We start from the raw sequence: 57671 nt of genomic DNA, 5'->3' as shown, positions 1-57671 counted from the left end.
GCTCCCTGACCGACGAGGTCAAGGAAAACGCCAAACGCAGAATTACCGCCTTGGTTGAGGACATCGCCGAAGGCTTCGGGGCCCGGGCGACGATTTCCATCGAAGACGGCTACGCCTCCCTGATCAATCACGATCAGTACGTCGACATCGTGCGGGATAACGCGGTCCACCTGCTGGGGCCCGAGAACGTCTTCGCGGAAAAGGTCCCCAATATGGGCGTCGAGGACTTTGCCTACTATGTGCGGGAGATCCCGGGGGCCTTCTGGCATCTGGGCGTCCGCAACGAAAAACTGGGCGTCACGGAATCCATCCACAACGATAAATTCAACGTCGACGAAGACGCGATTGAGATCGGCGTCAAAATGGGAATCCTCAATATTTTCAATACCTACGAAAAACTGCTCGCTGACTGAAACGGGAGGTCGCCATGAAATTCTGGAAAATGCACGGGGCCGGCAACGACTTTGTGCTCTTTGACGCAGACGCCTTCCCTTCTCCCGGGGATATCGGCTCTCCCATGTCTCTGGCCTGGGGGGAATTGGCGGTCATTCTCTGTGACCGGCACTTCGGGATCGGGGCCGACGGCGTTCAGTTCGCCGGAAAGAGCGACATCGCCGATATTCGCTATTATTACTACAATTCGGACGGTTCCCGGGGGGAAATGTGCGGGAACGGCATTCGCTGCTTCGCCAAGTATGTATATGAGCGGGGAATATTGAAAAAAGACCGCTTTACCGTGGAGACCGACGACGGCGTCCGGCAGCTTTCGCTGAACGTGTCGGCCGACGGTCTTGTCCATGAGGCTTCCGCGGGCATGGGCAGCGGCTCGGACATTCGCCTCAACGAGGGGCTTACCGTCGACGGACGGGGCTTCCTCTATTCGGCCATGTTGATGGGGGTTCCCCATATGACGATCTTCGGCCCTCTGCCCGACATCGCGGCGCTGGAACGGATCGGCCCCCTGATCGAGCGCCATCCTGATTTTCCCCGGAAGACCAACGTCAATTTTGCCCAAATCACCGGCGACAACGAAATCACCATGCTGACCTGGGAGAGAGGGGCCGGACACACGCTGGCCTGCGGGACCGGCGCCTGCGCGACGGGCGTATTGGCCAAAAAACTGAACCTCGTCGAAGGGCCCGACATCGCCTTGATCCTCGAGGGGGGCTGGGTCCGGGTCACGCTTCACGACGGCGGCCAAGTGACGCTTTCGGGCCCCGCCGTCAAGGCCTTCGAAGGGGAATATGAAAAAGAAATATCCTGTTTCGGGAGGAAATTATGACTATTTTTGTGTTTATCAAACAAGTGCCTGAAAACAACAAAATCACCATTGACCGGACGACCGGCAATCTCGTCCGGGAAGGGGTTCCCGCCGTGATGAACGCGCCGGACAGAAACGCCGTGGAGCTCGCCGTATCCCTCAAAGAACGGCTCGGCGGGACCGTGACGCTCTTTACCATGGGGCTCCCCCAGGCGAAGGACATCCTGACCGAAGGGATCGCCATGGGGGCCGACCGGGGGATCCTTTTGACGGATCGGGCCTTCGGCGGCGCCGATACGCTGGCGACGGCGGAAGTATTAGCTGGAGCGGCCCGGCATTACGGGCCCTTTGACCTGATCCTCTGCGGATCCCAGTCCTCCGACGGCAGCACGGGCCAGATCGCGGCCAAGCTGGCGGAGCTCCTTGATCTGCCGGCCCTGACCTTTGCCGACGGGTTTTCCCTGACGGAAAATACCGTCGTGATCAAAAGGCGGATCGGCTTGTTTACGGAGACCGTGGAAAGCACCCTGCCGCTTGTGGCGTCGCTTACCACAAAAGTCAACGAACCCCGGGAAGCGGGAACGGCGGCCAAATTCAAAGCGAAAAAAGTCCTCCTTGAGGAGGTCGGAAACGCCCTGTTGCAATTGCAACCCGAGCGGATCGGAGCGGCCGGTTCCCCCACGAAGGTGGCGGGCTCCTTCGCGACGCCCGAACGCAAGAAAGGGATCTCGATCAAAGGCGCAAACGCCAGGGAAATGGGACAAAACCTCGTCCGCGAACTTTTGGCGGAAAAATTGATCTGAACACAGGGAGGAAAATATGACGAATCACGATATCTGGGTCTTTGTGCAGACCGATGAGAACGGGGTCAAAAAGGGCAGTCTCGAGCTTTTGGGAAAGGGAAGGGAAATCGCTGAAAAATTGGGTGGAACCCTGACGGCGGTTGCCGTCGGGGCCGATAACCGAGAAGCCGTCCGCATGGCGGGCCTGTACGGGGCCGCGCGCGTGATCAGCGTCACGGGGCCGGAATACGCCAAGTTTTCAGCCGACGCCTACGGCGCGGCCTTTACGGCGCTGATCCGGAAATACGATCCCGAGGCCATTCTCCTTGGCGGCGACAACCATTGCAAGGACCTCGGCGGCAAGCTCTCGACGCGCTTCAGGACGGGTCTCGTCTCCGAGTGTACCGACGTCCTTGTCGAGGAAGGCGGCAAGCTCGCCTGGGGCCGACCGGCCTTTTCGGGCAAATTGCAGACGAAGATCACCATGGAGACAAGGCCGCAGTTGGGGAGTATCGGGGCGGGCATCTTCGCGTCGGGGGCCCCCGATCCGGCCAATTCGCCCGAAGTTATTGAGGAAAACATCCCGACCCCCGCGGAAGCCATCCGGACGAAGATCCTTGAAGTCGTGGCCGACGCCGCTTTGGCTGAGGACAGCCTCGACAACGCGCAGATCATCGTGGCGGGAGGCGCCGGTCTCGGTTCCGCCGAAGGCTTCAAGCCTCTCTATGAGCTGGCCGCTGTCCTGGGCGGGTCCGTGGGCGCGTCCAAGATCGCCGTCGACAACAAGTGGATCGATGTGGACCGGCAGGTGGGGATCACGGGGCATGTCGTCAGCCCGAGGATCTATATCGCCTGCGGAATTTCGGGCGCCAACGCCCATACGGCGGGCATGAAAAACGCCGGGGTCATCATTGCCGTCAATTCCGACCCGGCGGCGCCCATATTCAATATAGCCAATTACGCCCTTGTGGGCGATCTCTTTGAGATCGTGCCCGCGTTGACCGAAGAAATCCGCAAGGTCAAGGGCTGAGTTTTCCTTACGCGTCGCGCTCCTTGGTGACATGGACCCACTGGTGGTCGCCCGAGGCGTATTTTTCGATTTCCCGCCAGGTCAGCTTGATCGCGCTGTTGTGGCTGCCGCAGGCCGGGTAGATCGTCTCGTATTTTTTGAGCGATTCGTCGAGATAGACCGGGATCCCGTCGGGGATCGCGAAGGGGCAGACGCCGCCCACTTCATGGCTTGTGATCTCGGCCACTTCCGGCGGCGGGATCAGCGTCGCCTTCATGGAAAAGGTCTGCTTGAATTTTGTGTTGTCGATCTTGACGTCCCCCGAAGTCACGACGATAATAAAGCCTTCGCCGCTTTTTTTGTTTTTGAAGGCCAGGGTCTTGGCGATTTCACCCTCGGTACAGCCGATGGCTTTGGCGGCCAGTTCCACCGTGGCGCTGGACACGTCGAATTCGATGATGTTGTTTTCGATGCCGAACTGTTTGAAATAATTCCTTACCGTTTCAATAGACATATAACCCCCTGAAATTTTGGTGTAGATATATTTTAAATACTAATTTGATATATTATTGATAGACGTTTTTTATGGAGACGCAAGGCATTGCGTCTCTACGGCGGGACCGGAATGCCGGTTCAATTTATCCCCAATAATTTTCGCAATTCCGCGGCGCTCATTTTGTCTTTTTTGACGGCTTTGCCCGAAAGGGCCTTTGTGACGGTGAGGCCGTAGGCGAGGCTGCCCAGGGCGTTGATGTGGGTGACCGCCAGGGCCAGCGCGTCGGCGGCGTCGTCGGGTTTCGGGAGCTCTTTCAAGCCCAGCAGGCGCTGAACCATCAGTTGGACCTGCTTTTTTTCGGCCTTTCCGTAGCCCGTCACGCCCATCTTGACTTGTGGCGGCGTATAGCCTTTGACGCTGATCCCCATTTGCCGCGCGGCCAGGAGAATGACCCCCCGGGCCTGCCCCACGGGAATCACGGTTGTCGTGTTGCGGAAGTAGAACAGCTCTTCGATGGCCAGCTCCTGCGGCCGGTATTTTTCGAGAAGGGCCCGCAGCCCGTCGTAGATGAGGACGAGCCGGTCCGGCATGGGCGTGTCCTTGTCCGTGTAGATACAGCCGTAGTCCACCGGCGTAAATTTGTTGCCTTCATAATCCAGAATCCCGTAGCCCACAATGGCCGTCCCGGGATCAATCCCGATCACGCGCATCCCTTGCCTCCCTGTTTTTTCCGCCCCTTCGGGCCTTTTTCCTCTGTCCGCTTCCTCCGGCCTTTTGCCCGCGTTGTTTTATTATACAGTTTTTGAGCGTTTTTGTAAAGAAACTTTTTTGAGGGGATTTTCCGCTTTCTTCCCCTATGAAAAAACCGCCGGATTTCCGGCGGTCTTCGCTAACGCGCTTAGTCTTCCATCTTGAGATCGTCGAGATCGTCAAGGGCGTCTTCGGCCGCGGGGATGGCTTCGATCTTCTTCTTCCGTTTCTTGGATCCTTCAAAGTTCGCCCCGTCTTCCATCACGAGTCTGTCGCTGGTGATGTCGCCCTGAATAATGCTGTTGGCGAGGAGTTCGACGCTGTCGGCTTCGAGCTCGCCTTTGAATATGCCGCTGATAATGATTTTGGACGCCATAATTTTGCCTTCGACTTCACCGTGGGTGCTGATGGTAACCATGGATGCCGATTTGGTATCTCCGATGATTTTTCCGTCAACATGCAAATTACACTGGGTGTCAATATCGCCGGTGATAATGGTGCCCTGGGATATGGTTGTCACGCCCTTCGAAGAGAAATCTACATCCGCGGGCCGCTCGTCTTTACTGAAAAGTGCCATGGTTCCCCCTTTAAATTTTCAAAATTTGGTTTGTGCTACAACTATATGATAAATCCTTTTTCGCGCCCTGTCAATATTTTTTTGAAAAATCTCCTTTTCATTGCCTGAAAAATGCGGTATAATGAGGTGGAACAAAAGAGCAAAACTGCCAAAGGAGCGCGATATGGATACATACGGCGGAATCGTCTGGTTTTTGGAAATTGTGGGCACGGTGGCCTTCGCCTCGTCGGGGGCCATGGTGGGCATCCGGAAGAATATGGATATTTTCGGGGTGAATGTGTTGGGGCTCGTGACGGCCCTGGGCGGCGGTCTGATCCGGGATCTGATCCTGGGGATCACGCCTCCCAACATGTTTCGGGACCCTTCCTACGCGTTGACGGCCGTCGTCACGTCCTGCGTCCTCTTTATCGTGATCTATTTCCGGAAAAATCTCCTGAACAGCCGGCATATGCGCCGCTATGAGCAGGTCATGGTCGTCATGGACACCATCGGCTTGAGCACGTTTACGGTGATCGGCATCGACGTGGCCGTGGGGGCCTCCTTCGGAGACAGCCGGTTTCTGCTGGTCTTTCTCGGGGCCATTACCGGCGTCGGCGGCGGCATGATCCGGGATGTGCTGGCCGGGGAAACGCCCTATGTGCTCGTCCGCCATGTCTACGCCTGCGCGTCTCTGGCCGGGGCCATTCTCTGCGTCGCCCTGCGCCGCCCCCTGGGCAACGGAACCGCCATGCTGGCCGGGGCCTTCCTGACCGGCGTCGTCCGCTGGCTGGCCGTCAAGAAAAACTGGAACCTTCCCAAAATCTATAAATGAGAACGCTGCCGCGGGTTTTCCGGAAAGGCCCGGGGCCGGACCGCGGGAGGACGTAAAAAATGAAAAAGGGCTGCCGCCGATGAATGGCTTTTCATCGGGCGACAGCCTTCCGCTTTTTATTTTTTCAGGATATCCCTGATTTCGGTCAACAGCTCTTCGGTCGAGGGACCTGCGGGCGCAGCCGGCGCGGGTTCTTCTTTCTTTTTCAGCGAATTGATCATTTTTACAAAGAGGAATACGCAAAAGGCGATGATGAGAAAATCGATGACGTTCTGCGCGAATTTTCCGAACAGAATGGCGTTTTCCGGCGTGACGATCTCCCCCTTTTCGTTGGCGACGGCCGCGGTCAGGACGATCTTGATGTCCGAAAAATTGAAACCGCCGAGGATTTTTCCCAATACCGGCATCAGGAGATCGTTGACGACCGATGACACGATTTTGCCGAAAGCGCCGCCGACGATGACGCCGACCGCCATATCCAGCACATTTCCTTTGAACGCGAATTCTTTAAACTCTTTCCACATGGCTCTCCCCCTATGCTTTATTTTTTTACGCCGTTTGTGTAGTATTCGCTTTTGATGAGGTTTCCTTCCGGGTCGTATTCTTTATATGGACCATCGAGTTTTTCCTTTTCGTTGTAGATACATTCGATGTGTTTTTTTCCGTTGTCATAATATTCCGCGAAGGGGCCGTACTTTTTTCCGTTCTTGATATTCCCCTCCTTTTTGATTTGGCCGTTGGGGTAGTACAGGACGTTTTTGGTCGTGGTGGACGTGCCCGTATGCACCGCTTCTTTCTTCAACTGCCCGTTTTCGTAATATTCCCGGACTTCGCCGATCAGCTCGCCGTCTTTGTGGTTCCTGACGGAGCTCAGTTGGCCGTCCCGGTAAAATGTCTCATAAATCCCGTGTATATTGCCGTTTTTGTAGAACTTCCTGACTTCAACCTGTCCGTTGGTATAGTAGGACTTGTATTCGCCCTCCCGGACCCCGTTGATGTAGTTGCGTTCTTCCTGGATCGTTCCGTTGTCGTACGTCTTTACCCAAAGACCTTCTTTTTTTCCCTCTTTGTTGAATTCATTAGCCATTGGAAACCACCTCTTTTTTTAAAAATGTTGATTGAACCCTTTGTTTTATAGTAAGAGTATACTATAGTTTTGGAGATTTGTAAAGGGTTGAAAGAGGAAAATGATTTTCTCCGAAAAGAAGAGAAAATATAGCCCGCGGGAAAAAAAAGAAAATTTTTAGAGAAAAAGCGGCCGGACTCTGGTATAATATGTTAGGCAACGATTCCAAGGGGCAAAGAGGAGAGCCATGAGAAAGAAAGTCCTGTCCTGGATAGCGGAACACCATGATCAATTCAGCAAAAGCTTCAAGAAAATCGCCGACTACGTGGCCCACAACCAGAGTATCGCGTCCTTTATCTCGATCAATGACCTCGCCGAAAAAACCGGCACGAGTCCGGCCACGATCACGCGCTTTACGAGAAAACTGGGCTTCAAGGGCTATCCCGAATTTCAGGCGATCTTTCAGAACGAGCTGGAGCGCCAGACCTCTTATATGAAGGAGCTGAAAACGACGCTCAGCGACACGGGGAGCGGGGACAATGTGCTGGCGAACCTGATTGCCCACAACATCGAGCTCTTGCAAGGCATAGACGTCCGGCGCATGGACCTCGAGCTGGAGCAGGCGGTCAAGTGGCTCGGCAGCTGCCGCAAGATCTATATTTTGGGGGCCAGGGGCTCCTATTCCCTCGCCTACTACTTTTATTTTATGCTGAAGGAATTTAAAGAAGGGGTGGACCTGATCACGCTGGGCGCGACGGATTTCACCGACAAATTGCTCTATATCCGGCCCGAGGACGTGCTGCTCTCGATTTCCTTTTATCCGTACACGCATTTTACGATCCAGGTCACGGAATTTTTCAAAGAAAACGGCAACAAGATCATCACGGTCACCGACAAGGAGGACTCTTCCCTGGGAAACCTCTCGGATCTCGTGCTGACCACCAAGAGCATCGAGCAGGAAAATTCCCTGATCCCGGGGCTCATTATGCTGCAGGCCCTGCTTTTGAAACTGGGCGTCCAAAACAAAAAAGAAATCATGGAAAAACTGGACCGGCTCAAGGTCATCACGGACCGGTTCAATTTATATACCGACAAATAAAACTTCGCGGGGAAGGGGAGATCCGTTCCCGCGGACAGCAAACGGAGGATGTGGTTATGAAAATCGGATTTATCGGTTGCGGCAATATGGGCGAAGCCTTTTTGCGCGGCGTCATGGGATCGGGGCTCCTTTCGGCCGCCGACATCTATGTCTTTGACCAATTGAAAGACGCGGCCGTGGCGAAAACCTACGGCGTCAATGTCTGCGGGAGCGGCCCCGAAGTCGCGGAAAAGGCCGACGCGGTGTTTCTGGCGGTCAAGCCCAATATTTATCCCTATGTGATCGAAGAGGCCAAAGAGGCCCTGGCCTCAAAACTGATCGTGACCATGGCGCCCGGCGTTACCCTCGGGACCATGGCGGAAAGAATGCTGCCCCACAAGGGCGTCCGGGTGATCCGGACCATGCCAAACCTGCCGCTGATGATCGGCGAAGGCTGCATCGCCTATACGTTCGGGGCTGAGGTCACTGCCGCCGAAAAGGCCTTTTTCACGGAGCTCTTCGGAAAAATCGGCGTGTCCATCGAGATTAAAGAGGAGCTTTACGACGCAGTTACCGGCGCTTCCGGCTCGTCTCCGGCCTTTGTCTTCGTCTTTATCGAGGCCCTGGCCGACGCCGCGGTGGCGGCGGGACTCGCGAGAGCCGACGCCTACCGGCTTGTGTCCCAGACCGTGGCCGGATCTGCCAAAATGCTCCTCGCGACCGGCAAACACCCCGGCGAATGGAAAGACGCGGTCTGCTCCCCGGGCGGCACGACCATCGAGGGCATCATGAAACTGGAGGAAAACGGATTCCGCGGGGCCATCACCAAGGCCGCCATTGCCACGATCGAAAAAACAAAAAAAATGGGGGAAAAAAAATGAAAGCAATCAAAACCGTATCCCTGATCGGCCTGGGGGCCATCGGCAGCTATTTTGCCTGCAACCTGCAAACGGTCCTTGGCGACAATCTGCGGATCGTGGCGGGCGGCGAGCGGGGCCAGCGGATTCGCAAAAACGGCATTATCGCCAACGGAACGCAATATTACTTCAATGTGGTCGATCCCGCGACGCCGGCGGATCCGGCCGATCTTGTGATCATCATTACGAAAATGACGGGTCTCCGGCAGGCCCTCGAAGACATTCGGAACCACGTGGGGCCCGACTCGATCCTGATGGCGCCCTTAAACGGCGTCGAAAAGGAAGAAATCGTGGCCTCGGTCTACGGTTGGGACAGGCTTTTGTATTCCCTGACCCGGGTCAGCGTCCTCATGGTGGGAAATACGGTCAGCTTTGATCCGAAGCAGGCCCGCATCGAGTTTGGCGAAAAGACCAATGAAAGCGTGAGCCCGAGGGTACAGGCCGTGGCGGATTTGTTCGCGAAAGCTGGCGTCAAGCCCAAAATCCAGCCCGACATGATCCGGGCCATCTGGCACAAATACATGTGCAATCTGGCCGAAAATCAAGTCTCGGCCCTGCTTCACGTCCCCTTCGGGGCCTGGAACGGGCAGAGCGTCCACGCGACGGCTCTCCGGGAAATGGTCATGCGGGAAGTGGCGCGGGTAGCGGCGAAAAAGGGGATTATTCTGACCGAAGAGGAGATCCGGATTCAGGGCGAGAAGCTCAAGGCCATGCCCTACAACAACAAGTCCTCGACGCTCAGGGATCTGGAGGAGAAACGGAAGACGGAGATCGACATGTTCGGCGGGACCCTGTGCCGGATCGCCAAAGAAGTGGGCGAAGAGGCCCCTGTCAACGAATTTTTGTATCACGCGATCAAGGTCCTGGAGGAGAAAAACGAGGGACTGATCAAAGAGCGGATCTGAAAATGCCCCAATAAAGGGAAACTCCCTCACTTCAACACAAGCAAGGGAGCATTTATATAAAATATCTCGGGGAAAGATTTATATCACTTGTATAATAGCATGATTGTGTGTCGGATTTGTTGTGTTGATATGTAATTTTTTTTGCGGTCAAAAAGGCTGAAAATCTTTTTTGACCGCAGTTTTTGTTGACAAAAACCGGTTCAATAATTAAAATCATAATAAATTTGGAAAATAACCAAAAAATCACGCCAAATTATTGTAAAATCGCTTGTTGAATAGAATGATTCCTGAAAACATCGGAAAAAATGCTTGCCAATTCCCCGAAAATGCGCTATGATATGGTATATGTCAACAACAGGGAAAAACTCCGGAGGAAAAATGCCGATAATTGATCTGCACTGCGATACGGTTTTGGAACTGGCGCGGCGGAAAAAAGCCCTCGCCGTCAATGATCTTTGCGTTGATCTCGAAAAGATGAGGAAATCAGATGTCATCTGCCAATTCTTCGCCATGTTTATCCGGATGACGGAGTTTCCATCGGTCGACGGGGCCTGGGAACGCATGTTGCAGCTTTACGCCGTGTTCCGGGAGGAAATGGCGAAAAACGCCGGCGCGATTCGGCAGATCACCTCGGGCGTGGAGCTCTCGGGGAAAAACGACGTCCCCGCGGCGGTCTTGACCGTCGAAGAGGGCGGCATCCTGGGCGGACGCGTCGAAAGAGTCGACGAACTCTACAAGATGGGCGTACGGCTCATTACCCTGACCTGGAATTTTGAAAACTGCATCGGCTATCCCAATTCCGAAGAGACGGAGATCATGGAAGCGGGCCTCAAGCCCTTCGGCCTTGAGGTCGTCGAAAAAATGAACGATCTCGGCATGATCGTCGACGTCTCCCATCTCTCGGACGGCGGGTTCCGGGATGTGGCCCATTATTCCCGCAAGCCCCTGGTGGCTTCCCACAGCAACGCCCGGGCCCTCTGCCCCAACCGCCGCAACCTCACGGACGACATGATCCGGACGCTGGCCGATTCCGGCGGCGTCACGGGCATCAATTTTTACGGCAAATTTTTAGGCGACAAAACGCCGGGGACTCTGGCCGAAATCATCGCCCACATCAAGCATATCAAGAATGTCGGCGGCATCGACTGCATTGCCCTCGGAAGCGACTTTGACGGCTTTGACGGCGGCTGTGAGATCGAAGACGCGTCCCGCTTCCCCAAACTTGTCGCGGCCCTCGGGAAAAACGGCTTCACGGCCGGGGAAATCGAAAAAATCACCTGGAAAAACGCGCTTCGCGTGATCAGAGAAACGTTATAGACGAAAAATTACGCCGGAAAAAGGCTTCCGGCCCGGGGAACGGAAAGGGGAAGGGAAAGCGGTGGAGGAAAGGAAAATGATGAAAAGCGGTAGAAAAATCGGTTTGCTGTTGTTGCTTTTGCTCAGCGTTTTTGCCTTCGGCAAGACGAAAAAGCTCACGGAAAAAGAATATCATTCCCCCTGGTACTACAGCCCGGGCAAGCTCCATAACGAGCTTGTGCGCAGGGGCTGGTTCGTCGAGGAGACGTATTTTCTCCCGAAAAAGGGGAATCCCTCCGAAGGGGAGGAAATCCCTCTGGACGACTACGCGTTGAACGAAATCAACGCGATCAAGCGGGCCGAGGCCTGGCTCAACATCCCCTGCGTCGGCAGACAGTCCGAGGAAATCTGGAGAAAACTGGCCCTGCGGCCGCAGCCCGTCGACATCCTGGCCGAGACGACGCCTTCGGGGTATTTCATCGTGATCAACAAGACGCTCTTGTCGGCGACGCTGTACAAAGACCGGCAGGTCGTGAAAAAAATGCCCGTGGCCGTGGGCAGGGATCCCAACGCGACGCCCTCGGGCAAATGGCATGTGGCCGTAAAACTGCTGAATCCCGCCTGGGGCGGCAACGGCGAGGAGCCCATGACCGCTTCTGATCCCAATAATCCCCTGGGCGAATACTGGATGGCCATTTCGTATATCAATAAAAAAGGTCAGCATTCGATCGGAATCCACGGCACGTCCCGTTTCCGCAAAGGGACCCTGACGCCGGGAACCCTGGCCTCTTCGGGCTGTATGCGGCTCATCAATTCCGAGGCCAAATGGCTCTATGAAACGATTCCCATGAAGACGCCGGTCTGGATCGGATTTTCCGACGAACTGGCCAAACTCGGCGTCGTGCAGAAAGACCGGGACGACAGGCCCCTTTTCCGGGATCCTCCGGTAGACGGAGAACAAGCGCCGGAAAATATTGCGCCGGAGCAGACGGAACCCGTCACGCTGGCCGAAGGTGGAACGCCGGTGTCGGGCGGTCGGCAGCCCGTAACGGAAGGGCAGGTCGCCGACGGGACGGAGATCGCGGAACAATCGGAGGCGACGGCGCCCGAGGTCACGCCGAAATTGATCGATCAAATTCATAAGACAAGAAAGCGCAGACGGACCTGAAGCGGGTCCGTTTGTTTTTTCTGTCAAGAAAAAAACCTTGACAAACGTGACCATATGCGATACAATACTAATTACCATGGAGCTCGAAGAATTTTTGGAATTGTCCAATTTGCTGGAATACTATCAAAACTTGCTGCGGGGCAAGCAGAAGGAATATCTTCTGGACCACTTCACCCGGGATCTGTCGCTGTCGGAAATCGCCAAGAATCACGGCGTGACGAGACAGGCGGTCTCGGACAACATCAAGCGCGGAGTGGCGCTTTTGCGCGGCTATGAGGAAAAACTGGGCTTTTACCGCAAAGAAAGGGCCATTTATGAGGATTTGCTGGCCCTCAGGAAAAAATATTCGGCCGAGCGACTGGACAAAATTTTGAAGCGGCTGTTTTAAGGAAGGGATTATCATGCTGGAAAATCTGGGCGCGCGCTTTCAGGAGATTTTCAAAAAGATCCGGGGTCACGGCAGGCTCAGCGAGGAAAATGTCAAAGAGGCCCTGCGGGAAGTCCGGATGTCTTTGCTGGAAGCCGACGTCAACTATCGGGTCGTCAAGGACTTTACGAACCGCATCCTGGAAAAATCCGTCGGAACCGAGGTCCTGCGCGGCGTCAATCCCGGTCAGCAGTTTGTGAAGATCGTCCATGACGAGCTTGTGGAGCTCCTGGGCGGAACGAACGCGCAACTCACGAAAAGCGTGAGAAACCCCACGATCCTCATGCTGGCGGGCCTGCAGGGGGCGGGAAAGACCACATTCGCCGCGAAACTGGGTCTGTACCTGAAAAAGCAGGGCGATCGCGTGATGCTGGCGGCGGCCGACGTCTACCGACCGGCGGCCATTGAGCAGTTGCGGGTATTGGGTCAACAGACGGACATTCCGGTCTACGCCGATGAAAACGAAAAAAACGTCGTCGCCATTTGCGAAAGGGCCCTCGAAAAAGCCCGGGAAGAGGACTGCGCCTGGCTTATCCTCGATACGGCGGGACGGCTCTATATCGACGAGACGCTGATGACGGAGCTCAGAGACGTCAAAAAGGCCCTCCGGCCCCAGGAAATCCTCCTGGTGGTGGACGCCATGACGGGTCAGGACGCCGTCAATCTCGCCAAATCCTTTCACGAGGCCCTCAACATCGACGGGGTCGTACTGACGAAACTGGACGGCGACGCCCGGGGCGGAGCCGCCCTCTCGGTCAAATCCGTCGTCGGAAAGCCCATCAAATTCGCCTCCACAGGGGAAAAGCCCGGCGACATCGAGCGCTTTCACCCTGACCGGCTGGCTTCCCGTATCCTCGGCATGGGGGACGTCGTGACGCTTGTGGAGAAGGCCCAGGAAAATATCGACGAAGACGAGGCCATGTCCCTGGCGGAGAAAATCAAAAACCAGAAATTCAACTTTGAGGACTTTCTGCGGATGCTCAAAATGATCAAACGCCTCGGTCCCCTGGGCGGCATCCTCAAAATGCTCCCGGGCATGCCGAAAATAGACGATTTGAGCCCCGCCGAGAACGAAATGAAAAAGACCGAATGCATCATCCAGTCCATGACCCGGGCGGAGCGGAAAAATCCCGACCTCCTCAAAGCCGGCCGGAAAATCCGGATCGCCAAAGGGAGCGGCACGGAAGTTTCCGACGTGAACCGGCTGCTGAAGCAGTTCGAGAACCTCAAGGGCATGATGAAGCTCTTCAACAACGGGCGTTTCCCCAACATCCCCGGCATGGGCGGCGGGCCCTTCGGACGCTGAACGGGCCCCGGAGCGGATCCATAAATCAAGCAAGCAAAAAAAATCATATAAATCTATCATACAAAGGAGAACGTAAACATGTTAAAACTGAGACTGACAAGATTGGGCGCAAAGAAAGTACCGAGCTACCGGCTGATAGCCACCGAGGGATTGTCCAAACGGGACGGGAAGGCCCTGGCCTATCTCGGCAATTATTATCCCCTCGAAGACAGCAAAGTTACGCTGAAAGAAGAAGAAATTCTCAAATTTCTGGGAAACGGCGCGCAGCCGACGCGGACCGTCAAATCCCTTCTGACCAAAGCGGGCATATGGGCGAAATTTGAAGAATCCAAGAAAAAGTAAGGGCGGACCTTACGCTTGCGGGGGCAGGTTGACGAAGGCGGGACATTCAAACGTGACAAATAGCGAAAACATCGGCTGGCGACATCGGGGTTATTCATGAAAATCAAAAAAGACTCGCTGATCAGAAAAATCATTCAATACAATATTTTCGCGGTGACCATGAGCTCTCTGGTCATCACGGTGTTTTTGATTTTTCTCTCGGCGAAGATCGGAGGCGGACCCCATATTTTTCGCGGCAGAGCGGGGAACATGCCGCAACAGATCGCGATCCTGGCGGGCATCGCCGCCTTGATGGCGCTCCTGACCTGGATCAGCGTCCTTTTCTGCAGGCGGATCTTTTACCGCTTGCTGAAGCCCCTCTCCAAGATCGCCAAGGCCGCCGACAACATCTCGGCCGGCAACTACAACGTCGATCTCAGCCGCTTCAGCGGCGCCGACGAGATCAATTCCCTCTCGGAAACCTTCGAGAAAATGGTCCGGGTCATCAAAAACAAAGAGGCGGACCTCAGGGAAAAAAACGCCAAGCTGCAGGACAACCTCCACAACCTCGACACCGTGGAAAAGATCATTATGGCCGTCAATACCGAAGACGACATCCTCGTCACCATGCGGGACATCCTGGCGGCCATCACATCCGACATCGGTCTCGGCTACAGCCGGGCCGCCTATTTTCGCTACAGCCGGGAAATGGACGCCCTCGTGGGCGAGCTCTCCAAGGTCAACAGCACGCTGAAAAAGGAATGTGAGGCCATCGACGCCAAAATGGCGGGCTTTCAGTTCCAGATCAACGAAATCGAAAAACTCGTGCGTCTGATCAAGGCGCCCTTCAAGGAAGACAGCCTTCTGAAAAAAGCCATCGTCGAGCGCAGGGTCATTTCCCACAACGAAAAGGGCTACAAGTTCAACTTCGGCAGCGACCTCTTCCGGAGCCTCGGCATCAGCAATTTTCTCATATTCCCGATCATCGACAAGAGCCGCAATTACGGCTGTGTCCTTGTGGACCATTTCGGCCGCGACAAGAAGATCACCAAGGAAGACATCGAGCTGATGACGCTTTTGATGATCAATATTTCCATGAAGCTCTCCAACAAGAACCTCGAGGAGGAGAAGCTCGACAAAGAGCGGGTCATGACGGTGGGGAAGCTGTCGGAAAAATTTTTGAACCGCCGCAAAATCGCGACGGAAAAGCTTTTTTCCATCGTGGAGAAAATGGATCAGTACAACATCGAGGACAGCCAGCTCAAGGAAGTCCTCGTGGAGCTCAAAGAAGAGCTTTACAAGATTACGAAAGAAATCGATACCTTGCGCGACTACAGCGATTACGGTGAAGAGAAAAGCGAATTTGAGCCTTTCTTGCTCGAAATCCCCATACGAAACGCCGTCAGGGGCCTGAACGAGTCTCTCGTCCGTGACGGCATCACGCTTTCGGTATTTTCCAGCCACAGCGAAAGCATTCTCGGGAATCCGAAAAAAATCGAAAAAGTATTTACGGAACTGATCCGGAATGCCCAGGACGCCCTCAATTACAAGGACGGGCCCGACAAGAAGATCAACATCGTCGTCAACCGCGACAAGCATACGGAAAAAGTCCGCATTTGCATCAAAGACAACGGCGTCGGCATGAACGAAGAACAGCTGGCGCACGCCTTCGATCCCTTCGTGAGCTATACGAACTCGCCGGGACTGGGATTGTCCATCGTATCCCGGATTATCCGGAACCATTCGGGCGTCATCAAGATCTACTCCAAAAAAAACGAGGGCACAGAGGTCAAAATTACGTTGAATTCATATAAGGAGGAAATACTATAGCCATGGAAGAAAAAGAATACGGCAGTACGTTAAATCTACCGAAAACACCCTTTCAGATGAAGGCCAACCTTCCGGTCAAGGAAGTCAAAATACTGGAATACTGGGACGAAAACAAGATTTACGAGCGGGGGGTCGCGCAAAACGAAGGAAAGGAGAAATTCATCCTTCACGACGGGCCGCCCTACGCCAACGGGTATCTGCATCTGGGCACGGCCCTGAACAAGGTCCTGAAGGACATCATCGTCCGCTACAAGCGCTTCAGCGGCTTTCACACGCCCTATATCCCGGGCTGGGATACCCACGGCATGCCCATCGAGTTCAGAGTTCTGGAAATGCTGGGCGACAAGGCCAAGGAAATGACGAAGGCCGAGATCCGCTCCGCCTGCCGGGATTACGCGTACAAATTTATCGATATCCAGAAGGAGGGTTTTATCCGCCTCGGCGTTTTCGGCAACTGGGCCGATCCCTACCTGACGCTGGATCCGCGCTTTGAGGCCAAGGAACTGGAAGTCTTCGGCGATATTTATGAGAAAGGCTATATTTTCCGGGGGCTGAAACCCGTCTACTGGTCTACGGCCACCGAAACGGCCCTGGCCGAGGCGGAAATCGAATATTACGACGTGACTTCGCCCTCGATTTACGTGCGCATGGAGGCCAACAAGGATCTGACCGACAAACTGGGCTTTGACGGACAGGCCTGGGTATTGATCTGGACGACGACGCCCTGGACCCTTCCCGCCAATGAGGCCATCGCTCTGCATCCGGATTTCATTTACGGCCTGTACAAGACGCCGAAGGGAAATCTGATTCTCGCCAAGGATCTGGCTCAGCGGGCTTTCGCGGAAATCGACGTCAAAGATTACGAGCTGATCAAGGAATTTCCGGGGACCCTCCTCGAAAATACGACGTTCAAGCATACGTATCTCGACCGGACCGGGCTCATGATTCTGGGGACCTTCGTTACGGCCGAGGACGGCACCGGCGCCGTGCACGCCGCGCCGGGACACGGGCAGGAAGACTATGTGGCCTGTCTGCGCTACGGTCTCCCGGTCATTTCCCCCATGGACAACTACGGCTGTCTGACCGAAGAAGCGGGCAGATTCGCGGGGCTCTATTACGACGACGCCAACCGCGAGATCATCAAATACCTGACGGAAACGGGCCATATCCTCAAAGTCAAGGAAATCACCCACTCCTACCCCCACGACTGGCGCTCCAAGAAACCCGTGGTCTTCCGGGCCACGGAACAATGGTTTATCCAGGTGGAGGGCTCGGGGCTGCGGGAAAAGCTCCTCGACACGCTGGACAGCGTGACGTTTATTCCGGCCTGGGGCAGGAACCGCATCGGATCCATGCTCGAAACGAGACCCGACTGGTGTATTTCCCGGCAGCGGATCTGGGGCGTGCCGATTCCCGTCTTCTATGACGACGAGACCGGCGCCGAGATCTACAACCGGGATATCCTGACGCACGTGGCGGACATTGTCCGCGTGGAAGGGACAAACGCCTGGTGGACTCATACGGCCGAAGAGCTGATCGGCGAGGAAAACCTCGTCAAGTACGGCCTCAAAGGAAAGAAATTGCGGAAAGACGCCAATATCCTTGACGTCTGGTTCGATTCGGGCTCGTCCCACGCGGCGGTTCTGGAAAATTCCCGCTGGACGGACCAGCGCTGGCCCGCCGATATGTATCTTGAGGGTTCCGACCAGCATAGGGGCTGGTTCCAGACGTCCTTCATCAACTCCGTGGCCTCCCGGGGCGCTTCGCCCTTCCGGAGCATCCTGACTCACGGCTTCGTCGTCGACGAAAAGGGCATCAAGTTTTCCAAGTCCCTGGGCAACGCCGTGGATCCCTATGAGGTCATCAAAGTATACGGAGCCGATATTTTGCGCCTTTGGACCGCTTCCGCCGACTACCGGGAAGATATCCGGGTGTCCGACAACATCTTGAAAAACGTCGTGGAATCCTATCGCCGGATCCGCAATACGGCCCGCTATATCCTGGGCAACATCGGCGATTTTGACGCGGTCGCCAACGCCGTGCCCTACGGGGAATTGGAAGAAATCGACCGCTGGGCGCTGCACAAGCTCGAGGCCCTCAAGGCCTATGTGACCGAAAACTACGACAAATACGAATTTTACAATCTCTTCCAGGCCATTCACTACTTCGCGGGCGTGGATATGTCGGCCTTCTACCTCGACATCATCAAGGACAGGCTTTATACGGAGGGCAAGGACAGCAAACTGCGGCGTTCGGCCCAGACGGCCATGACGAAGATCCTTGTCGCGCTGACGAAGATGATCGCGCCGGTTTTGGCTTTTACGGCCGAGGAGATCTGGGGCATGCTGCCCGAATCGGCCAAAGAAAAGGAATCGGTGCATCTGACCGACTGGTACAAGGCCGAGGCGGGCAATTTCGACAAAGCCCTCGAAGCCAAATGGGACAAGATCATCCGGATCCGGAAAGAAGTCAACAAATGCCTCGAAAAGGCGCGACAGGGCGAGAACCGCATCATCGGCAACTCCCTTGACGCCAAGGTTTTCCTGTACACGGAAGATAAAGACCTGGCGGCCTTCCTCGCGGAAAACCGGGATCTGCTGACGACGGTCCTGATCGTTTCCCAGCTGGAGCTTTCCGCGGCCAAAGACGGCGATTTCGTACAAGGTGAGGACGCCAAGGAGATTTACACGAAGGTCATTCACGCCACGGGCGGCAAATGCCCCCGCTGCTGGAAATATTCCGACGAAATCGGGCAAGATCCCGCCTGGCCGGCGCTCTGCCCGCGCTGCGCGGCCGTTTTGCAGGGCAAACGGTAGGAAAAAGGACGCGCCATGACAGCGTTTATTCTGATTCTGCTTCTGGCGGCCGCCGACCAGGGCGTAAAGTTTTTTGTGGACAAACTGATGCCCGAGGGACGGACCATCCCGCTGATCGCAGGGTTTTTCCACATCACCAGCGTCCGAAACCGGGGCGTGGCCTTTGGACTCATGCAGGGAAAGGCTGTCCTGGTCACGGTGATTACGGCCGCGGCCATTGCGCTCATGGTCCTGCACTTGATCAAGAACCGCAAAGCCCAGAGCTTTTGGGAACGGGGCGGCTTCATTCTGATCACGGCGGGGGCCCTCGGGAACCTGACGGACAGGCTCATCCGGGGCTACGTCGTCGACATGATTGATTTCCGCGGGATCTGGGTCTATGTCTTCAATGTGGCGGACATCTGGATCAACCTCGGCGTCGCCTTCATCATCATTGATTTTTTGCTGGACGCCTGTCGGAAAAAACGAAAAAAGTCATCATAAAAAAGGGATTATCTATTTTTGGAGGGAAAATGACGTTTCAAGATTTGATTTTTGCGCTTTCAACCTACTGGAGTTCCAAAGGGTGCGTATCGGGCTATCCCTACGACATCGAGACCGGCGCGGGGACCTTCAATCCCAACACCTTCCTGATGTCTCTGGGGCCTGAACCCTGGAACGTCGCCTATGTGGAGCCTTCACGGCGGCCCAAGGACGGGCGTTACGGGGAAAATCCCAACCGGGTCTATCAGCATCACCAGTTTCAGGTGATCATGAAGCCCTCGCCTCTGGACATTCAGGATCTCTACATCGACAGTCTGCGCAATCTGGGGATCGAGCCCGAAAAGCACGATATCCGTTTTGTGGAAGACGACTGGGAATCTCCGACCCTGGGAGCCTGGGGCCTCGGCTGGGAAGTGTGGCTCGACGGCATGGAAGTCACGCAGTTCACGTATTTCCAGCAAGTGGGCGGCCTTGAGCTCGACCCCATTCCCGTGGAGATCACCTACGGTCTCGAGCGGATCGCGCTGTACATCCAGAACAAAGAGAGCATCTTCGACCTCGAATGGGCGCCCGGCATCAAGTACGGCGACATGCGCTTCCAGTACGAATATGAAAACTCGAAGTACGCCTTCGAGGTGGCCGATACGGACCTGCATTTCCAGTGGTTCGACCAGTTCGAGGGGGAGGCCAAAAGGGCCCTCGACGCGGGCTTGGTGCTGCCGGCTTACGACTATGTGCTCAAGTGCTCCCACGTCTTCAATATCCTCGATTCCCGGGGCGTCATTTCCACGACTGAACGCATGGCCTACATTCTGCGGGTCAGAAATCTGGCCCGGGGTTGCGCCGAGGTCTATGTGAAAAACCGGAAAGATCTGGGCTATCCGCTGCTGAAAAAAACGGAAGCGGCGGTATCCGGTAAGGAGGCGTCCAAATGAGGCTGTTGTTTGAACTCGGCATGGAAGAAATCCCCGCGCGCTTTTTGCGGGACGCGTTGAAAGAAATGAAAACGAAATTGAGCGATACGCTGAAGGCGGAGCGGATCGCCTTTGAGGAGGCCAGGACTTACGGGACGCCGAGACGGCTCGTGCTGGAAGTGACGGGTCTCGCGGAGCTGCAGAGCGATCTCGATACGGTCAATCTGGGCCCGGCCAGGCATATCGCCTACGATTCCAACGGCGCCATTTCCAAGGCGGGCCTGGGCTTCGTCAAATCCCAGGGGTTGAAAGTCTCGGAGATCGAGATCATCACGACGCCCAAGGGCGAATACATAGGCGCGCGGAAGTTCGTCAAGGGAAAGCCGGTCCGGGAACTCCTGCCGGAGATTTTGAAAAATCTTGTGCTGAGCCTGACTTTTCCGAAGTCCATGCGCTGGGCCGACAAGAAAATCCGCTTCGCCCGGCCCATCCAGTGGTTTTTGGCCTTACTGGACAACGAGGTGGTCAAATTTTCCATCGAGGGCATTGAAAGCGACAATAAATCGCGAGGTCACCGCTTTTTCGGCCGGGCCTTTGAGGCCGCCGACATTGACGACTACTTCAAAAAGATCCGGGAAAACCACGTGATCATCGATATCGACGAACGCAAGCGCATGATCCGGGAGATGGTCAAGGGGGCCTGCGTCAAGAAGGAACAGGTCGTTATCGAGGATGATCTTCTGGAAGAAGTCACCAACCTCGTGGAGGCGCCTTACGCCATCGTAGGAAGCTTCAATTCGGACTTTTTGGAAGTGCCCCAGGAGGTTTTGATCATTTCCATGGAGGTCCACCAGCGCTATTTCCCGATTTTAGACGAGAAGGGCAAGCTGCTGCCGAAATTTATCGTGATCCGCAACGGCGTCGGAGACTCGGCGGAAGTCCGCAAGGGCAACGAAAAAGTGCTGTCGGCGCGGCTGGCCGACGCGCGGTTTTTCTATACGGAAGACCTGAAGCGCCCCCTTTCCGACAATGTCGAAAAATTGAAAACCGTGGTCTTTCAGAAGGACCTCGGCACGATCTGGGACAAGATTGTCCGGATGGAAAAGACCGGACGCTATGTAATCGAAAAATTGGGCCTTGAGGTTTCGTCCAAAGACATTCTGCGGACCATTTACCTCGCCAAGGCGGATCTCGTGTCCGATATGATCGGCGAGAAGGAATTCACGAAGTTGCAGGGCTTTATGGGGGCCGATTACGCCCGGAAATCCGGCGAGGGCGACAAGGTCGCGACCGGAATCGAAGAGCATTATTATCCGCGCTTTACGGGCGACAGACTGCCCGAGGGAGTCGAGGGCGCCGTCACGGGTCTGGTGGACAGGCTGGACACCCTCGCGGGCTGCTTCGGCGTCGGGGTCATTCCCAGCGGATCCAAGGATCCCTTCGCGCTGCGCCGGGCGGCTTTGGGCATCGTCAACATCATCCTGAACGCCAAAATGCGCTTGTCTCTGCGGGAACTCTGCGCTTTTGCGCTCAAGGTCCTGGCGGAAACGGGCGTCCTCAAACGGGAGAGCGACGAAGTGCTGGCGGAAGTCCTCGAGTTTTTCGCCCAGCGGGCCGTCAACATCTTCTCGGAATTGCGCTATGGCAAGGACGTCATTTCGGCTGTTTTGACCGTTACCTGCGACGATCTCGTGCGGGAGCTGGAAAAGGTCGAAACGCTGGATTCCTTTGTGAAAAGCCCCGATTTCGGCGCTTTTCTGCCGATTCTCAAACGGGTCGGGAATATTTCCAGGGATTTCGGGAATCCCGCCAAGGTCAATCCGGCCTGGTTTGAAAAGGATATCGAGATGGATCTGTACGCATTCACGGAGAATCTGCGGGAGCAAACGGCGCAAAACCTGGCCAAAGGCGATTACGCCGCCTACTTCGCGAGCCTTTTGACCGGAAAGGACGTCGTCAACGCCTACTTTGAGCAGGTCATGGTCAACGCCGAAGACGAGACGATCCGCAACAACCGGCTGTCCCAGGTCAAAACCCTTGCCGATATTTTTAGCAAGGTAGCGGATCTCAATTTAATCGAAGAAAAATAACAAACATAAAAATTGTACACTTGAAAAGCGGGTATCTTGAAAAATAAAATCTGGGTAAAGCATAGTTCATCTGGGGGAAAAGTTCCCCGACTGCGGTTTCGACCGCGCTCACTTTTATTTTTCGGGAGGTACGCATGCGCGAATTTTTGAAACGCAAAAACATCAGTCTGTCTTTGAAAACCTATCTTGTGGACGCGTCAAGTTTTATGGCCCTGGGCCTGTTCTCGACGCTTTTGATCGGCACTATCCTCAATACCATCGGCGGCAGGCTGGGGATCAAATTTCTGACCGGCGTCGTCTGGGAATGGGCCGCCTCCATGACGGGTCCCGCCATCGGCGTCGCCGTCGCCTATGGATTAAAAGCCCCCCATATGGCGCTTTTCGCCTCGACGATCACCGGTGGCCTCGGTATGAAGCTGGGCGGCCCCATCGGCGCCTATATCGGCGCGGTGGTGGGCGCGGAATTCGGAAAACTCGTCTCCAAAGAGACGAAGATCGATATCATCGTCACGCCCGCCGCGACTATCCTTACGGGGGTCTTCGTGGCGACGCTGGCGGGACCGGCCCTGTCGAAGCTCATGACGGGCCTGGGCGCCTTCGTCATGTACGCCACGGAGCTTCATCCCTTCCTGATGGGGATCGTCGTTTCGGCCACGGTGGGGATCGTCCTCACGCTGCCGATCAGTTCGGCGGCCCTTTGTATGACGATCGGCCTTTCGGGCATCGCCGCCGGAGCGGCCACCGTCGGATGCAGCGCCCAGATGATCGGCTTCGCGGTCATGTCCTTCCGGGAAAACCGCTGGGGCGGTCTCGTGGCTCAAGGCCTGGGCACCAGTATGCTGCAAATCGGAAACATCGCCAAAAATTGGAAAATCTGGATACCGCCGACGCTGGCCTCGGCCGTGCTGGGCCCCGTGGCCACCCTGCTCTACCGCTATGAAAACGTCCCGATCGGGGCCGGCATGGGCACTTCGGGCCTCGTGGGACAGTTTTGCACGATCACGCGGATGACGGAACTGGGCCGCGGCGGTATTTCGCTCTATACGGGCGTTCTGACGCTGCATTTTCTCCTGCCGGCCCTGATTACGCTCTTCTTCGCGGAAATCATGCGGAAAAAGGGCTGGATCAAGCAGGGGGACCTGAAACTGGATCTGTAGAAAAGTCAGAGGAGCAAATCATGAGGGAAACGCTTCCCGAAGGGAACGAAATGCTAACTAACGCAGATATTACCGCGATTTCAGAAAAATTGACTGAAATACTCGACATTTTGGAAAAGCATCCCGAAAGGCGCGCGGCCCTTTCGGATACCCCCGGAAAAATCGCCGGGAGCTGGCGGGAAATCTTTGCCGGCATCGGTCGGGATCCCCTGGCCGAGCTCAAAAACAAATACCGGGCCGTCGGCGCCGATCCCGTGGTTTTGCGGGACATTGCCTTCGCCTCCATGTGCGAGCACCATTTCCTGCCCTTTTTCGGAGCGATCACGATCGCCTATGCGCCGGGGGAACTGATCGCCGGTTTCGGCGCGATCATCCGCGTGACCGAAGTGCTGTCGCGCCGTCCGCAGATTCAGGAACGACTGACTGCGGAGATTGCCGACGCGCTGAATTCGGCCCTTTGTCCTGCGGGAATCGCCGTTAGGATCGAGGCCCGTCATCTGTGCATGTCCATGATCGGGACAAAGAAAAACGGCAGTTCCATCGTTACGCTGGCGACCCGGGGCGAAGCCTCCGGCCTGTTGCCGCTTTTGGGATAGGGAGGCGCCATGGACAAAATCACGATTGCCAATCTGGAATTTATCGCCTATCACGGCGTTTATCAGGAAGAAAAAAAGTTGGGACAGAAGTTTCTCGTGACGGTCGAAATGTCCTGTGACCTGCGCAAGGCAGGGATCAGCGGGAAACTGGAGCATACGATCCATTACGGGCAGATCGCCCGGGACGTGGAAAAAAACTTTACCGAAAAGAGTTTTGATCTGCTCGAAACCTGCGCCGAAAGCATCGCCGCGTTCCTGCTCGAAAAATACCGGCAGATCAAGGCGGTCCGGATTACGATCAAAAAGCCCTGGGCGCCTTTGAAAATGCACTTTGAATATGTGTCCGCGACGATAACCCGCAAGCGTTACGACCTGTATCTTTCGCTGGGGGCCAACCTCGGCGACAGAAAGAAACAACTGACGCTGGCCCTTGAGCGTCTGCGGGAGATTCCCCACAGCGAAGTCGCGGCCGTCAGCGGCTTTTATGAGACGAAACCCTTCGGCTATGCCGACCAAGCGGATTTTTTCAACTGCGCCGTGAAAATGACGACGCTTTTGACGCCCCGGGAATTTTTAAAGGAGACCCAGGCCATCGAAAGGGAACTGGGCCGGGACCGTGCCCATGAGATCCACTGGGGACCGCGGCCCATCGATATCGATATTCTGCTCTACGGGGAGGAGATCATGGCCGACGAAGATCTGGCGATCCCCCATCCCTGGCTGGCGGAACGGGATTTTGTGCTGACGCCCCTGGCGGAAATCGCGCCCAATGTCATCCACCCGCTGACAGGGCTGACCGTGGCCGCCATGAAACGGGCCCTTGACCGGACCCGGGAAGACAAGGGGAATTGATATGATCATGCGCATGCGGGGAAAATCGCTGGAATTGGGGGAGAAAACGCTTCTCATGGGGATACTCAATCTGACGCCCGATTCCTTTTCCGACGGCGGCAGCTGCGGGAACGTCGGCGAGGCCCTTGCCCGGGCGAAGCAAATGCTCGCCGAAGGGGCCGACATCATCGACGTCGGCGGGGAATCGACCCGGCCCGGTTACCTCCCGATCAGCCCCGGGGAAGAAATCGCGCGGATCATCCCGTTGATTGAGGCCCTGGTCCGGGAGACGGAGGCCGTCGTTTCCGTCGATACCTATAAATACCCGGTCGCCGAAGCGGCTCTGGCGGCGGGGGCTCATCTCGTAAACGACATCTGGGGCTTGCAATACGACAAGGGGGAAATGGCGCGAGTCGTCGCTCATTACGGGGCGGGCCTGGTGATCATGCACAACCGGCGGGAAAATGTCTATCCCGAGGGCTTGATCGAAGGGATCCACGCCTTTTTCCGGAAATCAGTAAATATCGCCGACGCGGCCGGCATCCCCCGGGACAGGCTGATTTTTGACCCCGGGATCGGCTTCGGTAAAGACGCTGCGCAAAATTGGGAAATCCTCCGCAATTTGGGGGCGTTCCGGGACTGGGGTCCGCTCTTGGCGGGCGCGTCCCGCAAGCGCTTTTTGACGACCCTTACAGGCGACGTTCCGCCCCGGGAAAGGGACGGGGCCACGGCGGCCCTTTCGGTAGCCGCTGTCTCCTTGGGCGTCGATATTCTGCGAGTTCATGATATTAAAGGAAACAAAGTGGCAGTCGACCTTGCCGATCACATTTACAGAAGGACTGGTATACAGAATGAACGAAAACGATGACCGAAAAAATTTGCGAAAAGCGAGAAATTTATTCCTGCTGAGCCTCCTGACCGGAGCGCTCACGGGATTGACGGCCTCCCTGTACCGCTGGGGCCTGAACGGCGTGAACCGCCTACGGGAGCGCTTTTTTGAGGCTTACGGCCTCAGGAATCCCTTGATGATGCTCTTGATCTTAGCGGTCTTTATCGCCGTGGGGCAGCTACTGGGGCTTATCGGGCTGGCCTTCCCGAAGATCTCGGGGAGCGGCATCCCCCAGGTCAAGGGGGTCCTTTTGCGCACGATCTCCTATGCCCGCTGGAAACGGGAATTGTTCTTCAAATTCGTCACGGGAATCCTGGGAATCGGCTGCGGCCTGTCCCTGGGCCGGGAGGGCCCTTCGGTGCAACTGGGCTCCTATGTGGGCTACGGCGTCACGAAGCTCTTCGGGCAGGATGAGACCGAAGAGCGCCATCTCGTCACCTGCGGAGCCGGCGCCGGACTTGCCGGGGCCTTCGGCGCGCCTTTGGCGGGGGTGATGTTTTCCCTCGAGGAATTGCACCGGGTCATTACGCCGAAACTTTTGATTTCGACGTTTATCGGGGCCGTGGCCGCCGATTTTATAGGCAGGCGCTTTTTCGGGATGCAGACGGCCTTCAACATCACGGCCCGCTATCCGACGGCCATCAATCCCTTTTTCCATTTCGGGATCATGATCGTCTTCGCGGTGATCGCGGCCTGGTTCGGCAAATTGTTCACCCGGACGCTGACGCGCTTTCAGGACGGATTCCGCTACATCAATTTGACAAGAAGAGTCAAGATTTCCATCGTGATGACGACGTCCTTCCTGCTGTGTCTGGCGCTGCCGGAAGTGGCGGGCGGAGGGCACGCCCTCGTGGAATCCCTTGAGGGGACCCGGGAGTCGCTGATTTTTCTCGTGTTCCTGTTTGCGGTGAAATTTTTGTTTACGGCCATGTCCTATTCCACGGGCTTTGCGGGAGGCATCTTTCTCCCCATGCTGGTTTTGGGGGCAATCCTCGGAAAAATTTACGCCATTGTCCTGATCCGCTTTTTGGGCCTGGGACCCGAGCACATCCCCCATTTTATCGTACTGGGCATGGCGGCCTTTTTCGTGGCTGTCGTCCGCGCGCCGCTGACGGGGACGGTTTTGATTCTGGAAATGACCGGGACCTTCGATCATTTGCTGGCGCTTGCCCTTGTGGCGGCCATTTCCTATTACGTGACGGAACAGCTGCGCCTGGCGCCGGTCTATGACATTTTGTACGAACGCATGGGCAAGGACAGAAAACACGCGGCAAAAGGAGGAGCGACATCATGATTACGCAGTTCAACCATCCGGATTTTGTCCGGAAAAAAGTCAAATTCTCGATCGGGTATCTGCGGGTGCAATGCCTGCAGAACGATATTCCCGTAAAGCTCGCCCGGGGCATGGGCTTTCCGGTTATTGACGACAAGGGGAAGCAGCGGTTTTTGAAGTATACGGACGTGATCTTCGGGCCGCCCACGGTGAAGCTTGACGGTGAAAAATTCCCGCTTTTCAGGAATATTCCGCCGCTGACCTATACGTTTGCGCTGACGGAGGCCCTGATTTTTTTCAAGTATCCCCTGGTCCTGTCGTTGAAATTATTGATTGAGTTGATCTCATTTGTGTACCTGCGGAACATGTATCTGCGGGACGATATCTCGGGAAAACGGAAGCTTGTTTACGCCGTCGCCTGCGTGTTGGTGAGCGGGGTTGCCATGGTGCTCTTGGCGGCTTTGCTCTCGTGGCGCTACCGGGCGGGCGCCGCGGCTTCATAACGCAAGGGGGGAATTATGGCGGTATTTGATTATCGAAAGTATGAACAGACATTGAAACTGGTCCTGCTGAAGGCCGTGGCGGAGCTTTTTCCAGAAGCCCGGGTCCATCCGGGGGCGAAGGTCTATCTCGACCATTCGCTCAATAACGGCGTCTACGGGACTTTGGCCAGGGAAGGCGGCTGCACGGTTGAGGATTACGAGCGGATCAAGAAAAAAATGCGGGAGATCGTCGATAAAAATTATCCGATCAGGCTCGTCACCGACGACTGCGAAAAATTGAAGCTCGAATCGGGTTCCCTGGCGAGGGAGGACGTCCGGAAGCTTCTGGACAACAGCGGACTGATCTCCATCGGGCTCTACGAAGTCAACGGCTATTACGATTATCTCTATACTTCGGTCAAGCCCTATAATTACACCGGAGACGTGCCGGTCTTTGACCTTGAGCGCTACAACGGCGGCTTTATCCTGCGCTATCCGATTGCGGAGGAGGGGAAACTGCTGCCGCGGATCGACAACCCCAAGATGGCCAAAGTCTTTCAGGAGACCGGGGAATGGGAAAAGATCCTCGGCGTCACGACCATCGGCTATCTGAACGAAAAAATCCAGAACGGCGGCATTGAGGAAGTGATCCGGGTCAATGAGGCCCTGCATCACAAGAACCTCGCCAAGATTGCCGAAGCCATCTCGGAAAATCCCGAGGTCAAGCTCGTCACGATCGCGGGGCCCTCATCCTCGGGCAAGACGACGTTTTCCAAGCGCCTCTATGTGCACTTGCGGGCAAACGGCGTCAATCCCATTCTCATTTCCCTCGACGACTACTATCTCGGCCGTGAGAAAGTACCCTTGGACGAAAACGGCAACAACGACTACGAGACCATCGACGCGCTGGATCTGAAGCTCCTCAATGAGAATTTGAGCGATCTCATCGCCGGGCGGGAAGCCCTTGTGCCCAGATACAGCTTTAAAACCGGGGCCCGGGAACCCGAGGGCCGGACCTTGCGCCTGCCGGAGCGGGGCGTCATCATCATCGAAGGCATCCACGGTCTCAATGAGCGCATGAGCGCGGCGATTCCCAAGCACAATAAATACAAAATTTATGTCAGTTGTCTGGCCCAGCTCAATATCGACGACCACAACCGGATCTCCACCAGCGACGTGAGACTGATTCGCAGATTGACCCGGGACAGTTTTTCCCGCGATATCCATGTGGAGGAGACGCTCTCCATGTGGCACGCCGTGCGTCTGGGCGAGCAAAAGCACATTTTCCCCTTTCAGGAAGAGGCCGACGTCATCTTCAATTCCTGCCTCGTCTATGAACTGGCGGTATTGAAAAGCTACGCGATCAAAGAATTGATCAAGATCAAGGTGGGGACGCGCTCCTATCAGCTGGCCAAGCGTCTCTTGAGCATCCTCAACTGCTTCCTTGACGTGAGCGCCAACCTTGTGCCCGACGACTCGCTGCTGCGGGAATTCGTGGGCGGGAGCGCCTTTATTGAGGCCAATTACGGAAAATACAGCTGATCCATGCGGTAAATGACGATTTCGAGGAGGTAAGGGATGAAAAAAATCTTATGCGTATGCTTGATGTTGGCGGCGCTGGCGTTCGGACGCGAAGTCAGGGAAGGGGAACTGGAACCGAAGGACCGCCTGCTCTATTACAAAGGAGAAACGACGCCCTTTACGGGGACCGTCAAGGAAACGTTCCCCGACGGCAAAAAACAACAGGATATCCGGGTAAAAGACGGGCTCATCGAGAGTTTCGAGGCCTGGTACGAGGATGGCAATCCGTATTTTTCGGGTAAATGCGTGGGACAGGAACTCACGGGCGATGTCAGGACCTATCATCCCGACGGCGGGAATAGAGGTACGGTCACGTTCAAGATCATTCAGAGCGGGGGCGACAAAAGCGCGCAGCAAGCGCTTATGTCACTGACCGACGCGACGATCAACCCCTGGACGCTCCTTTCCGAATACGCCCAAAGCGGCGAAATGATCGTGCACTACGTCGAGAATCTGCCCGGCGACACGAACCGGGAGCTCGTCAATTTTGACCTGACCTACAAGGAGGGCTTCCTCGAGGGGAAAGGCAAGGGCGTCGTACCGGACGCCGACACGGGAGACATTGAGTACAGGTTCCGGACCGGAGATTTCCGCAAGCTCGACGTCGAAAAACTCGTCAAGCTCTACGAGCCACTGTCGGACGCCAATAAAGTCAAAGAACCCGAGCAGATGTTGCTGCGGCTCCGGATGGTGGATTTCAACGCCATCGCGCAGGAGTGGGCGAAACTGGAAAACGTCGATTTTGAGATGGACATGAAGAACTTTCAGGGCAGCGGAAGCATGCGGATGGATGCCCACGGGAACCTCAGGGGCTTTGACCTCGACCTGAACGTGATCACCGGAGACGGCGGACCCTTTGTGTTGAAGGCCCATATTTCAGACGTCATGGACGTCGATGTGAATGAAATCATGGCCGTCGCGGGGAGCCCCGACAAGCTTGCCACGGTCGCCGTGATGCTGAAAGAAGCCGCCAAAATCGGCAAGCTGAGCTATTACATCGACATGACCCAGCAGGGCATACGGTTTGAAGTCACGCTTACGTTGGAAAAGGGGAAGCTGGGGGCCCTTTTGCGGCGGCTCACGTCCGACGGAAAGCCCCGAGTTGAGTTGACGGCAGTCATTCCCGATATTGCGCGGATCAATCTGCCGGCCATCAACGCCCAGAACCCGCCCGCCGCGCTGAAGGCGCTGGGGGTTTCCGGCACGTATGCGGAATTTGACGAGAACGGCGCCGTCAAGGGGCAGGGGGAATGGAATCCCGACAACTTCCTGCTGATTATGGGGAAGCTGGCGCAATACTTGCAGTGATGACATCCGTCGACCATGATCGATAAAATTGAAAAAATTCAGTTTTATCGATTATAGTCGATAAAACGGAAAAAAATATAAATTTATCGATTGTAATCGATAAAAATCAAAAAAAACTTTACTGTCGCCCATAAATAAGATATAATATTCTTATGGAGACGACGCATAGAATTAAACGCGAGCAATATCTGGCGAAGATCAGGCCCTTCATGGGGACCGATCTCGTCAAAGTCATTACCGGTATCCGGCGTTGCGGCAAATCCGTAATGCTCGATCTGATCCGGGAAGAAATCAACGATGAGGCGCACACGATATTTTTGAATTTTGAAGAATTCAAAAATGCGCCTCTTTTGACTTATCAGGCGCTGCATGCCTATGTGGACGGCGTCATCGGCGACAGCAAAGAGAAATGGCGTCTGTTTTTTGATGAAATTCAGGATGTGGCCGAATGGGAGAAGGCCATCCGCTCGCTGCGCGTCACGTACGACGCGGACATCTATATTACGGGATCCAACGCGAAGCTGCTTTCCGGAGAGCTTTCGAGTTTTCTTGGCGGGCGGTATGTGGAATTTGTGATCTATCCCTTTTCCTACGCGGAATTTCTGCAGCTTTCTCCCGAGCATACCTTTGAGCAATACCTCACCTGGGGCGGGTTTCCTTTTCTCGATAATCTCCCGCTGTCCGGGCCCTCATACGGGATCTATCTGCGGGACATTTACAACTCCATCATTTTGAAGGACGTCGTGAGGCGTAACAAGATCAGGGACGTGGATCTGCTGCAACGGATTGTGGCCTATGTTATGGGCAGTATCGGCAGGGAATTTTCCGCCACAAGTCTTTCGAAATATTTCAAGAATGAACATCGCCCGGTCAGTACCGACACGATTCTCAACTATATCAAAGCCTGTGAGAACGCTTTCTTATTTTATCATGTCAAAGAGGAAGACCTGCGCGGGAAAGATGTCCTGAAGCTGCAAGGCAAATACTATGTGGCCGATCACGGACTGCGGCAGGCCCTCTATGGCCGGAACCGGGACGATATCGCCTTTGTGTTGGAAAACATCGTGTACCTGGAACTTCTGCGGCGCGGCTATCAGGTTGCGGTCGGGAAAAACGGGCGACAGGAGATTGATTTTGTGGCCGGTAAAGGGGAAGAGCGGCTGTACGTGCAAGTTTGCTATCTGCTGGCTTCTCCGGAAACGCGGGAAAGGGAATTCGGCGCGTTCAAAGGGCTTGACTCGGGATGGCCCCGGATCGTCTTGTCTCTTGATGAAGTGGATATGAGTTACAACGGGTTCCGGCATATCCATTTGGCAAAATGGCTGACGGAGGGTTTACCCCCGTCATAGGAGAAGCGCATGGACCGTCTGAAGGGAAAAATACAGGAAATCCTGGAAAAATACAGCGGCGTCAAAGGCTTTATGCTGAGAGACGCGGGCGGAATCCGCATGCGGGTCAACGAAAACCTTGTGTTTCCGGCCGCGAGCATCATCAAGCTCTACATTTTAGGCGCGCTCAAAAAAGCGGATTTTTCCGAAAAACTTGTGCTGAAAAGCGCCGACAAAGTCGGCGGCTTCGGGATTTTGCAATATCTTGGCGAAGGGCTTGCGTTCTCCGCCCGGGATCTGGCTTTCTTCATGATTGCCCTGAGCGACAACACGGCGACCAACATGCTGATCGATTTTACCGGCCTCGAGGCCGTCAACCGCTATATCCGGGAGATCGGGGCCACAGGGACCGTCCTCGGACGCAAAATGTTCGACTACGCCGCGAGGGACAGGGGGATTGAGAATTTTACGACGCCAAAAGACACGGCGACAGTGTTGGATATCCTCTGCGGAGACTCCGACAAACTGGCGATCCTGAAAGCCCAGGCCTGCAACAACAAGCTCCCCCTCTTTTTCAACGGCGCGATTCCCTTCGCCCACAAAACAGGCGATTTGGACGGCATTGAGCACGACGCGGGCAGGATGTTTTTCCCGGACGGTTGGGTGGACGTCCTCGTCTTTACGAAGGAACTGCAAAGCAAGGAAGACGGCGTCCGGATCAACAGCGAGATCGGGAAGCTTGTATTTGCGCATTATCGGCGCGGGTAACCTCAAATTTTCTCGAGCATCCGATGCACCCGCACGTGAAAATATAAGATCGCCAAAACAGACGCCACTTCCGCGATCGTAAAGGAAAACCAGATCAAATCCAGATTCCCCAAAAGCGACAGCAACCAGGCCGCCGGGATCAGGAAGAACACCTGCCGCACAAGGGTCGTGATCAGGCTGTACATGGCCTTTCCCAGCGCCGTAAAGACCGACATGGAGATGATACAAAAACCCGCGAAAATAAAGCAGAGACTCAAAATCCGCAGCGCCGGCACCCCGATTGCGATCATTTCGTCGTTGGCGTTGAAGAGCCCCAGCAATTCCCGCGGGAAAAGATGAAAGACCGCGAGCCCCGCGAGCATGATGATCGTGGCGTAGAGCGCCGCCTTGAAGATGGCTTCTTTGATTCTGTCCTTGCGCCTGGCCCCGTAATTGTAGGCCACAATCGGAATGATCCCGTTATTCAAGCCGAAAATCGGCATAAAAACGAAACTCTGGAGCTTGAAATACGCTCCGAATACGGCCACGGCGTATTTGGTGAAGGAGATCAGGATCCTGTTGAGAAAGACCGTCGTAAAGGACAGGATGGACGTCATGAGCATGGAGGGGATCCCGATCGAGAGAATTTTCCCCAGTATCCGCCAGTCGGGCCGCAAATTCGCGAGGCGGAACTCGATTTCCGTATTGACCCGCAGGTTGAACCACAGACCCAGCAAAGACGCGCAATACTGGCCGATTACCGTAGCGGCGGCGGCTCCCGTGACCCCCATGGCCGGGCAGCCCAGATAGCCGAAGATCATGATCGGGTCCAGGATAATGTTGATGACGGCCCCGGTCAGTTGCGTAATCATAAAATATATGCTTTTTCCGGTGGACTGGAGCAATTTTTCCATCATGATCTGCATGAACAGCCCCTGAGAAAAGACCGTAACGACGAAAAGGTAATCGCTGCCGTGCCGGATAATGGGCCCGATAGTGGTTTGAGATCGCATAAAGGGTCCGATGCCCGCAAGCCCTACGCAGATGAAGACCAGGGAACCCAGGAGGGCCAGCAGGATGGCTTGCATGGCGACCCGGTTGACCCGGACGAATTTTTTCGCGCCGAGAGCCTGGGAAAGGCAGGCGTTTGTCCCGATGGAGGCGCCGACCCCCACGGCGATCATGAGGTTTTGCACCGGAAAGGCCATGGAGAGCGCCGTCAGGGCGTCCACATCGTAGCGCGCCACATAGATGCTGTCCACGATGTTGTACATGGCCTGCACGAGCATGGAGATCATGATCGGGATGGACATACTGAGGATCAGACGGCTGATTTTCATGGTACCCAATTTGTTTTCCGGCGGCGTCGAAATCGTCGCCGTTGCTGATTGTACTGGCATGTTTTCCCCCTTTCGGATAGATTCCGATACACTATTATACAGGAAAATGCTCAAAATGAAAAGGACTTTTTTTGACGAAAGCGTTTCAACTCCCTATTTCTGACTCACAGCGTAATTTTTATTTAGAAAAGTTTAAAAATCAAAATATTTTTGTTGACATCCGCCGCTTCTTATGCTATGATATCGGTGTGCAATATTCTTTCCTAAATATTTTAAAGTTAGCGTAAAAGAAAACCGACCTGGACATACAGCCATCTGTAGCGGTCCGGTTTTCTTTTTTGCGGATCGGGCGTCCGCGAGCCTTCGGAAAAAAAGGCTTGCAAAATACATCTCGATGCGGTATGATATGCTATAGCGCAAAATACAATACGGGCGGGAGGAAAACGAAAAAATGAAAATCATCGACAGCCATATTCATTTCCGGGTGGACCCCGAGGGTCATTTCACGGAGTTGGCGAAACAGGCGGGGCATGAGAACAGCGAGGCGCATTTGCGGGCTGTTTTCCGGCAGTACAACATCGAACGGGCCGTGGTTATGGGGAATTACGGGACAGATCCCGAGGCGAATCATTACCCCGATATTTTTTATTACGCCGTGGGCGTCAACCACATGACGGCGGCGGAACTGACTGATCCGCGCATTTTGGGAAACATCGAGGAAAATCTCAAGCGGAAGACCTGCGTCGGCGTCAAGCTCTACCCCGGTTATACCCACGAATATATCTACGAGAAGCATTACCACGGGATTTACGAGCTGGTCGCCCGTTACGGCAAGGCCGTCGCGATCCACACGGGGCTTACGGCCAACGACAAGGGCGTCCTCAAGTATTCCCACCCGCTGGTGGTGGACGAGACCGCGGCGCAATTCCAGGACACCCGCTTTGTCATGTGCCATGTGGGCTATCCTTTTCTCGCGGAAATGGAAGCGGTCCTCGAGAAAAACGAGAATGTGTACGGCGATCTCTCGGGCTTGATCGAGGGAAATTTTGAGATCGGAGAGTATGTGAAGACCGATTATTATTTTGTGGAGGAAGTCAAAAAATGGCTCGCGATCCTCAACCGCTACGACAAGCTCATGTACGGGACCGACTGGCCTTTGACGAATATGGGCGCGTATATTGACTTTGTGAAATATATCGTACCGGAAAAATATTGGAACGCGGTATTTTACGAAAACGCCAAGAGAATCTATACGATGTAAAAAACCCCCTCAGGACGAGGGGATTTTTTTTATGATCCGTTTTTGCGTGAAATCAATAATTTCCCGCATAAAGATGCCGAAGATGATGACGGCGCCGCCGAGGACGGCCAGGCGCCCCGGCGTCTCCCCGATCGTGAGAAAGACCCAGACGGGGTTCAATATGGGCTCAAACATGGGGATAATGGACCCTTCGAGGGCCGTCACATAGCGCATGCCTTTGGCGTAGAGCACATAGGCCGCGCCCAGTTGAAAGACGCCCAGCAGGATTACACCGGAAATGTTGTAAAAGGTCAGCGATATATTGCGCATAAAGGGCGCGGAGATCGCGAAGGCCAGCACGTTCCCCCAGAAGATATTCTGGACGGGATCGACGTCTTTTTCGACCTTGAGGGCCACGGCCACCATGGCGAAGGTGACGCCTGAGAGAATGGCCAGCGCATCCCCGAACAAATGCCCGCCCTGCAAGCCTTCCGCCGCGAAGAGAACCATGCCCGAGAGGACCACGACAATCGAGAGAATATCCCGCTTCCGGAGCTTCTCGCCGAGAATTTTCGCGCCGAATATGGCCGCGTAGACCGGGGCCGTGTACTGGAGCATAATGGCGTTGGCGGCCGTCGTCATTTTGTTCGCCACCGCGAAGAGGATGACCGTGGAAGCGTAGGCGATCATGCCGATCACGCGCCATTTGGTAAATTTCAGGTTGATCCCCTTGGCGAAGAACGAGATGAAAACCGCCGAGACCAGGGAGCGGAAGCCCCCCACCGCGAAGCCGTTCCAGGTGACGAGTTTCAGCAGCATACCCCCTGTGGACCACAGGACCGACGCAATGATGAGGAGCATAAAGCCCCTTTTTCTGTCTGTCAATTTCAAAACCCCCGTTGAGAATGGCCGCCCGGGATGCCCGCGGGCGACCGAATAAGCCATTGTATCATAGAACCGGCTTTTTTTCAATGGGTTCCGGATATTTTTTCTGAGTTTTTGAGTTATCCCGGGACGTCAGATCTTGAGGATCAAGTTTCCGACCATGGCGATCCGGGGGATCAGCTGATCGATATAGATAAATTCCGTCAGCGTGTGGGCGCCGTCGCCGTGGGGGCCGAGACCGTCCAATATCGGAAGGTAAGGGGCGATGGGGTTGCCGTCGCTGATGCCGCCCACAAAGACATGGGAAAAGGCGAGCCCGACTTCTTTTCCGGCCTCCTCCGCCAGCGCGAAAAGTTTCAAGTTTTCCGGCGTCTGCTCCATGGGCGGGACGCATTTGCCGAATACGACCTCCCGGGTCGCGCCCGCCACCGTCGGCTGGTAATCGGCGATCAATTGCCGGATCCGCTCGTATTCCGCCGGGGACGAGTAGCGGAAATCGACGTCCGCCTGCGCGAAATCGGCCACGACGTTGCGTTTGGTCCCGCCGGTGACGACATCGGCGCTGAGGGTGCTGCCCTTTTCGTAATCGGTCAGCGAGTGGATATACTGGATTTCCCGGGCCAGTTCCTCAATGGCGTTTATGCCCAGCTTATGCTCCAGCCCCGCGTGGGAGGCCTTCCCGTAGGTCTTGACGGTAAATCCGCCGCCTCCTTTGCGGCCGGTCTTGAGATCCCCGCTTGAGGCGCAGGGCTCGAGAATCAGGGCCGCGGCGCTGTTGTCCCGGGCCATTTCCATAATGAGGGGCGCGGAATCCGCGCTTCCGATTTCCTCATCGCAGTTCATAAGGACTTTGAGCCTCTTCGCGGGCGCTATGCCCAGATCCCGGTAGGCTTTGACGATCCAGAGGATGGAGACGAGACCCGCTTTCATGTCGAGGACCCCCGCCCCGTAGAGCTTGCCGTCTTCTTCGCGGAGCGCGTAGGAGCCGATAGGGATCACGGTATCGAAGTGCCCGACGAGGAGGATGTCTTTCTCTCCTTTTCCCCAGGCAAATGAAAGGGGATCATGCCCGCCGGGCGTCCGGTGAACTTCCGGCGTCACGCCGGTCCGCTCCCGGATCAGGCGGATCAGGACCGCCCTCACGGTCTTCAGTTCCTCAAGGTCGGCGGAAGTGGCTTCCGCCCGGACCAGTTCCTTGAGATCGTCAAAAATTTCCCGTTCATGGGATTTCAGGTAAGAATAAATCTGATTGGCCATAAGTATACACCTCCGATCAATGATAGCCGATCATTACGGACGCCACCATGGCAAGGGCACAGATGACTGTCCAAATCAAAAACAGGGGAATCATAAATTTGAGCCATTTCTGGAAAGGAATCTCCGCGACGCCCAGAACGCCCATGAGGACGCCTGAGGTGGGCACGATGGTATTGGAGAGCCCGTCCCCGTATTGATAGGCGAGTACTGAAATCTGGCGGCTCAGGCCCACCACATCGGCCAAAGGCCCCATAATGGGCATAACGATAGCCGCCTGCCCCGAGGCCGAGGGTACGAAGAAATTGAAGACGGAATTGATCAAGAACATCATGACGGCGCCGATGGTTCCCGGCATGGCTCTGAGAGGCAGCGAGGCCGCCCAGATCAGCGTGTGAATAATCTTTCCGTCAGTGAGGAGCACGGAAATGATGCTGGCCCAGCCGATGAGGATGGCGCCGTAGGACATTTCCCGGAGTCCTTTCATGAAAGTTTGGGCGATTTCATTCAAAGACATGCCTACGAGTTTTCCCGAAACGATGGCCACAAAGAGTAGAATAGCCATGAACCAGTCGTTGCCCCAGCCGTATTTTACGGTGCCGATTACATAGATGATGATTCCGCCGAAGGTCAGGACAAGGATAATGGCCTCTTTGACCCCGAAGGTATACACGCCGTCGACATGTTTCATCGCGCCGAAATCGGCCCACTCCGTACCGTAAAGATAGCTGGCTTCGGGATCTTTTTTTACTTTGGAGCAGTAGCGCATCACATAGATCACGGTGGCGACGCCGGTAATGGCCGTGACCACAAGGCGCAGGCCCACGCCGGACAAGATGGGGATTCCCGCGATGGACTGGGCCAGTTGCACGGAGGTCGCTCCCATAAAGGAAGTTCCCCAGCCGCCGTAGCAGGCCGCGTAGATAATGCCGACGGCCGCGATCCGGTCAAGACCCATCTGGCTCGCGACGAGGAGTCCCAGCGGGATAAAGGCCACGACGGAGTTGACCACGACGCCAGTTGTCCCCAGAATGTGGAAGCAAATCAGCACGAAGGGCAGGATCAGCAGGGCCCGGTCCTTCATTTTTCCGAAGAGGATCGAAAGGCCGTTGGAAATGGCCTTGGTCTCGTTGATGACCTTGAAATAGCCGCCGACGAGCATAACGAGGAAAATGGTCGCGTAATTCCGGCTGAGTCCGACATAAAAGGCCTTGAACAGTTGGATGATCGTCGTCGGCGTCCGCTCTACAAAGTGAAAGGAATTGGGATCCACCACGCTGGTGCCGGCTTCGTTTTTGACCATGTCGTAGACGCCCGAGGGGACGACATAGGTGAGGATTGCCGTGATGAGGATCAGGATCCCGATCAGAACGAAAGAATCAGGGAACTTGAATTTTTTTACCGCTTTTGACTCTGCCATACTTTGCCCTCCTATGAAATATGATTTCATCAAGTAGCCCATCGTTGCGATTATTCCATATTGTACAGAATTTGGGCGCTTCTGTCAAGAAATGGACAAAATTGCTTTATCTGAGCAGAGTGAATGTATCAAAAGAGGACGATGAGACAAAAAGCATATGATTTGTGTGAAAACAGGATTGCGTTTTGCGCGCGCCGCTTCAATTCATCTTTGCAAAACTTTTCAAGATTTTCATGCAATGTATTGACGGTGAACATAAATTTTGTTATAATTAGTTGAGGTGATGTATCGATGGAGAATAAGGATTCTACAAGTATAACATTCCGGATTGACAGGAACTTGAAAAAAGAGGCTGAGGATTTATTTCGAGGAATTGGATTGAACATGACAACGGCATACACGATTTTTTTGAAAAAATCTATTGAACAGCATGGTATCCCGTTTCCCGTGAAGCGAAGACCGAATAAGGCAACATTGGAGGCATTCAAGGAAGAAGAAGAAATTATGAAGCATCCTGAAAGTACCAAAAGCTACGATACTTTCTCTGAGATACTGGAAGAAATCCAACAGGAAATCGCGGAGGAAGCATGAGCACATTCGATCTTGTTTATCATAAAATCGTCGAAACCATCGACCGGGAAGGGACGTGGAGTAAAGGCGCGGTGCGGACAAAATACGCCGACGGCAGTCCGGCCCACTACAAGAGCTTTATCGGCTATCAGTTCCGGATCGACAACGGGACCGACGAACTCTGCCTGATTACGACGCGCTTCGCGCCGACGAAGGACCCGATCCGGGAACTTTACTGGATCTGGATCCTGCAATCCAACGACGTCAATACTCTGAACGCGCTCAAATGCAAGTATTGGGACGAATGGAAGCGCCCCGACGGGACCATCGGCAAGGCTTACGGCTACGAGATCGGCCGCCCGGTCTTCAAGTACCGCAATCAGCTGGACTACGTGCTGGGGGAATTGAAACACAATCCCGCCAGCCGCCGGATCATGACGGAGATCTGGGTCCCGGAGGACCTGGCGGATATGGCCCTCACGCCCTGTGTGCATCTGACCCAATGGAGCGTCGTGGACGGGAAACTCTACCTTGAGGTCCGGCAGCGGAGTTGCGATGTGGCCCTGGGGCTCGTGGCCAATGTGTACCAGTATTCGATTCTCCACAAGCTTGTGGCCCTTGAGTGCGGGCTGAAACCGGCGGAGATCATTTGGAACATCCATAATATGCACATTTACGACAGACATATGGAGAAGATCCTCGAGCAGGTCAAACGCCCGGTTTACGACGGCGCCACCGCCCGGATCGCCAATTTTACCTCGATCTATGAATTCAAACCCGACGACGTCGTCGTGGAAAATTATCAGTACGGAGAGAAAATTTCTTATGAAATCGCCATTTAAAACCGCCCCGGTGGAATTGAACCTGATCGTCTGCCTCGGCAAAGACAACCTCCTCGGAGACGCCAACCCCGCAGGTAACGGGCTGCTCTGGCACTCTGCCGAAGAATTGCGCTACTACAAATCCCGAACCGTCGGAAACGTAGTCCTTTTCGGGCTCACGACAGCGCAGTACGTACCCCTTGAGTTGATGAAGAAAAACAGGACCGTGGAGGTCCTGGATTTCGGCATGGATATCGACGGCATCCTCGCGAAGTACGCGGACTCCGGAAAATCCGTTTTTATTTGCGGCGGCTACAGCATTTACATACTATTTCTGGAAAATTACGTCCTCGACCATCTGTATATTTCCCGCCTGAAGCCCCACGTGCCTGTGGCTGCGGCGAAAAGCCCGCTCTATTTCCCCGATCCGGCCGCTTTCGGATACAAGCTCGCCGAATCCGTCGAGCATGAGGATTTTTTCGCGGAAAGCTGGGTTTTAAAATAAAAAAATCATATTAACGAAACGTAGGGGCGCGCAGCGCGCGCCCGGAGGTACGGCAAATGGCTTCAATTCATCCGATAAAATTGATTGGCGAATGGACGGAAGGCTACGCGCTGGATAAACACATCCAATCAAGCAGATATCTTGGCGAAGACGCTTTCGGCCACAAACAGTTCAAGAACGAATATTCAGAAATCGGAAAGTTGCTGTATCAGCTGAAGTATAACGGCCGGCTCGACACATCCGCTCAAATTCTTCAATTGGCCGCCCCATTTTTGGATCGATGGCTGCCGGACATCAATGCGGACATCCTCCTTCCGGTTCCGCCGACAAAAAATCGGGATATTCAGCCCCTGTTTTTAATTGCCGAGGCCGTTGCAGCTCATTATGATATCCCATATTCCACGGAAGTGCTTGCCAACGACAATCCGGTCCAAATGAAAGACCGAAACGCCCAACCGCAGATTCGATTGCTGAAACCCGCCAAACGCAAATGTAATGTCCTGCTTATTGACGATCTCTATTCGAGCGGCAAAACGCTGACGGAATGCACCCGCGCGCTGAAACGGGACGCACTGGTTGTCAATGTTTTTGTCCTCACCATAACGCACACTGGAGGCGCAAAATGAAAATTTTCATTGCCGGCGCAAGACAAATCAAATTCCTCGACGACGCTGTCAAGGAAAAGCTTGAATCCATACGCTCCAAAAATTATGATGTGCTGATCGGTGACGCCCCTGGTGTTGACAGCCTCGTGCAATCTTTTTACGCGTCGGTCGGATATCCCAATGTCACGATTTTTGCCTGCAACGGGAAAACCCGCAACAACATCGGCGTCTGGCCGGTGGAGGGTATTCCGGCGAATCGTGATCTCAAAAGCGCGGAATATTTCGCGCAAAAAGATATCGCCATGACAGCTGCCACCGACTATGGGTTCATGATTTGGAACGGCCAAAGCCGGGGAACCATGAACAATATTCTTCGCCTGCTGCAGGCGGGCAAATCCTCTGTTGTGTATCTGAACGGAGAGTTTTATTCTGTTTACAACGATGATAGTCTCCAGCGTCTTTTTGCGAATTGCCTGAAACTAACCCCCAAGCCGACTGAGGTTACTTTTGTGAAACAGCCTGTGTTGTTCTGATCGTTGCGTCTTTGTGCCTTTGTGCGAAATCATGTTTTTCAAGATATCTCCCTCCGTATCCGCTCCCCCATTTCCGCGCACGCGAGATACTTCTCCCCCGGCCCCGCGATATCGGCGGTCCGGTATCCGGCGGCGAGGACCCTTTCCACGGCCGCTTCCACGGCCCGGGCCTCTTCCTCGAGATCGAGGGAATGGCGCAGCAACTGCGCCGCCGAAAGGATGGTCCCGATGGGATTGGCGAGATTCTTTCCCGCGATGTCGGGAGCGCTCCCGTGGATGGGCTCATAGAGGCCGCGCTTGCCTTCCCCTGTGCTCCAGGACGGGATGAGTCCGATGGAGCCCGTGATCATGCTGGCCTCGTCGGAGAGAATATCCCCGAACATGTTTTCGGTCACGACAACGTCAAACTGCGCGGGATCTTTGACGATTTGCATGGCGGCGTTATCCACCAGCATATGGGAAAGGGCGACGCCCGGATAGGCCGCCGCGACGTCCGCGACGGTCTTCCGCCAGAGCTTTGAGCTGTCCAATACGTTTTCCTTGTCGACGGATAAGACCCGTCTTTTTCTTTTGGCGGCCAATTCGAAGGCCACCCGGGCGATCCGCTCGATTTCGGGTTTGCTGTAGCGGAGCGTATCGGTGGCGGTCATGACGCCATCGATCTCTTCGGTCTTGCGTTTCCCGAAATAGATCCCCCCGATCAGTTCCCGCACAATGAGAAAATCGATGCCCCGATCGCGGATATCCGCCCGGAGCGGCGAGGCCTCCTTCAAGGCCGGGATCAGTTTCGCGGGCCGGATATTGGCGAAGAGCCCCAGCGCCTGCCGCAGTTTCAGCAAGCCCTTTTCGGGCCGGATGGCGGGGGCAACCCCGTCATATTTCGGATGCCCGAGGGCCCCCAGCAGGACCGCGTCCGCCGCGAGACAGGCCTCGAGGGAGCGTTCCGGCATGGGTTCCCCGTAGCGCTCGATGGCGGCCCCTCCTCCGTCCACTTCCGTAAAAATAAATTCACGGCCGTATTTTTCGGCGACGGTTTCCAGAACCCGCCGGGCTTCCCCGACGATCTCGGGTCCGATGCCGTCTCCCCGGATCAGGGCGATGGTTTTCCGCATTTCCCTACCCCCTCTTGCCGATGGCGTTCATCAAGCCGTTTTTCGCGATGATGTCCTTGATGAATTCCGGAAAGGGCTGGGCTTGATAGCGTTCATTCCGCGTGAGATTCGTGATGACGCCCGAATCAAAATCCACGGCGATCTCGTCGCCCTGGCGGATCTTGTCGCCGGCTTCGGGACATTCGAGGATCGGCAGGCCGATGTTGATGGCGTTCCGGTAGAAGATCCGGGCGAAGCTCTTGGCGATGACGCAGGAAATCCCGCTGGCCTTGATGGCAATCGGGGCGTGTTCACGGCTCGATCCGCAGCCGAAATTGCCGCCGCCCGCGAGGATATCTCCGGGCTCGATCCGGCCCCGGAAGGCGGGATCGATGTCGATCATGCAGTAAGAGGCCAATTCCGCCGGGTCCTGGGTATTCAGGTACCTTGCGGGAATAATGACGTCGGTGTCGACGTTGTCGCCGTATTTTTGCGCTCTTCCTTTCGCGTTCATTTCATGACCTCCTGAGGATTCGTGATTTTTCCGGTAATTGCGCTGGCCGCGGCCACGGCCGGCCCCGCGAGATAAACTTCCGAGCCCGTATGGCCCATTCTTCCGACAAAATTCCGGTTTGTGGTGGCGACGCAGCGCTCTCCTTCGGCGAGTATGCCCATGTAGCCGCCGAGGCAGGGCCCGCAGGTCGGCGTCGAGACCACGCAGCCCGCGTCCACAAAGATATTGAGGTAACCCGCCTGGATACATTGTTTGTAAATGGTCGGCGTCGCCGGAATAATGATGGTCCGGACATTTTTCGCCACATGCCGCCCCTTGAGGATTTCGGCGGCCGTCTTCATATCGGAAAGCCGCCCGTTGGTACAGGATCCGATGACGACCTGATCGATCGGGATATCCCCCGCTTCTTCGGCGGTTTTGGTGTTTTCCGGCAGATGCGGGAAGGCCACCGTGGGCTTGATCCGCGACAGATCAATCGTATATTCGGCCTCGTAGATCGCGTCGGGATCGGCCGTCACCACAAGCGGGTCCCGTGTTGCTCTGCCCGCGAGGTATTCGAGGGTCTTTTCGTCCACCGCGAAGATTCCGTTTTTTCCGCCGGCCTCGATGGCCATGTTGGCCATGCAGAAGCGGTCGTCCATGCTGAGATTCACGAGGCCCGGGCCCGAAAATTCCATGGACTTGTAGCGGGCCCCGTCGACGCCGATCATGCCGATGATATGGAGGATCACGTCCTTTCCGCCGACCCAGGGCCCCGGTTTTCCGACAAGAGTGAATTTGAGCGCCGGCGGGACTTTGAACCAGAGTTCCCCCGTGGCCATGGCGGCCGCGAGATCCGTGGAGCCCACGCCCGTCGAGAAGGCCCCGAGAGCCCCGTAAGTGCAGGTGTGGGAATCGGCGCCGACGACGCAATCGCCGGGAACCACAAGGCCTTTTTCGGGCAGGAGCGCGTGCTCGACGCCCATTTCCCCGACGTCAAAAAAGTTTTTCAGGGATTGCGCGCCCGCAAAAGTCCGGCATTGCTTGCATTGTTCGGCCGATTTGATGTCTTTGTTGGGCACGAAGTGGTCCATGACCAGAACGACCTTTTCTTTGTCGAAGACATCGGTAAATCCCGCTTTTTCGAATTCGTTAATGGCGACCGGCGCCGTGATGTCATTTCCCAGCGCCAAGTCCAGCTTCGCGTTGATGAGCTGACCCGCCGCGACTTCGTTCAAACCCGCCTTTGCGGCCAAAATCTTTTGTGTCATCGTCATGTGCATGTGTCTCTCCTTTTTGATCCTGTATTTTGGTAAATTTGAGAAAGGCTTCGTAGATTTCCGGCGGGGCCAATTCCCGCTGTTCCCGGTCCGAGATGGCCTTGACATAGTAGCCGAAGGCTTCCCGCCAGGTCTCGGGGATGTCCAGACCGTAGGTTTCTTCGAGGATATAGCCGATGCCGCCCTTGCCCGACTGGCTGTTGATCCGGATCACGTCGGTCTCGTAGACCCGGTTCAGGTCTTCGGGGTCAATGGGCAGATAGGGGACGGTCCATTGCCGCAGGCGCTTTTCCTTCCGCCAGCGCATTCCCTTGGCGATGGCGTCCTGATGGGAGCCCGAAAAGGCCGCGAAGACCAGAGCCCCGCCGTAGGGTTGCCGGGCGTGGACTTTCATTTTCGTCACTTTCTCGTAGATCCGGCAGATCTTCGGCATATCGGAAAAATCAAGGCCCGGATCGACGCCGTGGGTATACATGTTGAGGGCCACGGTGACGATATCCACGTTTCCCGTCCGTTCGCCGTTTCCGAAGAGCGTTCCTTCGACCCGGTCCGCCCCGGCCAAGAGGGCCAGTTCCGTATCGGCCACGGCCGTGCCCCGGTCGTTGTGGGGATGGAGCGACAGGACTACATTTTCCCGGTATTTGAGGTTGTCGCTGATGAATTCGATCTGGTTGGCATAGACATGGGGCATGGAATGGGCCACGGTGACCGGCAGGTTGATGACGGCCTTCCGTTCGGGCGTCGGTTGCCATACGTCGAGGACGGCGTTGCAGATCTCGAGGGCAAAGGGCATTTCCGTCCCCGTAAAGCTCTCGGGCGAATACTCGAAGCGGACGTTGGCGTCAAGATTTCGCGAATGATCCCGGAGATAAGTCGCGCCCTTGACGGCGATATCGATGATTTCCCGTTTGCTTGCTTTGAAGACCTGCTCCCGCTGGGCCCGGGACGTGGAGTTGTAGAGGTGGATGATGACGTTCCGGACGCCCCGCACGGCGTCTATGGTCTTTTGCATAATGGCCTCGCGGGCCTGGGTCAATACCTGGATCGTCACGTCGTCGGGGATGCGCTTTTCCTCGATCAGCGTCCGCAGGAACTGATATTCCGTTTCCGAGGCGGCCGGAAAGCCCACTTCGATTTCCTTGAAGCCCATTTGCACGAGAAGCTCGAAGAACTCCAATTTTTCCCGGAGGTTCATGGGAATGATCAGAGACTGGTTGCCGTCTCTGAGATCGACGCTGCACCACTGCGGCGCTTTTTCGATGTGGTCTTTTTCCGCCCATTTCATGCGGGCCTGAGGAACCGGATAATATGCGATTTTGTATTTTTCGGCTTGAAACACGATACACCCTCCTGATAAAAAAAGCAGCCCTTGTCAGGCTGCTTGAACTGAATTTCCTTATTCACCATGTACATTCACTTTGCACATTCACTTTGTCCGGACCGGGTTCAACACATCCGGCATAGGACACGGGGCTTCAGGAGTTCCGCTTTACCGACAGATCGACGCATGATAAAATCCATTGCAACGCTGAGAAGCAATAGGGCGAGGATAAGCAGGTTTAGAAGCAGATGATTTGTAAACATTTGATCTCCTGAGTTTGAAATGAAGAACATGTTGTGCTTAGTATACACCAAAAAGACAAAATTTGCAAGCGTTTTTTGTCGAAAGGGCGAAAATAAATCCCGAGGGGCTCTTAGCGCGTTCAGTTCCAGCTTTCGCCGGTGAGTTTTCCGTTCTGGTATTTCTTGATGTTGTCCACGGTCCCGTCGGACTGGTAGCGCTTCCACTGGCCGTCTTTCTTCCAGCCTTTGTAGTTGCCTTCCTCAAGGACGTTCCCGTTGTCCCAGAAAATCTTCCAGTTGCCGGTCCCGTCGGGGAAGGCCGATTTGTGCAGGACCCGCCCGTTCCTGTCGTAGGAGACCAGGGACACGATATTGCCGTTTTTGTAGCTCTGGACATTTTTGACGAGGCCGTCCTCATAGTACATGTAGGAATCGCCGTTGAGTTTGCCGCCCTTGTAGACATAGACCATGTTGGGCTTCCCGTTGGAATACCAGATTTCCTCCCCGTCGAGGACGCCCTTGACGTAGGTCTCGCTGTATTCGATGACGTTTCCGATATAAGCCGTGAATACGCCCGTAAAGGGCTCGTCCTCGCCCTTGGCGTACACGATTTCGTTGATCGTGTCTTTGTTGGAAAAATCGAGGTTCCGGTCCGAAGGCGGCGGGATGATCTTGCGGTCGGGGACTTTCCCGGCCGGTCCCGTAGGCGTCACGGCCTGCTGTCCCGTTTCGGCCGTTTCCGGCGTGACCGCGGGCTGTGTCCCGGCGGTTGTTCCCTGCGTTTCGGGCTTCTTTTCGCTCTGATCCAAAATATCGTTCTTTGAGTCGGCGGGATCGATGCCGATTTTGATCGGGATCAGCTCGTAGGGGGTATTTTCCGCGGGCTTTTTGTCGGATCCGTCCACGGGTTGCCAGGATTTCCGGCTCCCGTCGCTGTCGCCGCTGTTTTCTTCGGGAATTTGCGGCGTCCCCTGCTGGATCACGATATCCTCCTCGACGAGCTCCGGCCCCGCCCGGCCCACGGGCTTCGTATTGCCGCCGACGCCGGTATTGTTGGGCAAAAGGGGCTGGATTTCCCGGAATTTTCCTTTGCCGTAGGACATGACGCCCGAGACCGCCAGGGCGAGCAAAATCAGGATCGTGGTTTTCGGTTTTTTCATGTTGTTCTCCCTGCATCACAAAATGCGTAAATTTGGCTCAGTAGGCTATTTCGTGTAATTGGGCGCTTCCTTGGTGATGACGATATCGTGGGGATGGCTTTCCTTGAGACCCGCTCCCGTGATTTTGACGAATTTTCCCTTTTCCTGCAAATCGGGGATCGTAGGGGTCCCGCAATAGCCCATGCCGGCCCGGAGCCCGCCGCAGAGCTGGAACACCACGTCTTTGAGGCTCCCCCGGAAGGCGATGCAGCCTTCGATGCCCTCGGGCACCAATTTTTGGGCGTCGGTCTGGAAATAGCGGTCTTTGGAGCCCCGCTTCATGGCGGCGATGGAGCCCATGCCGACGTAGATCTTGTATTTTCTCCCCTCGAGGAAGATTTCCTCGCCGGGGGCTTCGGCCGTTCCCGCGAGAAGCCCGCCCAGCATGACGCAGTCCGCGCCGCAGGCCAGAGCCTTGACGATGTCGCCAGAAAACTTGATGCCGCCGTCGGCGATGACCCGGACCTTTTTCCCCTTGCAGGCCTCGTAGACGTCATAGATGGCCGTCAGTTGCGGGACGCCCACGCCGGCCACGACCCGGGTCGTGCAGATGGAACCGGGGCCGATCCCTACTTTCACGGTGTTGACGCCGGCTTCGATCAAGTCCAGGGCCGCCTCCGCCGTGACGATATTGCCGCCGATCAGAGCCAGCTCGGGCCAGGCGTTGCGGATCTCTTTGATGGTCCGCAGGACCCCCTCGGAATGTCCGTGGGCGGAATCCACGGCGATGACGTCGACGCCCGCCTTGATCAGGGCCTCGACCCGTTCCATGGTGTCGGCGCCGATGCCTACGGCGCCCCCGACTCTGAGCGTCCCGTGGCTGTCCTTACAGGCGTTGGGGTATTCGACGAGATTGTCGATGTCTTTTATGGTGATGAGTCCCTTGAGATAGCCAGCGTCGTCGGTGATCGGCAGTTTTTCGATCCGGTGGGCCAGAAGGATTTCCTTGGCCTGGTCCAGGGTCGTGCCGATGGGGGCCGTGACGAGATTGTTCTTCGTCATGACCTCGCCCACGGGTTGGGTCATATCCCGATGGTATTTGATATCGCGATTGGTGATGATCCCGATCAGCTTCCCGCTCTCGTTGATGACGGGGAGTCCCGAGATCTTGTAGCGCTTCATCAGCGCCTCGGCGTTGCCGACGGTGTTGTCGATCGAAAGGGTCACGGGATTTTTGATCATGCCGCTCTCGATGCGTTTTACCCGGTCCACCTCCGAAGCCTGGTCCGTGATGGACATGTTCTTGTGGACAAAGCCCAAGCCGCCCTGACGGGCAAGGGCGATGGCGAGGTCCGATTCCGTGACCGTATCCATGGCCGCGCTGACAATGGGGACATTGAGGACGATGTCCTCCGTCAGGTTTGTCTTGAGGCTGACTTCGTGGGGAAGGACCGCGGACCTGCCCGGAACCAGCAGCACATCATCGAAGGTGATGGCTTCTTTGAGAATTTTTGTTTCCATAAACAACTCCTTGTCTTCTGTATGGTATCGTATCTGGTGTTCTGTCGGTCAAAAAAGGGCTTACTTTTGGTAGACGTCCAATTTCGGGTAGGGGATCTCAATGCCGTTTTCGGCGAAGCGCTGTCTTACGGTCTCGTTGCAGTCGAAATATACGTCCCAGTAGTCTTTGTTGCTGACCCAGACCCGGAACACAAAGCTGATGGAACTGTCGTTGAAGGCGCTCAGCCGGATGGTCCGGGGCTTGTCCTGCAGGATCTTCGGATGCTTGTCGGCCACGTCGTTCAAGACGGCCTTGACCTTCTCGGTCGGCGCGTCATAGGAGACGGAAAAGATCATGTCCAGCCTGCGGATGGGGTTCTGGGAAAAATTGGTGATGCTGGCGTGGGCCAGCTGTCCGTTGGGTACAACGATGTTTTTGTTGTCAACGGTCGTCAGGACCGTATGCAAAATGAAAATCTGATCCACGACCCCTTCGATCCCGGCGTTGTTGGAGATGAAATCTCCCTTGGAGAAGGGTTTGAAGATCAGAATCAAAACGCCCCCGGCCAGGTCGCTGAGACTTCCCTGCAGGGCGAGGCCCACGGCGAGACCGGCGGTACCGAGCAGCGCCATCAGAGATGTGGCGCGGATTCCGAGGATGCCGATGGCCACAAAAAACAGCACGATGTGGAGAAAATACTTGAGAAAAGACTGGGTAAAACTGGCGAGTAGGGGATCGGCGCCCCTGAGTTCCATGATTTTCTCGAAACTCCGGCTGACGAGCTGGATGACCTTCCTGCCGACAAAGATGCAGATGACGAGGAAAATCACCTTGACCGCGAAGGAAGGCGCGGCCGACGCCACATAACTCAACCAGGATTTCACAGAGTTTTCCATCAGTAAAATATCATTCAAGACGATCCCCCCAAAAGCTTGCGTTTTTTTCCGGATATGCCGGAAAAACGGTAATGCTGTGAGAAAAACGCGTTACCTTATTTTACCTATTATAATATTTTTTTATGTTTTGTACAAGTCAAAATTACAAAAATTTATCCGGGACATTTTGTGCGATTCCGGGAAAAACAGATGTTTTTTGTTTTGGGGAGTTGACTTTTTCTGGAAATCATGCTAAAACAAGTCATGGTTTGACTGAACGCGTTTGGGATTTTTCGCTGCAAAAAGGGAGGGAACATTTTGGAAGTAAAGTTTATTGCGGCGGTCTTGGTATTTCTGGGTACGTTTTATTGTATTATTTTTACGAAGCTTTCGAAATCCGTGGTCTCCATCCTGGGCGGCAGCCTCATGGTCCTGATCCGGATTCTCGATCAGGAGGAGGCCCTTTCGGCCATCGCGGGCAATTTTGAGATCCTTTTGCTCTTGATGGGCATGATGATGGTCGTCGAGATCATGTCCGAGAGCGGGATCTTCCAGTGGCTGGCCATCAAGGTGGCCCAGGCGGCAAAGGGGGAGCCCGTGAGAATTCTCGTGCTGCTGTCCCTGGTGACCGCTGTATGTTCGGCCTTTCTGGACAATGTGACGACGATTCTCCTGATGCTGCCGATCGCCATATTGCTGGCCCGGCGGCTCAAGGTGGACGTGCTCCCCTTCGTGCTCTTCCCGATTTTTTCCTGCAACATCGGAGGGACGGCCACGATGATCGGCGATCCGCCGAACCTGATTATCGCGGCGGCGGCGGGACTGCGCTTCAACGATTTCCTGATCCACGCGGCCCCCGTTGTTCTCGTCAATCTGGCGGTCCTTTTGGCTACGGCCCTGATCCTTTTCCGGAAAAACCTCCGGGTGTCCAACGAGCTCAAGGCGGGAATCATGGATCTCGAACCGGGACGGGCCATTACGGACAAGGGCCTTATGGTCAAGTCTCTCGCGCTTTTCTCGGTTATCCTGGCGGGTTTTCTCACGAACGTCGTGACGAATATCGGTCTCGCGGTCATTGCCATTTCCTGCTCCGTCGCGCTTCTTTTGCTGAGCGGGAAAAAACCCGCCGAGATCTATGAAAAAATCGAGTGGGACACGCTCTTTTTCTTCGGGGGGCTCTTCGTCCTCATTGACGGCATCAATAAAACGGGACTGATCGCCCTGATCGGCCGGGGGATCACGCAACTGACCGCGGGCGACACAAAAGTGACGGCCTTTGTGATCACGATCCTCTCGACGTTCCTATCGCCGATTTTGGGCGCGGTTCCCTATTCGGTGTCCTTTTCCCGAGTCGTGGCCGACATGGGCCAAAGCGCGGGACATCCGGCCGTCTGGTGGTGGGCTCTCGTCCTGGGGGCCTGTCTCGGGGGAAATCTGACCGCCATCGGCGCCGCGGCCAATATTGTAGGCCTTTCCATCGCCGAAAAATCCAATATCCGGATCAGTTTTCTGCAATTCTTGAAATACGGGCTCATTGTTGTCGGGGAATCCCTGATTCTGTCGTTGATCTATGTGGCGATCCGCTACTGAGCGCCCGAAATTTTCCGAAACGAGGGAGGAATATCATGAAATTTTCCAGTTATCTGGATCCGAAAATGATTTTTACCGATATGGACGTGACGGGGATCAAGGAGGCCATCGCCCATATGATTGAAAAAATGGCCGAACATTCCCCCACGGTGGCGGCCCGGCAGGAAGAGCTGACCTACAGCGCGCTGAAGCGGGAAAACGAGATCTCCACCTGCGTGGGAAACGGGATCGCCGTCCCCCACGGGCGCCTGGAAAACTTTAACGACCTCTTCGTGTCCCTGGCGGTTTTGAAAAAGCCCGTGGGCATGGAAGTGGGCCTGACCGGCAAAAAAGACGCCGTGGATATTGTGTTTCTGGTCCTTTGCGACGTGCTCAAAAACAAAAACATCCTGAAGATCATGAGCGCCATCTCGAAGCTGGCTTTGCAGCATAAGGACGTGCTGGAGCGGATTCGGCGGGAACAGGACCCCAAAGTCATTCACAAGCTGATCCACGACGCCGGGATCGAGGTGGGGCGGCGGATCGTGGCCGAAGATGTATTGAGCCCCGACGTAATCCCCGCGGGGCCCGACGACACGCTGGAAAAGATCGTCAAACGCCTGATTCTGGAGCGTCTGAGCGGGCTTCCGGTCGTTGACGCCGACGGGACCTTCCTCGGCGAGATCACGGAAAAGGAGCTGATCGAGTTTGGGATGCCCGATTATCTTTCGTATATCGGCAATCTCAATTTCCTCACGGTGGGGGAACCCTTCGAGGAATACATGCGGCAGGAAAAGACGGCCACGATCCGTTCCCTCTACCGCAAGGCTGAAAATGTCGTCGCCGTAGACAAAAAGACGCCGATACTGGAAATCTGCTCGATTATCGTGAAAAAAGGCGTCACGCGCTTTTATGTCGTCGAGAAAAAGAAATACTGCGGCGTCATCAGGCGCTCGGACATCCTGAAAAAAGTATTGCACATATAAAAACCCTTGCATTTTTTTCCGCGATAGGGTATAATATCTCTGTTGTAAAACCCATACGCCATCAAGAGAGATCGAGGGAGGGGCCCTGTGACATCTCAGCAACCTGTTCTGAAAGAAGGACGTGGTGCTAATTCCTGACAGATGGAAAAATAGTGATGATTCTTCCCTTTCTGTCCCCAGGAAAGGGATTTTTTTCAAAAAAACCTGGAGGAACCATGGAAAATTTTACGTATTTTACCTCGGAATTCGTGTCGCCGGGACATCCGGACAAGATTTCCGACCAGATCTCAGACGCCATATTGGACGAATGTCTCGAGCGGGATCCCGCGGCCCGGGTGGCCTGCGAGGTCTTCTGCACCACGGGGCAGGTCATTGTCGGCGGCGAGATCACGACGACCACCTATGTGGACATTCAGAAAGTCATTCGGGAAAAGATCCGGGAGATCGGCTACCGCGAGGGTCTGGGTTTTGACCCCAATTGCGGCGTTCTGAACGGCATCCACGCCCAGTCGCCCGATATCGCCATGGGCGTCGATACCGGCGGCGCCGGGGATCAGGGCATCATGTTCGGAGGCGCGGTAAGGGAGACGCCGGAGCTCATGCCGCTGGCCATCGTACTGGCCCGGGAGATCATCGTCAGGCTCACGAAACTCACCCGGGAGGGGGGCCTTCCCTGGGCCCGGCCCGACGCCAAGTCCCAGGTGACGTTGGCCTACGACAGAGGAGGGCGCGTCAATCACGTGGATACCATTGTCCTTTCCGTGCAGCATGAACCCGACGTGACCCGGGACTTCATCGAAAAAGAAGTCAAAGAAAAGGTCATCGCGCCGGTACTCACGCGCTACGGCCTCGATCCCGCGGCCGTCAGACGCTACCACATCAATCCCACGGGCCGTTTCGTGATCGGCGGTCCCAGCGGAGACACGGGCCTCACGGGGCGGAAAATCATCGTCGACACCTACGGCGGTTATTTCCGGCACGGCGGCGGGGCCTTCTCGGGCAAAGATCCCTCCAAGGTCGACCGTTCCGGGGCCTACGCGGCCCGCTGGGTCGCCAAGAACATCGTCGCGGCGGGCTTGGCCGACAAATGCGAAGTGCAGCTCTCCTACGCCATCGGCGTGGCCGAACCCGTTTCGATCAAGGTCGACGCCTTCGGGACCGGCAAAGCCGACGAGACGGACCTTTCCGAAGCCGTCCGGGCCGTATTCGACCTGACGCCCCGGGGTATAGAGAAAGCGCTGGAGCTCCGCTCGGGCAAGATCAAGTACCAGGACCTCGCGGCCTTCGGTCATATCGGGCGTACGGATCTCGACACGCCCTGGGAGCGGACGGACAAAGCGGAAGACTTAAAAAAGGCATTGAAAAAATAGCGAAAAAGGATTATACTAATAGCGATCGGAGTGATCCGGTCGCTATCTTGATTTCGCGAAAGAGGAGGTTCCATGAAAAAGACGGAGCGCTTCGTCCCGATTGGTACATTTTTGGTCTACGGCGCCGGATTTGTCCTGACGTATTTTAATTTCACGGAATGGTTTTCCGGAAACTACGGAATATACTGGATCGGAGGCATTTTCAGCGTCATTATGCTCTTCCGGGCCCTGACCGAAGAGGGCTTCAATCCGGGGAATTATTTGTTCTACTGCGTGATCGTTCTTATCGGCGGCATCGTCATCGACACGATCCTGAAATCCCTTGTGGCCAGGGGCGTGGGCATACCGCTTTTTCTGGGCGTCCTGACCGCGCTTTTGGCGGTGTTGTCGCTGCTCTCTCTTCGCTTTTACGCATCTTCCATGGCAAAGGGGAAGCGGGACGCCGCGGAAAACGACGATGCGACAAAAGAGGGACGGTGACGGCCCGTGCGAATCCATAAAAAAGGCGTGATTACGGGAATTCTGCTGTTGTTATTTTCTCTGACCGCCGGGGCCGCCGGAGGCGTTCTGGCCAAGCGAGCCATGGAAACGGAATTCAACGAATTGATCAATATCGGCCTGACCCGGGAGGAGGCCGCCAATTTCATCCGGCTCGAGGGCAAAAAGGGCGCGCCGGACCAGTATATCGCGGGGCTCAAGGCCGAAATCGCCGAAAACCCCGACAATTATATCGCCTACGACAGGCTGGGGGAAGCCTACCGCTCGCTGAAGCGGGACGAGACCAACGCCGTCAAGTATTTCAAGCTCTCGGTGCTCGCCAACCGCAAGGGTTATTACGCGAGGAACAAATTGGGCAACATTTACCTTGACAAAAAAGATCTGAAAACGGCAAGAATTTACTTCGAGGCCCTTGTGCAGACCAATCCCGATTTTCCGCCCGGACACCACGGCCTCGGGATCGTGTACGCCCTGCAGGGAGACTATATGCACGCCTTCAACGAAGTTTCCACGGCGAAAAACCTCTACCGCCGCCTCGACGGCTGGAAATATTTTGAGATCTATGGCAAACGGCAGCAGTATATTCAGGACTGCGACGATCTGCAGGCCAAGATCAAGGCCGGGGCCATGAACCAGTACAAGCAGCGGAAGATCAGCGAGGAGATCGGCGATTGAGCGCGGAGGACAGGAAAGTCCATATTTTTACGCCCTTCCGCTTGAAGGGTCTCACGATCCCCAACCGGATCGTGCTGCCGCCCATGGTGCGCTTTTCCGTCGTGGGGCGGGACGGCTTCGTCAACGATCGGCTCGTGGACTGGTACCGCTCGGCGGCCCGGGCGGGCGTGGGGCTCATTATTGTGGAAGCGACGGCGGTAAGCGCCGACGGCAAGCTCCGGGAGAATCAGATCGGGATCTGGGACAACGCCTTTATTCCGGGATTGCGGAAAATCACCGGGGCTGTTCACCGATATGATACGAAAATCCTGATCCAGCTCCATCACAGGGGCTTCCGGGAGGAAATCGCCGCGGTCCCCGGGGACCTGCTGGAGAGAATACGGGAAGACTTCAAGGCGGCCGTAGGGCGCGCCAAAGCGGCCGGTTTTGACGGTGTGGAGCTCCACGGGGCCCACGCCTATCTGCTCTCGCAGCTGGCCTCCCCCCTCTGGAACAAGCGCGTCGATCGCTACGGCGGGGATCTCTCGGGGCGAATGCGCTTCGCGGCGGACCTGATCGCGGAGACGAAAGCGTTTTTTGACGAAAAGTTTATTTTAGGATACCGCATGGGCGGAAACGAGCCTGACCTTCCGTCGGGCGTCGCCCTTGCCCGATATCTTGAGGGCCTGGGCGTCGATCTCCTCCATGTGTCCACCGGCGTACCCGACCCCGCCTTCCGCCGGGAGCGGAAGATCGACGGCGTACCGGCGGATTTCCCCCTCGACTGGGTGGTCTGGATGGGGACGGAAATCAAAAGGAGGGTGTCGCTGCCGGTCGTTGTCGTGCACAGGATCCGGGAGGAACGGCAGGCGAGCTGGCTTATCGAACAGGGACTCGCCGATTTCGCGGCCGTAGGCAGGGCCATGCTGGGAAATCCCGGCTGGATGGACCGGGCCCGCAAGTCCTGGAAGGCCCGCAAAATGGCTAAAGCCTGCGAGCGGGAGAGCCGGGAGCGGGAATCGTGTAAAGGCCAAAAGCACGGCGGTTACGCGTCCGATCTCGATATATTTTGCGAGGTCATCGACAATTACGGCGATATCGGCGTCGTCCTGCGCCTGGCCAAGGAATTCCGCAGGCGCGGCGGGCCGGATATCCGGATCCGCGTCGTCGTCAACGATTTGAACGCGCTTGCGGCCATACACCCGGGAATCCGGGATGTTGAAGCACAGGAACTCGGAGGGATTGCTTTTTTCCGGGACCGTGAATTCCGGGAGGCCGGGCGCGGGATCGCCAGGACCGCAATCGGCGCCTTCGGCTGCGATCCGCCGGAGGCCTATCTCGCCGAAGGCCGGGAAAAAGGGATGCTTCTGCTTGACCTTCAATATCTGACCGGGGAGAAATGGGCCGAAGACTTTCACCTGAAGCCCTCGATGGTCCCGGGAAAGCTGAGAAAATTCTTTTATTTTCCGGGCTTTACGCCCGAAAGCGGAGGACTTTTGCAACGTCCCCAATTCCGGGAGCGGGTGCGACTGGCCCCCGAAAAATTTGTCAACAAATATTTCGGCGAATTTTCCGGGCCCCAAAAGCGCTTGAAGATCGTGGTCTTTTCCTATGAAAGAGATTTTTCCGGGCTCCTTGAGGCCCTGCGAAAATTGGACAAACCCGCGGCGCTTCTTGTCTGCGGCGGCAAGAGCCGGGCGGCTTTCGGTAAATTCATCGGGGAATTTCAGAAAAAAGACTTTGGAAATATCCATATCTGTGGTAAAATAGAAATGAAGTACGCCGAATTCTTCACGCAGGATCAGTTCGAGGAATTGCTCAACGCGGCGGACGTGAATTTCGTGCGCGGTGAGGATTCCGCGGCCCAGGCGGCCACGGCGGGCAAGCCCTTTCTGTGGGAGCTTTATCCCCAGAGAGATAACGTTCAACTGGACAAGCTGGAGGGTTTTCTCCGAACTTACGGGAAATTTTTCCCCGGCGGCGCGGAATCTCAGGCGGCCCGGGAAACCTCGGAGCTTTTCCGGGCGTACAACAGCGGAGACGGCGCTTTGCGGGACGCTCCGGCGGAACGCTATCTCGCGTTTTTCAAGAATTTGCGGACCATCGGGGAAGCCTGCGGGGCATTTTCCGCGGAATTGGCCCGTTCGTGCGATCTTTTGACAAAAATAAAAACCATAATACAAGAATATGCAGGAGGTAAACTATGAAAATTGCTCAGGAATTACGGGCAGGAAGCACAATCAAAATCGGGAATGATCCCTTTGTCATACTGAAGACCGAGTATAACAAATCCGGCAGAAACGCCGCCGTCGTAAAATTCAAGATGAAAAATCTGTTGAACGGCAATATTTCAGACGCCGTATACAAGGCTGACGAAAAGATGGACGACATCAAGCTCGACAAGGTCAAGGCCGTCTTCTCCTATCAGGACGGGGATTCCTACGTCTTTTCGAATCCCGAGACCTGGGAAACCATGGAACTGAGGTCCGAAGACCTCGGCGACGCCGTCAACTACATTGAGGACGGCATCGCCCTCGACGTCGTTTACTACGAATCGACGCCCGTGGCAGTGGAACTGCCGACTTTCATCGAAAAGGAAATCGTTTACACGGAACCGGGTCTGCGGGGCGACACGTCGGGCAAGGTCCTGAAACCCGCCAAGATCAACACGGGATATGAGGTGCAGGTGCCCATTTTCGTGGAGCAGGGGGAATGGATCAAGATCGATACCCGGACGAACGAGTATGTGGAGCGAATCAAGAAATAAGGGGGGAAGGCGGAATTTCGGTTCCGCCTTTTTTATTTCGAAAATTTTCAGGTTATCCCCGTAGAGACGCAATGCCTTGCGTCTCTGGCAACGGCCACCCCCCATATACAGGCGTCGGCCCAATCATATACAAAAATAATTTAAAATTTATTGCAACCCGCGTTGTTTCATTTTTTGCACCTCTTGTCCGCCTCATCGTGTCAAAAATTTCTTTTTG

Annotated in this window: 57 protein-coding genes, 1 pseudogene and 1 riboswitch (1 of these 59 running past the window's edge); of the genes and pseudogenes, 42 read left to right on the top strand and 16 right to left on the bottom strand. The window is 55.4% G+C overall.

Translation table 11 applies throughout. The features are described 5' to 3' along the window. The 4 genes in view from LBQ97_06240 to LBQ97_06225 are tightly spaced (at most 16 nt apart) and all read left to right on the top strand, a layout consistent with a single transcriptional unit that may run on beyond the window. On the top strand, positions 1–413 hold the 3' portion of the coding sequence (locus LBQ97_06240; protein MDR1832308.1) for an amidohydrolase. The gene continues 763 nt to the left of window position 1, outside the view; 413 of the gene's 1176 nt are visible here — the last part of the coding sequence; its start codon lies beyond the left edge, outside the window; the stop codon is at positions 411–413. 14 nt (positions 414–427) lie between these two features. Next, positions 428–1282 (top strand): diaminopimelate epimerase, encoded by an 855-nt coding sequence (dapF, locus tag LBQ97_06235; protein MDR1832307.1) that lies wholly within the window; start codon positions 428–430, stop codon positions 1280–1282. Next, entirely contained in the window at positions 1279–2064 is a 786-nt protein-coding gene (locus tag LBQ97_06230) for an electron transfer flavoprotein subunit beta/FixA family protein (protein ID MDR1832306.1), read from the top strand. The genes dapF and LBQ97_06230 overlap by 4 nt, the downstream gene beginning before the upstream one ends. Positions 2065–2080: 16 nt before the next feature. After that, positions 2081–3073: an electron transfer flavoprotein subunit alpha/FixB family protein gene (locus LBQ97_06225; GenBank protein MDR1832305.1), complete on the top strand. Its 993-nt coding sequence runs from the start codon at positions 2081–2083 to the stop codon at positions 3071–3073. Positions 3074–3080: 7 nt separating this feature from the next. Here the strand turns inward: LBQ97_06225 and LBQ97_06220 are convergent, their stop codons facing one another. The 3 genes from LBQ97_06220 to LBQ97_06210 form a co-directional block, all read right to left on the bottom strand. Then, complete coding sequence (locus LBQ97_06220; GenBank protein ID MDR1832304.1) at positions 3081–3566, bottom strand: YbaK/EbsC family protein; 486 nt, start codon at positions 3564–3566, stop codon at positions 3081–3083. A gap of 119 nt (positions 3567–3685) precedes the next feature. Next, positions 3686–4258 (bottom strand): crossover junction endodeoxyribonuclease RuvC, encoded by a 573-nt coding sequence (ruvC, locus tag LBQ97_06215; protein ID MDR1832303.1) that lies wholly within the window; start codon positions 4256–4258, stop codon positions 3686–3688. Positions 4259–4446: 188 nt separating this feature from the next. Further along, complete coding sequence (locus LBQ97_06210) at positions 4447–4875, bottom strand: polymer-forming cytoskeletal protein (protein MDR1832302.1); 429 nt, start codon at positions 4873–4875, stop codon at positions 4447–4449. A 163-nt stretch (positions 4876–5038) separates the two neighbouring features. Here LBQ97_06210 and LBQ97_06205 point away from each other — a divergent pair, with 163 nt between their 5' ends. After that, on the top strand, positions 5039–5686 hold the full coding sequence (locus LBQ97_06205; GenBank protein ID MDR1832301.1) for a trimeric intracellular cation channel family protein: 648 nt from the start codon (positions 5039–5041) through the stop codon (positions 5684–5686). Positions 5687–5802: 116 nt separating this feature from the next. Here LBQ97_06205 and mscL read toward each other — a convergent pair whose 3' ends face one another. Further along, complete coding sequence (gene mscL / locus LBQ97_06200) at positions 5803–6210, bottom strand: large-conductance mechanosensitive channel protein MscL (GenBank protein MDR1832300.1); 408 nt, start codon at positions 6208–6210, stop codon at positions 5803–5805. 17 nt (positions 6211–6227) lie between these two features. After that, entirely contained in the window at positions 6228–6773 is a 546-nt protein-coding gene (locus tag LBQ97_06195) for a toxin-antitoxin system YwqK family antitoxin (GenBank protein ID MDR1832299.1), read from the bottom strand. A 226-nt stretch (positions 6774–6999) separates the two neighbouring features. Between LBQ97_06195 and LBQ97_06190 the strand changes: the two genes are divergently transcribed. The 23 genes from LBQ97_06190 (at position 7000) to LBQ97_06080 (ending at position 32516) form a co-directional block, all read left to right on the top strand. Further along, positions 7000–7851, top strand: coding sequence for a MurR/RpiR family transcriptional regulator (locus LBQ97_06190; protein ID MDR1832298.1), 852 nt, complete (start codon positions 7000–7002; stop codon positions 7849–7851). A gap of 56 nt (positions 7852–7907) precedes the next feature. Continuing rightward, a complete protein-coding gene (gene proC, locus LBQ97_06185; GenBank protein ID MDR1832297.1) occupies positions 7908–8711 on the top strand; it encodes a pyrroline-5-carboxylate reductase in 804 nt (267 codons plus the stop codon). Beyond that, entirely contained in the window at positions 8708–9652 is a 945-nt protein-coding gene (locus LBQ97_06180; GenBank protein MDR1832296.1) for a ketopantoate reductase family protein, read from the top strand. Before proC ends, LBQ97_06180 begins: the two co-directional genes overlap by 4 nt. Positions 9653–9997: 345 nt before the next feature. After that, complete coding sequence (locus LBQ97_06175) at positions 9998–10969, top strand: dipeptidase (GenBank protein MDR1832295.1); 972 nt, start codon at positions 9998–10000, stop codon at positions 10967–10969. A 76-nt stretch (positions 10970–11045) separates the two neighbouring features. Further along, positions 11046–12116: a L,D-transpeptidase gene (locus LBQ97_06170; GenBank protein MDR1832294.1), complete on the top strand. Its 1071-nt coding sequence runs from the start codon at positions 11046–11048 to the stop codon at positions 12114–12116. A gap of 76 nt (positions 12117–12192) precedes the next feature. After that, positions 12193–12504: a hypothetical protein gene (locus tag LBQ97_06165; protein ID MDR1832293.1), complete on the top strand. Its 312-nt coding sequence runs from the start codon at positions 12193–12195 to the stop codon at positions 12502–12504. Between the two features lie 13 nt (positions 12505–12517). Beyond that, positions 12518–13849 (top strand): signal recognition particle protein, encoded by a 1332-nt coding sequence (ffh, locus tag LBQ97_06160; protein ID MDR1832292.1) that lies wholly within the window; start codon positions 12518–12520, stop codon positions 13847–13849. A gap of 78 nt (positions 13850–13927) precedes the next feature. Then, positions 13928–14191, top strand: a complete 264-nt coding sequence (gene rpsP / locus LBQ97_06155; GenBank protein MDR1832291.1) for a 30S ribosomal protein S16 — start codon at positions 13928–13930, stop codon at positions 14189–14191. 96 nt (positions 14192–14287) lie between these two features. After that, the gene (locus LBQ97_06150; protein ID MDR1832290.1) at positions 14288–16000 is read left to right on the top strand and encodes a HAMP domain-containing protein; all 1713 of its coding nucleotides are present in this window, start codon (positions 14288–14290) and stop codon (positions 15998–16000) included. 2 nt (positions 16001–16002) lie between these two features. Beyond that, entirely contained in the window at positions 16003–18816 is a 2814-nt protein-coding gene (gene ileS / locus LBQ97_06145; protein ID MDR1832289.1) for an isoleucine--tRNA ligase, read from the top strand. Positions 18817–18831: 15 nt separating this feature from the next. Next, a complete protein-coding gene (gene lspA / locus LBQ97_06140) occupies positions 18832–19299 on the top strand; it encodes a signal peptidase II (GenBank protein MDR1832288.1) in 468 nt (155 codons plus the stop codon). 29 nt (positions 19300–19328) lie between these two features. Further along, on the top strand, positions 19329–20234 hold the full coding sequence (gene glyQ / locus LBQ97_06135) for a glycine--tRNA ligase subunit alpha (GenBank protein ID MDR1832287.1): 906 nt from the start codon (positions 19329–19331) through the stop codon (positions 20232–20234). After that, a complete protein-coding gene (gene glyS / locus LBQ97_06130) occupies positions 20231–22303 on the top strand; it encodes a glycine--tRNA ligase subunit beta (GenBank protein MDR1832286.1) in 2073 nt (690 codons plus the stop codon). The genes glyQ and glyS overlap by 4 nt, the downstream gene beginning before the upstream one ends. A 134-nt stretch (positions 22304–22437) precedes the next feature. Continuing rightward, the gene (locus tag LBQ97_06125) at positions 22438–23460 is read left to right on the top strand and encodes a PTS sugar transporter subunit IIC (GenBank protein MDR1832285.1); all 1023 of its coding nucleotides are present in this window, start codon (positions 22438–22440) and stop codon (positions 23458–23460) included. 50 nt (positions 23461–23510) lie between these two features. After that, positions 23511–24056, top strand: coding sequence for a GTP cyclohydrolase I (locus LBQ97_06120; protein MDR1832284.1), 546 nt, complete (start codon positions 23511–23513; stop codon positions 24054–24056). 9 nt (positions 24057–24065) lie between these two features. After that, positions 24066–24908: a 2-amino-4-hydroxy-6-hydroxymethyldihydropteridine diphosphokinase gene (gene folK, locus LBQ97_06115; GenBank protein ID MDR1832283.1), complete on the top strand. Its 843-nt coding sequence runs from the start codon at positions 24066–24068 to the stop codon at positions 24906–24908. Position 24909: 1 nt separating this feature from the next. Then, on the top strand, positions 24910–25755 hold the full coding sequence (gene folP / locus LBQ97_06110) for a dihydropteroate synthase (GenBank protein MDR1832282.1): 846 nt from the start codon (positions 24910–24912) through the stop codon (positions 25753–25755). A gap of 10 nt (positions 25756–25765) precedes the next feature. Further along, positions 25766–27070 carry a ClC family H(+)/Cl(-) exchange transporter gene (locus LBQ97_06105; protein MDR1832281.1) on the top strand — a complete coding sequence of 435 codons (1305 nt, stop codon included), beginning with the start codon at positions 25766–25768 and terminating at the stop codon, positions 27068–27070. Further along, positions 27067–27552: a hypothetical protein gene (locus LBQ97_06100; GenBank protein MDR1832280.1), complete on the top strand. Its 486-nt coding sequence runs from the start codon at positions 27067–27069 to the stop codon at positions 27550–27552. The genes LBQ97_06105 and LBQ97_06100 overlap by 4 nt, the downstream gene beginning before the upstream one ends. Before the next feature lie 15 nt (positions 27553–27567). Beyond that, the gene (locus LBQ97_06095) at positions 27568–29073 is read left to right on the top strand and encodes a nucleoside kinase (protein ID MDR1832279.1); all 1506 of its coding nucleotides are present in this window, start codon (positions 27568–27570) and stop codon (positions 29071–29073) included. A 36-nt stretch (positions 29074–29109) separates the two neighbouring features. Then, positions 29110–30420 carry a hypothetical protein gene (locus LBQ97_06090; protein ID MDR1832278.1) on the top strand — a complete coding sequence of 437 codons (1311 nt, stop codon included), beginning with the start codon at positions 29110–29112 and terminating at the stop codon, positions 30418–30420. Between the two features lie 152 nt (positions 30421–30572). Beyond that, positions 30573–31769: an ATP-binding protein gene (locus tag LBQ97_06085; protein MDR1832277.1), complete on the top strand. Its 1197-nt coding sequence runs from the start codon at positions 30573–30575 to the stop codon at positions 31767–31769. 9 nt (positions 31770–31778) lie between these two features. Continuing rightward, positions 31779–32516, top strand: a complete 738-nt coding sequence (locus LBQ97_06080; GenBank protein MDR1832276.1) for a class A beta-lactamase-related serine hydrolase — start codon at positions 31779–31781, stop codon at positions 32514–32516. 2 nt (positions 32517–32518) lie between these two features. Here the strand turns inward: LBQ97_06080 and LBQ97_06075 are convergent, their stop codons facing one another. Then, entirely contained in the window at positions 32519–33895 is a 1377-nt protein-coding gene (locus tag LBQ97_06075) for an MATE family efflux transporter (protein ID MDR1832275.1), read from the bottom strand. A 391-nt stretch (positions 33896–34286) separates the two neighbouring features. On the opposite strand from LBQ97_06075, the gene LBQ97_06070 reads away from it, so the two are divergent. Next, complete coding sequence (locus LBQ97_06070; protein MDR1832274.1) at positions 34287–35096, top strand: amidohydrolase family protein; 810 nt, start codon at positions 34287–34289, stop codon at positions 35094–35096. 9 nt (positions 35097–35105) lie between these two features. Here LBQ97_06070 and LBQ97_06065 read toward each other — a convergent pair whose 3' ends face one another. The 3 genes from LBQ97_06065 to LBQ97_06055 form a co-directional block, all read right to left on the bottom strand. Continuing rightward, positions 35106–35960 (bottom strand): DMT family transporter, encoded by an 855-nt coding sequence (locus tag LBQ97_06065; protein MDR1832273.1) that lies wholly within the window; start codon positions 35958–35960, stop codon positions 35106–35108. 132 nt (positions 35961–36092) lie between these two features. Then, positions 36093–37217, bottom strand: a complete 1125-nt coding sequence (locus LBQ97_06060) for a M20 family metallopeptidase (GenBank protein ID MDR1832272.1) — start codon at positions 37215–37217, stop codon at positions 36093–36095. A gap of 16 nt (positions 37218–37233) precedes the next feature. Further along, positions 37234–38634 carry a TIGR00366 family protein gene (locus tag LBQ97_06055; GenBank protein MDR1832271.1) on the bottom strand — a complete coding sequence of 467 codons (1401 nt, stop codon included), beginning with the start codon at positions 38632–38634 and terminating at the stop codon, positions 37234–37236. A 291-nt stretch (positions 38635–38925) separates the two neighbouring features. Between LBQ97_06055 and LBQ97_06050 the strand changes: the two genes are divergently transcribed. The 5 genes from LBQ97_06050 to LBQ97_06030 are packed head-to-tail and all read left to right on the top strand — an operon-like array spanning position 38926 to position 41668. Further along, positions 38926–39225 carry a type II toxin-antitoxin system RelB/DinJ family antitoxin gene (locus LBQ97_06050; GenBank protein ID MDR1832270.1) on the top strand — a complete coding sequence of 100 codons (300 nt, stop codon included), beginning with the start codon at positions 38926–38928 and terminating at the stop codon, positions 39223–39225. Then, a complete protein-coding gene (gene thyA, locus LBQ97_06045; GenBank protein MDR1832269.1) occupies positions 39222–40046 on the top strand; it encodes a thymidylate synthase in 825 nt (274 codons plus the stop codon). Before LBQ97_06050 ends, thyA begins: the two co-directional genes overlap by 4 nt. Beyond that, the gene (locus LBQ97_06040) at positions 40030–40530 is read left to right on the top strand and encodes a dihydrofolate reductase (protein ID MDR1832268.1); all 501 of its coding nucleotides are present in this window, start codon (positions 40030–40032) and stop codon (positions 40528–40530) included. The genes thyA and LBQ97_06040 overlap by 17 nt, the downstream gene beginning before the upstream one ends. A gap of 56 nt (positions 40531–40586) precedes the next feature. Then, complete coding sequence (locus LBQ97_06035) at positions 40587–41156, top strand: hypothetical protein (GenBank protein MDR1832267.1); 570 nt, start codon at positions 40587–40589, stop codon at positions 41154–41156. After that, entirely contained in the window at positions 41153–41668 is a 516-nt protein-coding gene (locus LBQ97_06030) for a hypothetical protein (GenBank protein ID MDR1832266.1), read from the top strand. The genes LBQ97_06035 and LBQ97_06030 overlap by 4 nt, the downstream gene beginning before the upstream one ends. 38 nt (positions 41669–41706) lie before the next feature. Here LBQ97_06030 and leuB read toward each other — a convergent pair whose 3' ends face one another. The 7 genes from leuB to LBQ97_05995 form a co-directional block, all read right to left on the bottom strand. Continuing rightward, positions 41707–42780 (bottom strand): 3-isopropylmalate dehydrogenase, encoded by a 1074-nt coding sequence (leuB, locus tag LBQ97_06025; GenBank protein ID MDR1832265.1) that lies wholly within the window; start codon positions 42778–42780, stop codon positions 41707–41709. A gap of 4 nt (positions 42781–42784) precedes the next feature. Continuing rightward, entirely contained in the window at positions 42785–43273 is a 489-nt protein-coding gene (leuD, locus tag LBQ97_06020) for a 3-isopropylmalate dehydratase small subunit (protein MDR1832264.1), read from the bottom strand. Further along, positions 43270–44535 carry a 3-isopropylmalate dehydratase large subunit gene (gene leuC, locus LBQ97_06015; GenBank protein MDR1832263.1) on the bottom strand — a complete coding sequence of 422 codons (1266 nt, stop codon included), beginning with the start codon at positions 44533–44535 and terminating at the stop codon, positions 43270–43272. The genes leuD and leuC overlap by 4 nt, the downstream gene beginning before the upstream one ends. Beyond that, positions 44429–45871 (bottom strand): 2-isopropylmalate synthase, encoded by a 1443-nt coding sequence (locus LBQ97_06010; GenBank protein ID MDR1832262.1) that lies wholly within the window; start codon positions 45869–45871, stop codon positions 44429–44431. The genes leuC and LBQ97_06010 overlap by 107 nt, the downstream gene beginning before the upstream one ends. 364 nt (positions 45872–46235) lie before the next feature. Continuing rightward, positions 46236–47255 carry a toxin-antitoxin system YwqK family antitoxin gene (locus LBQ97_06005; GenBank protein MDR1832261.1) on the bottom strand — a complete coding sequence of 340 codons (1020 nt, stop codon included), beginning with the start codon at positions 47253–47255 and terminating at the stop codon, positions 46236–46238. A 45-nt stretch (positions 47256–47300) separates the two neighbouring features. Beyond that, positions 47301–48755: an IMP dehydrogenase gene (gene guaB, locus LBQ97_06000; GenBank protein MDR1832260.1), complete on the bottom strand. Its 1455-nt coding sequence runs from the start codon at positions 48753–48755 to the stop codon at positions 47301–47303. 60 nt (positions 48756–48815) lie between these two features. After that, positions 48816–49631, bottom strand: a complete 816-nt coding sequence (locus LBQ97_05995; GenBank protein ID MDR1832259.1) for a mechanosensitive ion channel — start codon at positions 49629–49631, stop codon at positions 48816–48818. 297 nt (positions 49632–49928) lie between these two features. Here LBQ97_05995 and LBQ97_05990 point away from each other — a divergent pair, with 297 nt between their 5' ends. The 8 genes and pseudogenes from LBQ97_05990 (at position 49929) to efp (ending at position 57454) form a co-directional block, all read left to right on the top strand. Next, a complete protein-coding gene (locus tag LBQ97_05990) occupies positions 49929–51200 on the top strand; it encodes an ArsB/NhaD family transporter (protein ID MDR1832258.1) in 1272 nt (423 codons plus the stop codon). A gap of 35 nt (positions 51201–51235) precedes the next feature. After that, positions 51236–52165, top strand: coding sequence for a PTS sugar transporter subunit IIA (locus LBQ97_05985; GenBank protein ID MDR1832257.1), 930 nt, complete (start codon positions 51236–51238; stop codon positions 52163–52165). A 55-nt stretch (positions 52166–52220) separates the two neighbouring features. Beyond that, positions 52221–52313: riboswitch (SAM riboswitch) on the top strand. 67 nt (positions 52314–52380) lie between these two features. Next, positions 52381–53535, top strand: coding sequence for a methionine adenosyltransferase (gene metK / locus LBQ97_05980; protein MDR1832256.1), 1155 nt, complete (start codon positions 52381–52383; stop codon positions 53533–53535). 72 nt (positions 53536–53607) lie between these two features. After that, positions 53608–54015: a hypothetical protein gene (locus tag LBQ97_05975; protein ID MDR1832255.1), complete on the top strand. Its 408-nt coding sequence runs from the start codon at positions 53608–53610 to the stop codon at positions 54013–54015. Between the two features lie 6 nt (positions 54016–54021). Further along, positions 54022–54708: a hypothetical protein gene (locus LBQ97_05970; GenBank protein MDR1832254.1), complete on the top strand. Its 687-nt coding sequence runs from the start codon at positions 54022–54024 to the stop codon at positions 54706–54708. Next, positions 54705–55667, top strand: a pseudogene (locus tag LBQ97_05965) (NADH:flavin oxidoreductase). Before LBQ97_05970 ends, LBQ97_05965 begins: the two are co-directional and overlap by 4 nt. Beyond that, complete coding sequence (locus LBQ97_05960; GenBank protein ID MDR1832253.1) at positions 55668–56894, top strand: elongation factor P maturation arginine rhamnosyltransferase EarP; 1227 nt, start codon at positions 55668–55670, stop codon at positions 56892–56894. It abuts the pseudogene before it with no gap. Continuing rightward, the gene (efp, locus tag LBQ97_05955; GenBank protein MDR1832252.1) at positions 56891–57454 is read left to right on the top strand and encodes an elongation factor P; all 564 of its coding nucleotides are present in this window, start codon (positions 56891–56893) and stop codon (positions 57452–57454) included. The genes LBQ97_05960 and efp overlap by 4 nt, the downstream gene beginning before the upstream one ends. The last annotated feature ends 217 nt before the right edge of the window (positions 57455–57671 follow it).

It is taken from the genome of Fusobacteriaceae bacterium (assembly GCA_031272775.1).
In the GTDB taxonomy this organism is placed as follows: Bacteria; Fusobacteriota; Fusobacteriia; order Fusobacteriales; family Fusobacteriaceae; genus JAISST01.
This window is presented reverse-complemented; position numbering and strand designations above follow the sequence as displayed.

Excerpts from the sequence above, each read along its gene's own strand:
- glyQ (MDR1832287.1), top strand. The coding sequence starts at position 19,329 with ATGACGTTTCAAGATTTGATTTTTGCGCTTTCAACCTACTGGAGTTCC.
- LBQ97_06070 (MDR1832274.1), top strand. The coding sequence starts at position 34,287 with ATGAAAATCATCGACAGCCATATTCATTTCCGGGTGGACCCCGAGGGT.
- LBQ97_06035 (MDR1832267.1), top strand. The coding sequence starts at position 40,587 with ATGGCTTCAATTCATCCGATAAAATTGATTGGCGAATGGACGGAAGGC.
- LBQ97_06195 (MDR1832299.1), bottom strand. The coding sequence starts at position 6,773 with ATGGCTAATGAATTCAACAAAGAGGGAAAAAAAGAAGGTCTTTGGGTA.
- LBQ97_06170 (MDR1832294.1), top strand. The coding sequence starts at position 11,046 with ATGATGAAAAGCGGTAGAAAAATCGGTTTGCTGTTGTTGCTTTTGCTC.
- LBQ97_06165 (MDR1832293.1), top strand. The coding sequence starts at position 12,193 with ATGGAGCTCGAAGAATTTTTGGAATTGTCCAATTTGCTGGAATACTAT.
- leuD (MDR1832264.1), bottom strand. The coding sequence starts at position 43,273 with ATGAACGCGAAAGGAAGAGCGCAAAAATACGGCGACAACGTCGACACC.
- LBQ97_06225 (MDR1832305.1), top strand. The coding sequence starts at position 2,081 with ATGACGAATCACGATATCTGGGTCTTTGTGCAGACCGATGAGAACGGG.
- folK (MDR1832283.1), top strand. The coding sequence starts at position 24,066 with ATGGACAAAATCACGATTGCCAATCTGGAATTTATCGCCTATCACGGC.
- LBQ97_06120 (MDR1832284.1), top strand. The coding sequence starts at position 23,511 with ATGCTAACTAACGCAGATATTACCGCGATTTCAGAAAAATTGACTGAA.
- LBQ97_06060 (MDR1832272.1), bottom strand. The coding sequence starts at position 37,217 with ATGGCCAATCAGATTTATTCTTACCTGAAATCCCATGAACGGGAAATT.
- LBQ97_05975 (MDR1832255.1), top strand. The coding sequence starts at position 53,608 with ATGAAAAAGACGGAGCGCTTCGTCCCGATTGGTACATTTTTGGTCTAC.
- LBQ97_06205 (MDR1832301.1), top strand. The coding sequence starts at position 5,039 with ATGGATACATACGGCGGAATCGTCTGGTTTTTGGAAATTGTGGGCACG.
- LBQ97_06220 (MDR1832304.1), bottom strand. The coding sequence starts at position 3,566 with ATGTCTATTGAAACGGTAAGGAATTATTTCAAACAGTTCGGCATCGAA.
- dapF (MDR1832307.1), top strand. The coding sequence starts at position 428 with ATGAAATTCTGGAAAATGCACGGGGCCGGCAACGACTTTGTGCTCTTT.
- glyS (MDR1832286.1), top strand. The coding sequence starts at position 20,231 with ATGAGGCTGTTGTTTGAACTCGGCATGGAAGAAATCCCCGCGCGCTTT.
- LBQ97_06125 (MDR1832285.1), top strand. The coding sequence starts at position 22,438 with ATGCGCGAATTTTTGAAACGCAAAAACATCAGTCTGTCTTTGAAAACC.
- leuC (MDR1832263.1), bottom strand. The coding sequence starts at position 44,535 with ATGCACATGACGATGACACAAAAGATTTTGGCCGCAAAGGCGGGTTTG.
- ileS (MDR1832289.1), top strand. The coding sequence starts at position 16,003 with ATGGAAGAAAAAGAATACGGCAGTACGTTAAATCTACCGAAAACACCC.
- LBQ97_06180 (MDR1832296.1), top strand. The coding sequence starts at position 8,708 with ATGAAAGCAATCAAAACCGTATCCCTGATCGGCCTGGGGGCCATCGGC.
- LBQ97_06040 (MDR1832268.1), top strand. The coding sequence starts at position 40,030 with ATGAAATCGCCATTTAAAACCGCCCCGGTGGAATTGAACCTGATCGTC.
- guaB (MDR1832260.1), bottom strand. The coding sequence starts at position 48,755 with ATGGAAACAAAAATTCTCAAAGAAGCCATCACCTTCGATGATGTGCTG.
- LBQ97_05985 (MDR1832257.1), top strand. The coding sequence starts at position 51,236 with ATGAAATTTTCCAGTTATCTGGATCCGAAAATGATTTTTACCGATATG.
- LBQ97_06175 (MDR1832295.1), top strand. The coding sequence starts at position 9,998 with ATGTCAACAACAGGGAAAAACTCCGGAGGAAAAATGCCGATAATTGAT.
- ffh (MDR1832292.1), top strand. The coding sequence starts at position 12,518 with ATGCTGGAAAATCTGGGCGCGCGCTTTCAGGAGATTTTCAAAAAGATC.
- efp (MDR1832252.1), top strand. The coding sequence starts at position 56,891 with ATGAAAATTGCTCAGGAATTACGGGCAGGAAGCACAATCAAAATCGGG.
- LBQ97_06055 (MDR1832271.1), bottom strand. The coding sequence starts at position 38,634 with ATGGCAGAGTCAAAAGCGGTAAAAAAATTCAAGTTCCCTGATTCTTTC.
- LBQ97_06005 (MDR1832261.1), bottom strand. The coding sequence starts at position 47,255 with ATGAAAAAACCGAAAACCACGATCCTGATTTTGCTCGCCCTGGCGGTC.
- LBQ97_06030 (MDR1832266.1), top strand. The coding sequence starts at position 41,153 with ATGAAAATTTTCATTGCCGGCGCAAGACAAATCAAATTCCTCGACGAC.
- LBQ97_06080 (MDR1832276.1), top strand. The coding sequence starts at position 31,779 with ATGGACCGTCTGAAGGGAAAAATACAGGAAATCCTGGAAAAATACAGC.
- LBQ97_06210 (MDR1832302.1), bottom strand. The coding sequence starts at position 4,875 with ATGGCACTTTTCAGTAAAGACGAGCGGCCCGCGGATGTAGATTTCTCT.
- LBQ97_06090 (MDR1832278.1), top strand. The coding sequence starts at position 29,110 with ATGAAAAAAATCTTATGCGTATGCTTGATGTTGGCGGCGCTGGCGTTC.
- proC (MDR1832297.1), top strand. The coding sequence starts at position 7,908 with ATGAAAATCGGATTTATCGGTTGCGGCAATATGGGCGAAGCCTTTTTG.
- LBQ97_06095 (MDR1832279.1), top strand. The coding sequence starts at position 27,568 with ATGGCGGTATTTGATTATCGAAAGTATGAACAGACATTGAAACTGGTC.
- folP (MDR1832282.1), top strand. The coding sequence starts at position 24,910 with ATGATCATGCGCATGCGGGGAAAATCGCTGGAATTGGGGGAGAAAACG.
- LBQ97_06150 (MDR1832290.1), top strand. The coding sequence starts at position 14,288 with ATGAAAATCAAAAAAGACTCGCTGATCAGAAAAATCATTCAATACAAT.
- LBQ97_06230 (MDR1832306.1), top strand. The coding sequence starts at position 1,279 with ATGACTATTTTTGTGTTTATCAAACAAGTGCCTGAAAACAACAAAATC.
- LBQ97_05995 (MDR1832259.1), bottom strand. The coding sequence starts at position 49,631 with ATGGAAAACTCTGTGAAATCCTGGTTGAGTTATGTGGCGTCGGCCGCG.
- thyA (MDR1832269.1), top strand. The coding sequence starts at position 39,222 with ATGAGCACATTCGATCTTGTTTATCATAAAATCGTCGAAACCATCGAC.
- LBQ97_06085 (MDR1832277.1), top strand. The coding sequence starts at position 30,573 with ATGGAGACGACGCATAGAATTAAACGCGAGCAATATCTGGCGAAGATC.
- LBQ97_06050 (MDR1832270.1), top strand. The coding sequence starts at position 38,926 with ATGGAGAATAAGGATTCTACAAGTATAACATTCCGGATTGACAGGAAC.
- LBQ97_06075 (MDR1832275.1), bottom strand. The coding sequence starts at position 33,895 with ATGCCAGTACAATCAGCAACGGCGACGATTTCGACGCCGCCGGAAAAC.
- leuB (MDR1832265.1), bottom strand. The coding sequence starts at position 42,780 with ATGCGGAAAACCATCGCCCTGATCCGGGGAGACGGCATCGGACCCGAG.
- LBQ97_06100 (MDR1832280.1), top strand. The coding sequence starts at position 27,067 with ATGATTACGCAGTTCAACCATCCGGATTTTGTCCGGAAAAAAGTCAAA.
- metK (MDR1832256.1), top strand. The coding sequence starts at position 52,381 with ATGGAAAATTTTACGTATTTTACCTCGGAATTCGTGTCGCCGGGACAT.
- LBQ97_06190 (MDR1832298.1), top strand. The coding sequence starts at position 7,000 with ATGAGAAAGAAAGTCCTGTCCTGGATAGCGGAACACCATGATCAATTC.
- ruvC (MDR1832303.1), bottom strand. The coding sequence starts at position 4,258 with ATGCGCGTGATCGGGATTGATCCCGGGACGGCCATTGTGGGCTACGGG.
- mscL (MDR1832300.1), bottom strand. The coding sequence starts at position 6,210 with ATGTGGAAAGAGTTTAAAGAATTCGCGTTCAAAGGAAATGTGCTGGAT.
- lspA (MDR1832288.1), top strand. The coding sequence starts at position 18,832 with ATGACAGCGTTTATTCTGATTCTGCTTCTGGCGGCCGCCGACCAGGGC.
- rpsP (MDR1832291.1), top strand. The coding sequence starts at position 13,928 with ATGTTAAAACTGAGACTGACAAGATTGGGCGCAAAGAAAGTACCGAGC.
- LBQ97_05960 (MDR1832253.1), top strand. The coding sequence starts at position 55,668 with ATGGCTAAAGCCTGCGAGCGGGAGAGCCGGGAGCGGGAATCGTGTAAA.